We start from the raw sequence: 56,082 nt of genomic DNA, 5'->3' as shown, positions 1-56,082 counted from the left end.
CCTCGCCGAGGACCAGGCCCTGGACGGCTGGTGACCAGCGGCGGTGCGGAGGCAGGCTCCGCACCGCCGGATCCGGTCAGCAGTACAGGTTGCCGCCGGGGGTGGTGCCGAGAATGCCGACGAACTGCTGGTAGGCGTTGACGCGGCTCTGGACCTGTGCCGGGTTGCCGCCGTTGCACTCGATCGACCCGTTGATGCTCCGGATCGTCTGGCCGAAGCCCGCGCCGTTGACCATGGCGTTGTGCGCGGTCATGGTGCCGGGGCCGTTCTGGGTCATCCAGTACCACAGGCCGGTGCGCCAGGCCACCGACGCGTCGTTCTGCACGAGCCACGGGTTGGTCAGCAGCGGCAGGCCGAGCGCGTCACCGGCGGCCTTGTAGTTGAAGTTCCAGCTCAGCTGGATCGGGCCGCGGCCGTAGTAGGCGGCCTGCCCGGCCGGGCAGCCGTAGGGCTGGCCCGCGTCGCAGTAGTGCGGGTAGTTGGCCGTGTTCTGCTCCACGATGTGCACCAGGCCGCCGGTCTCGTGGTTGACGTTGGCCAGGAACGCCGCGGCCTCCTGGCGGCGCACGGTGTCGCTGCCGGTGGTGGCGAACGACGGGTAGGCGCTCAGCGCGGCGATCAGGCCCTGGTACGTGTAGAAGGAGTTGCGGCCCGGGAACATCTGGTTGAAAGCCGCCTCGGACACGACGAAGCCGCCCGGGTTGGTCGGCGGGTTCGACGGCGGAGTGCCGCTGCAGGTGTACGGGTCCCAGTACCAGGTGCTGATGATCGGGTCGTAGCCCGGGTTGTCGTGCTCGGCGATGTAGTACAGCCCGTTGGTGTAGCGCACGATGCTGCCGGTGGTGTACCAGGTGCCCGCGGCCCAGTTCGGGTGGTTGCAGTTGCCGCCGGGCGGGGGCGTGGTGCCGCCGCCGCAGGTGCCCTGGTCGGTCCAGACCTCGTTGGTGCCGGGGGCCTGGTTCTGGGTCCACCAGCGGGCCAGCCAGTTGTGGCCGTTGTGCGAGGCGGTCATGCCTCCGGTGTAGACGGCCGACGATTGCCACGCGGTGACGCAGTTGGCGGCGGACGCGGAACTCGACGGCAGGATGACGGCGAGCGCGGCGACGATGGCCAGCACTCCTGTCAACGCCAGGGAACGTTGTCGTGACATGGGGACTCCTCTCCGCGGCGCGGTGCCGGCGGATCGTCGATGACAGGTGAGAGAGCGCTCACGGAGAAGAGTATCAATAAATAAAGCTTCCTAATAGTCATGCGTTTGTGCCCTGTGCGGTGACTGTGGCGATCCGCGGTCGCGCCTGGCGGTGCGGTAGGGCCGGCTGCGAAGGTGCTCGCCCGGCTTGTGGACGGTGTGGCGCAGTCCGATGCGAACGAGCCCGAATGCCGCCTACTCGCTGGGCTGTTCCGCCGCGAATCGTGAAAGCCCGGTGCCCGCGTGGCCGTTCCGCACCGTTGCTGTCTGATGTGGACGGAGCGACGTCCGCCGGAGATCGTCGTTGCGCGATGACGGCCATCGACTCGAGGCTCGGTCGTCTAGGCTACGACGGTGCACGAGGAGCTGACCTACGAGCGCTTGGCGCGACTGGGCTTTCATCGGTGGTGGACACCACTTGCCGCCGTGCTGGCCGCAGCGTTGGTCGCCGCCACGGCGGTGTGTGGGCTGGTGGTCATCGCGCTCGCCGTGACGTGGGCGCTCGGCGGAAACATCGACGACGGTGCGTCTATCGGCAGTCCACTCGTCGACAACCTTCTGGCGCTGGCGTCTATCGCCCTGCTCCTCCCGGTCACCCTCGGTGTCGCGCGACTGGTGCAACGACGGCCGGCGGGGATGCTGCACTCGGTGGTCGGTCGCCTGCGCTGGCGGTGGTTCGCCGTGTGCGGGTGCCTGGCCGCCGTCGTGGCGGTCCTGGTCATCGTGGCGTTGGTGTCGGTCTACGGCAGCCTTGCCGACCTGCGGCTGACGATCGACCCGTGGCGGTTCCTCGGGCTCGCGGTCCTGCTCGTCGTCCTGGTTCCGCTGCAGGCCGCCGGTGAGGAGTACGCCACCCGCGGCTTCGTCCTGCAAGCCCTCGGGGCGTACCACCGGTGGGTCGGCATCCTCGGCTCAGCGCTTGCGTTCACCTTGCTCCACGGAATCGGCACCTGGTCCGGTTTCGTGGCCCTGTTCGTCGGGGGCGTCATCTGGGCCCTGCTGGTCATCCGGACCGGAGGTCTCGAGGTGTCCATCGCCGCACACGCCGCGACCAACCTGTTCGCCTTCGTCGCCACGGCCGCCACCGGTGGTCTGGACATCGCTGACACCACCACCGCCGCGGACGCGACCCTCGGCTCGACACTGATCCTGCTAGGCGGTGACCTCACCTACATGGCCTGCGTAATCGTCGCTCTGAAGGTGGTCGCCCAGCACCGGCCCGGCTGGATGCCCGCGAACCGCACGCCCGCCATCGAGAAGGCCGAGACTTCGATCGTCCAGGTCGAGGCCAACGGTGCCGATGCCTCGGCGGTCCATCGCTGAACGCACGACGGGTAACCAGCCCGGTCACGGCGCCGCCTGGGTCAGGGGCGGCCGGCTCTCATGTCCCGGCCTGCGCCATCACCCCGAGCGGATTGCCCAGCAGCTCGGCGAAGGCCAGCTCGGCCGCGCCCAGCAGGGTGGTGTCGTCGCCGAGCGCCGCGGCGGACAGCCGCACCCGCTCCCGCGACACCGGCAGCACGTTACGCTCGATCCGGCTGCGGATCTGCGGTTCTGCGCCCAGGTACACGTCGCGCATCATGCCGCCGAAGATCAGCACGCCGGGGTTGAACAGGTTGATCAGGTTCGCGACGCCGATGCCGAGCCAGTCGCCGATCCGGGCCACGGCCCGCTGGGCGGCGGGATCGCCGCGCTGCGCATCGGCCACGACGGCGCGCACCGCGTCGTGCCCGATCAGGCTGTCCGGCCGTCCCGCTTCGGACAGCAGCGCCCGCTCGCCGGCCTCGGCCTCCAGACAGCCGCGCGCACCGCACGAGCAGGGCCGCCCGTCATGCGGGTTGACCAGCATGTGCCCGACCTCGCAGCCGTACCCGGCCTCCCCGTCGAGCACCTCGCCGCCGACGATGATGCCGCCGCCTACGCCGACGTCGCCGTGCAGGTAGATGAGGTTCTGCACGCCGACGCCCGCGCCCCGCCCGTGCTCGGCCAGCGCCCCCAGGTGGGCCTCGTTGCCGACCGCGACCGGCAAGCCGAGTCCGAGCTGCTCGCCGAGTTCCGCGCCGAACGCCTGGTCGACCCAGCCCAGGTAGGGACCGTAGCGGACCATGCCGTCGCCGGGGCGGATCATGCCGCAGTAGGACGCGCCGACCCCCGCGCAGATCGCATCCGCAGGCGCGCCGCGGTGCAGATCCCGGCCGAACTCGGCCAGCACACCGACGACGGCGTCCAGGTCGGGGCCGGAGCGCGAACGGGCGGCGACCCGGCGTTCCAGGATCTCGCCGCCGAGTGCCACCCGCGCTACGACCAGGCGGTCCACGGCGACATCGAACGCGAGCACGTACACCCGGTCCGCGGCGGGGGTGACCACCAGCGAGGGCCGTCCGGACCGGCCGGCGGCGGTGGGCCGCCGCTCACGCACCAGCCCGGCGGCGCTGAGCCGGGTGGTCAGCCCCATGATCGTGCTGCGGTTGAGGCTCATCCGCTCGGCCAGCTCGGCGCGCGACAGCGGACCGGACAGGTGGACGTGCCGCAGCAGGGCGCCGAGGTTCTGGCGGGGGCCGTCGTCCGGTGCGAGCTCGGCCCCGGGCACGGTCGGGCTGGTCAGCATGGGCGGAAGACCTTGTGGGCTGGGGACGGTTGAGGGAACAACCATACGTGAGGAGAGAGGCCCGGCCCAGGGCGGCGCTCGCGTCCGATCAGGACGATGTCTTCAACCCGGCCAGCACGAAGTCCGCGAGCTCGCGGGCGATCGTCTCGGCCGGCTTGGGGCCGTCGGGGCGGAACCAGGTGTGCAGCGAGTTCGTCACCCCGAAGATGGACCAGGAGACCACCTCTGGGGAGGCGACGGGGCTGAACGCCCCGTCCTGCTGCGCCTGCCGGATCAGGCTTCGCACCGCCTCCTGGTAGCGGCGCCAGTCGGCCTGCAGGCGCTGGGTGCGCCCGCTGTCCATGGTGGCCAGTTCGCGGGACACGGCCGCCGACTCCTGCCGCATCGCCGCCGTGCCCACCACGATGTCGTCGATGATCGCCCGCAGCGTCCACTCCGGATCCCGGCCCTGGGCCAGGATCGTGTCCAGCGCCGTGAGCCGCTCGCTGAAGATCGCCCGGTACATCTCGACGAGCAGGTCCTCCTTGGCCCCGAAGTAGTGGTACAGGCCGCCCTTGGTGACGCCGGCGCGGTCGACGACCTGCTGCACCGACGTCGCGTCGTACCCCTGCTCGGCGAACAGCTCGCAGGCCGCGGCCAGGATGCGCTCGCGCACCCCGGCCGCGCCCTCGGTCTTAGAACGCCCCATCCGGGATCTCCATCAGCGCGTTGTCGGTCGCCTCCAGCACCCGGCGGCGCGCGGTCAGCTCCGGGAGCACGGTACGCGCGAAGAACCGCGCCACGGCGAGCTTGCCCTGGTAGAAGCCCACGTCGTCGCCGGAAGCGCCGTCCAGCGCGGCCAGCGCGACGGCGGCCTGGCGGACCAGCAGCCAGCCGATCACCAGGTCGCCGACGCTCATCAGCAGGCGCGTGGTGTTCTGGCCGACCTTGTAGACCTCGGTGACGTCGTCACCCGCCGCCTTCTGCCAGCCGAACATGGTCGCCACCATGCCGCGCACGTCCGCGATCGCCTCGCGCAGCGACTCGCACTCCAGCTTCAGTTCATCCGTGGACTCGTTGGCGTCGAGGAACTCCTCCATCTCGCCGACGAGCAGGTCCAGGGCCACCGACCGGTCCCGCGCGATCTTGCGGAAGAAGAAGTCCTGGCCCTGGATCGCGGTGGTGCCCTCGTACAGCGTGTCGATCTTCGTGTCCCGGAGGTACTGCTCCATCGGGTAGTCCTGCAGGTAACCCGAGCCGCCCAGGGTCTGCAGCGACAGGGCCAGCATCTCGTAGGAGCGCTCCGAACCGACGCCCTTGACGATCGGCAGCAGCAGGTCGTTGACGTTCGCGCCCTGCGCGTGGTCGCGGTCCAGCCAGCCGGCGGTGTAGAGGTAGGTGGCGCGCAGGCCTTCGGCGTACGCCTTCTGCAGCATGAGGATGCGCCGCACGTCGGGGTGCCGGTCGATGGTGACCCGCGGCGCGGTCTTGTCCGCCGCGCGGGTCAGGTCCGGGCCCTGCACCCGCTGCCGGGCGTAGTCGAGGGCGTTGAGGTAGCCGGTCGACAGCGTCGCGATCGCCTTCACGCCGACCTGCATGCGCGCCGACTCGATCACCTTGAACATCTGCGCGATGCCGTCGTGCACCTCGCCGACCAGCCAGCCCTTCGCCGGGACGCCGTGCTGGCCGAAGGTCAGCTCGCAGGTGCTGGACACCTTCAGGCCCATCTTCTTCTCGACGTTGGTCGCGTACACGCCGTTGCGCTCGCCGAGCTGGCCGGACTCGTGGTCGAAGTGGAACTTCGGCACCAGGAACATGGACAGCCCCTTGGTGCCCGGCCCGCCCGCGCCGGGCGTGCCCACCGGCCGGGCCAGCACGAAGTGCATGATGTTCTCGCTCAGGTCGTGCTCGCCCGAGGTGATGAAACGCTTGACGCCCTCGAGGTGCCACGAGCCGTCGGCCTGCGGCACGGCCCGGGTGCGGCCCGCGCCGACGTCGGAGCCCGCGTCCGGCTCGGTGAGCACCATCGTCGCGCCCCACTGGCGCTCGATCATGATCTCCGCGACGCGCTGCTGCGGCGGGGTGCCCATGCGGTGCAGCAGGCCGCCGAAGCCGGGGCCGCCGCCGTACATGTACACCGGCGCCTGCGCGCCCTGGACCAGCTCGATCAGCGCCCACCACAGCGCGCGCGGGGCGACCACGCCACCCGCCTCGGCGGGCATGTCCAGCCGCCACCACTCGGCGTCCATCCACGCCTGGTAGGAGCGGCGGAAGCTGTCGGGCATGGTGACCGAGTGGGTCTGCGGGTCGTAGACCGGCGGGTTGCGGTCCACGTCGGCGTACGACGCCGCGATCGGCCCGACCGACAGCCGCTCCACCTCGGCGAGCATGTGCTCGACGGTGTCGGTGTCCAGGTCGGCGAAGCGTCCCGTGCCCAGCTTGTCGCCGAGGCCGAACACCTCGAACAGGTTGAACCGCAGGTCACGAAGGTTGCTCCGGTAGTGGCTCATGCCCACCCTCTCGCCGTGGCGGACCAGCCGCCGTCCAGGGTGCCCATCCAAGCGCGTCCCGCCTCGCCCCGTCAATACCGACCGGTTGGTATGTAGCCTGTCACCAACCCTACCGACCGGTCGGTCGGATCGCTAAGGTATGCGCACATCGACTGCAACATCAAGGACTGACAAGGGGCGAAGCTGTGCGCACAGGTCTGGAAGGTCGTACCGCGCTGGTCACCGGCGCCTCCCGCGGCATCGGCAAGGCCACCGCGGCCGCGCTGGCCGCCGAGGGCTGCAACGTCGTGCTGACCTCCCGGCGGCAGGATGCGCTGGACGCGGTCGCCGAGGAGTTCCGCGCGGCGTACCCGAAGGTCGGCTTCCTCGCCAAGGCCGCGCACGTGGGGGAGAAAGAGCAGGCCGACGCCTGCGTCGCCGCCGCCGTGGCCGAGTTCGGATCCGTCGACGTGCTCGTCAACAACGCCGGCACCAACCCGTACTTCGGCCCCATGGTCGATCTCGATGTCTCCCGCGCGGAGAAGACCGTGCAGGTCAACCAGCTGTCCATCGTGCTGTGGACGCAGGCCGTCTGGCACGCCTCGATGGCGGCCGACGGCGGCGCGATCGTCAACATCGCCTCCGTCGGCGGCCTGGCCACCGAGATGGGCATCGGCTACTACAACGCCACCAAGGCCGCCGTCATCCACCTGACCCGGCAGTTCGCCGCCGAGCTGGCCCCCAAGGTGCGCGTCAACGGCATCGCGCCCGGCATCGTACGCACCAAGCTCGCCCAGGCCCTGTGGGAGAACAACGAGGAGCTGATCAACCAGCACACCCCGCTCGGCCGCATCGGCGAGCCCGCGGACATCGCGAGCGCGGTGGTCTTCCTGGCGGGCCAGACCTCCTCCTGGATGACCGGCCAGACCCTCGTCGTCGACGGCGGTTCCCTCATCCGCCACTCCTTCGCCGGCTGACCCGCCCCGCCCACGACCGGCGGGTGCACTATCGGGGAAACTGCAGCAATCGGGCCCATGGTTCGTGCAGTTTCCCCGAAACTGCAGCGGGCCGCGCGGCGACGCGATGGTCGGTAGCGTGTGGGTATGGCGGCGCAGCTGTGGGTGCTCAACGCGGGGTATGTCGGTGATCGAGTGGCCAGCACGGTCGCATTGCTGCGGGACGGGGACACCACCGTGGTGGTCGATCCCGGCATGGTCGCGGACCGGCAGCAGATCCTCGGCCCGCTGGCCGACCTCGGCGTCGACCCCGACGACGTCACGGATGTGATCTTCAGCCACCACCATCCGGACCACACCATCAACGCGGCGCTGTTCCGCAACGCCCGCTACCACGACCACTGGGCCTACTACGTGGACGACCAGTGGGTCAGCCGGGACGCGGAGGGCTTCGCGCTCTCCGACGCGATCCGGCTCATCCGCACCCCCGGGCACACCGCCGAGGACATCACCACGCTGGTCGACACCGCCGACGGACTGGTCGCGCTCACCCACGTGTGGTGGCACGCCGAAGGGCCGCCGAAGGACCCGTTCGCCACGGACGGCGTCGCGCTGTCGGCGTCCCGCGCGCGGGTGCTCGCGCTGAACCCGGTGCTGATCGTGCCCGGTCACGGCCCCGCGTTCGTGCCCGATCCGACAACCCCGCGCTGAGCTCGCGGACAGCGCCCGCTACTCGCGGTGGCCGCCGGCCCGCCGTCACTCGGCAGGTCGATGCGCCAGGGTGCGCACGGCGCTGGCGACGGACTGTGTCACCTGCGCGGCGAAGTCCAGGTCGAGGGTGTCGAGCGTGTCGGTCGGCCGGTGGTAGTGGGGGTTGCGGAACTCCGCGGTGTCGGTGACCATCACGCCGAGCCGCCCGCCGGCCCAGTAGGGCTGATGATCGCTGCGGGAACCGTGGGCGTCGTGCTCGGACGGCAACGGCACCGCCAGGACCGGCAGCGGTGGAACCTGGGCCGCCCCGCCGTCGCCGATGGCGGCCAGGTAAGCGGCGGCCTCGACGTTGCCGACGGCGGCGATGAAGTCGGCGCGATGCGGGCCGGTGAGTTCGGGGCCGGCCTGCCCGTCGGCGTCGGGAAAGGTCTGCGAGCCGGGGCGCAGGTCGCGGTAGCCGATCATCTCCAGGACGATGATCCCTTCCACGTCGGCGCCCGCGGCGTCGAGCCGGGCGACGTGGGCCCGGCTGCCGTTGCACGGTTCCGGATCGTGCTCCTCGCCGCCGAAGAAGCAGAACCGCACGGTACGCGGCGCGGGCGGCTCCGCCGCGCAGAGCCGGGCGATCTCCAGCAGCCCGGCCACGCCGCTGGCGTTGTCGTCGGCGCCCGGGCTGCCGGCGACGCTGTCCCAGTGCGCGCCGACCTCCAGCACCGGAGCCGTGCCGGTGCCGGCCCGCTCGGCGAGCAGGTTGACCTCATGAAGTGCGTCGCCGTACGGCTCCCGCACGACCTCGTACCCGTAACCGGCCAGGCAGCCCGTGATGTGGTCGAGTGCGGCGGACACGGCTCGGCCGTCGCCGCGGTGGCGTGGACCGTACGCGGTCAGCCGTCCGATGTGCGCCCGCAGTGCCGCCACACTGATCACGTCTGTCATGGCGACCGTTGTAGTAGCCGGCCGCAACCTAACCGCGTCCAAGATCCGTCGACTTGCCTGGCACCTGGGCGAATGCGCGTTCAAGATACGCACAGGTGCCAGGCAAGTCCGGCGATCAAGGACGAGCGGCGTCAGGAGGCGTGGTGGCGGTCGTGGTTGCGGAGCAGGCGCAGGCGGAGTTGGGTGATGCTGCGGCCGTCGATCTCGGTGACCTCGGCGGTGAAGCCGGGAACCTTGACCGTCTCACCGGTCTTGGTGGGGATGTGGCCGAGCTTGTCCAGCACCAGGCCGGCGACCGTGGTGTAGTCCATCTCGCCCAGCCGGTTCAGGTCGATGCCCAGGTCCGGCAGGTCGTGCAGCGGGAACGAGCCCGGCACCAGGAACACGTCGTCGGCCTCGCGCACCACGGAGACCACGTCCCGGTCGGTCTCGTCGTAGATCTCGCCGACGACCTCTTCGACGAGGTCTTCCATGGTGATGATGCCGTCGATGGAGCCGTGCTCGTCGACCACCAGGGCGAACTGCTCGCGCTGGGTGCGCAGCTGGCGCATGGCGTCCGACACGGACAGCGTCTCGGGCAGGAACACGGCCGTGCGGGCGCGCTCGCCGACCGGGCCGCCCGCGCCGAGCAGGTCGCGCAGGTGCACCACGCCGACGACCGAGTCGAGGTCTCCGTCCCCGACGACCGGGGCCCGGCTGTGGCCGGTCTCGGCCAGCACGCCCAGCGCCTGCTCGGCGGACATGCCCGCGGGCAGCGTGACGACCTCGCGGCGGGGGATCAGGATGTCGCGGATGTCGCGCTCGCTGATCTCGAACGCCCCGGAGATGATCTCCCGCTGCTCGGCGGTGAAGCTGCGCTGGGCCACGACCAGGTCGCGGATCTCCTCGGCGGAGATCTCCTCCCGGCCCGCCCGCGGGTCGACCCCGGCGATCCGCACGATCATGTCGGTGGCCTTGCCGAGCAGCCACACGAACGGCCGTGAGGCGCTGGCCATCCAGTCCAGCGGCCGCGCGGCGACCAGCGCCCAGCCCTCGGCCCGCTGCATGGCGATGCGCTTGGGCGCGAGCTCGCCCAGCACCAGGGTGAGGAAGGTCAGCACCAGGGTGACCGCGATGATGGCGGCCGGCTCAGCCGCGGAGCCCAGGAAGCCGAAAGCCGGCACCAGCGGCTTGGCCAGCGACGTCGCCGCGAAGGCGGAGGCCAGGAAGCCGGCCAGGGTGATGCCGATCTGGATGGTGGCGAGGAACCGGTTCGGGTCGCGGGAAAGGCGCGCGAGCACCTTGCCTCCCGAGGAGGAGCGCTCGAGCCGCTGGATCTGCGACTCGCGCAGGGAGATGAGAGCCATCTCGCTGCCGGAAAGCGCTCCGTTGATCAACATAAGGACAAGCACCAGCAGAACCTGGGTGCCGTAGCCGCCCACGGGCGTTCACTCCTCGACAATGTTCAAGACAGAGCCCACACCGTAGCGGGTGTGCCTGAAGATCATGCATTGGGCGGCACGGACAAAGCTCCGTTCATGCACCACAACGGCATGAACGGAGCTTTGTTCGCGAAATGCGTCAGTCCTGCTTGACCTCGGTCTTGTCGCCCGACCACAGCGTGTGGAAGGTGCCGTCGGCGTCGACCCGCTTGTAGGTGTGCGCGCCGAACAGGTCCCGCAGACCCTGGGTGAGCGCGGCGGGCAGCCGCTCGCGGCGCAGGCCGTCGTAGTAGGCCAGGGACGACGAGAACACCGGCGCGGGGATGCCCAGCTGCGCGGCGGTGGACACCACGCGGCGCCAGGCGGGCAGGGCCGCCCCGATCGCCGCGGTGAACTCCGGCGCGAACAGCAGGTTCGCCGGCGGGTTGTCGCCGCGGTACGCCTCGGTGATGGTGCGCAGCAGCGCCGCCCGGATGATGCAGCCGCCCCGCCACAGCGACGCGATGCCGCCCAGGTCGAGATCCCAGCCGTACTCCTTGGACGCCGACACCAGCATGTCCAGGCCCTGGGCGTAGCTGACCAGCTTGGATGCGTACAGCGCCTGGCGCACGTCCTCGACGAACGTGTCCGGCAGGTCCACCTTGACCTCGTGTCCGGCCAGCACCTGCTGTGCGATCGGGCGCTGCGCAGACTGCGACGACAGCGCGCGGGCGAACACCGATTCGCCGATGCCGGTGACCGGCGAGCCCAGCTCCAGGGCCGCCTGCACGGTCCAGCCGCCGGTGCCCTTCATGCCCGCGGCGTCGACCAGCACGTCGATGAACGGCTTGCCGGTCTTCGCGTCGACGTGCCCGAGCACCTCGGCGGTGATCTCGATGAGGAAGGACGACAGCTCGCCCTTGTTCCACTCGGCGAAGATCTTCGACTGCTCGCCCGGCTCGATGCCCGCCCCGGAGCGGAGCAGGTCGTATGCCTCGCCGATGACCTGCATGTCGGCGTACTCGATGCCGTTGTGGACCATCTTCACGAAGTGGCCCGCGCCGTCGGTGCCCAGCCAGTGGCAGCACGGCTCGCCGTCCACGTGCGCGGAGATCTTCTCCAGCATCGGCCCGAGCGACTCGTACGACTTCTTCGACCCGCCCGGCATGATCGACGGGCCCTTGAGTGCGCCCTCCTCACCACCGGATACGCCCACACCGACGAAGTGCAGGCCGTTGGCGGCCAGCGCGGCCTCGCGGCGACGCGTGTCGGTGAAGTGGGAGTTGCCGCCGTCGATGATGATGTCGTCCTTGTCGAGCAGCGGCACCAGCTCGGCGATCACGTCGTCGACCGGCTTGCCGGCCTTGACCATGATCAGGACCCGGCGCGGCTTCTCCAGCGCGCCGACCAGCTCCTGCATCGTCTCCGTGGCGACGAAGTCGCCCTCGCCGCCGTGCTCGGCGATCAGCGCGTCGGTGCGGGCGCGGCTGCGGTTGTGCACCGCCACGGTGTAGCCGTTGCGGGCCAGGTTGCGGGCGAGGTTGGCGCCCATCACCGCCAGCCCGGTGACACCGATCTGTGCTGCCATGGTGTGACTCCTGGTCGTGAAAGCTCGATGTTTGCGGCCGCCCCGGTGCGTCCCTTCCACCGCATACCCCACCACGCCGGGCACGGGTGCGCACGCCCGGGGCGGCGGTGTCCTAGTGATCGAGAAGCCGTGCCGGATTCGTGATCGACTCCAGGTTCCGCGCCCTCCATCCTCTCCCAAGACGCGGCCTGGCGAGAGCGTATGTGGCGCTTCGCGGTCCCTCAGAACCTGATGCGGGCGGCCACGGGCAGGTGGTCGCTGCCGGTGCGGGGCAGCGACCAGACGCGGGTGGCGGCGGCCGCGCGGGCGAGCACGTGGTCGATGCGGGCCAGCGGAGCCTGCGCGGGCCAGCTGAACGCGAAGTCGGACCGGTCCGAGGACAGCTGCGAGAGGACCGGGTCCAGTCCGCGATCGTCCACGGTGCCGTTGAGGTCGCCCAGCAGCAGCAACCGCTCCTGCGGTTCGGCGGCCAGCGCCGCGCCGAGCTTCGCCGCGCTGTCGTCGCGCCGCGCCGAGCCGAACCCGTCGGTCCAGCCCAGGCGTAGCGAGGGCAGGTGGGCCACGTACACAGCGACGTCGCCCTGCGGCAGCTGCACGGTGGCCCGCAAGCCCCGGCTCCAGTCGTCCACGATGGCGGGCGGCCGGATGTCGACCACCCGCACGTCGGTGAGCGGGAACCTCGACCACAGCCCGACCGTGCCCCGCACCGCCGCGTGCGGGTAGGCGGGGCCCAGCGCCGCCGCGTATGCGGCCATGGCCTGGTCCGTGACCTCCTCCAGTGCGATGAGGTCGGGCGACACCGAGGTCAGCGCCCGCACCGTGCCCGCCGGATCCGGGTTCTCGTCGTCGACGTTGTGCTGCACCACGGTGAGGTCGTACGGCTGCTCGGCGGGCGGGGCCAGCACCCCGGCGAACAGGCCGAGCCAGGCGGCCACGGCCAGCGCCGACGCGAGCAGGGCCAGGGCCGAGCGGCGCAGCAACGCGGCCCCGAGCAGCGGCGGGACGGCCAGGCCCAGCCAGGGCAGGAACGTCTCCAGGAGGCTGCCCAGGCGTCCGAACGTGTTCGGCACGGCGGCATGCAGCGCCAGCAGGCACGCGACGAGCACGGACAGCGCCGCCGGCACCAGCCCTCGCGGACGACCGAGGGCGCTGCGGCCCCGGCGTGAAAAGGGCAGCCGTCGGTGTGTCGTGGCGTCCGTGGCCGGCGCCGTCCTGGTGTCCACCAGGTTCAGTCTCGCAGGCTCGCGATGTGCCGCATCTTGTTGGTCGCGTCCAGCGCCGCCACCTTGTACGACTCGGCCAGGGTGGGGTAGTTGAACACCGCCTCGACCAGGTAGTCCACGGTGCCGCCGCAGCCCATCACCGACTGCCCGATGTGGAGCAGCTCGGTCGCGCCGGTGCCGAACACGTGCACGCCGAGCAGCTTGCGGTCCTCCGACGACACCAGGATCTTCAGCATGCCGTGCGTGTCGCCGATGATCTGACCGCGGGCCAGCTCGCGGTAGCGGGACACGCCGACTTCGAACGGCACCCGCTGGTCGGTCAGCTCGTCCTCGGTGCGGCCCACGTAGCTGATCTCGGGGATGGTGTAGATCCCGATCGGCTGCAGCGCCGAGATCGGGCCGAGCGGCTGCCCGCAGGCGTGGTGGGCGGCCAGCCGCCCCTGCTCCATCGAGGTGGCGGCCAGCGCCGGGAAGCCGATGATGTCGCCGACGGCGTAGATGTGCGGCACCGTGGTGCGGAAGTTCTCGTCCACCGTGATGCGCCCGCGGTCGTCGGCGGCCAGCCCCGCCGCCTCCAGCGCCAGGGCGTCTCCCATGCCCTGCCGCCCGGCCGAGTACATGACGGTGTCCGCGGCGATCGTCTTGCCGCTCTCCAGCACCGCGATCGCACCCTTGGGGTGCTTCTCGACGGCGGCGACGGCCTCGCTGAACCGGAACGTCACGGCCAGGTCGCGCAGGTGGTACTTGAGCGCCTCGACGACCTCCAGGTCACAGAAGTCCAGCATGCGGCTGCGGCGCTCGACCACGGTGACCTTGGTGCCCAGCGCGGCGAACATCGAGGCGTACTCGATGCCGATCACGCCCGCGCCGACCACCACCATCGAGCGCGGCACCCGGTCGAGTTTGAGGATGCCGTCGGAGTCGATGATGGTCAGGTCGTCGAACTCGACCGTGGCCGGGCGCGCCGGGCGGCTGCCCGCGGCGATGACGATGTTGTCGGCGGTGACCGAGAAGTCGCGGCCGCGCTCGCCGGTCACGTGCACCGTGTGCGGGTCGGTGAACCGGGCCGTGCCGGCGTGCAGCCGCACGCCGTTGCGGGCCAGCTGGCCGCGTACCACGTCGACCTCGCGGCTGATCACGTGTTCGGTGCGGGCGGTCAGGTCCGCGACGGTGATGTCCTCCTTGAGCCGGTAGCTCTGCCCGTACAGCTCGCGCTGGCTCAGGCCGGTGAGGTAGACGACGGCTTCGCGCAGGGTCTTCGACGGGATGGTGCCGGTGTTGGCGCTGACCCCGCCGATCATGTCGCCGCGTTCCACCATGGCCACCCGCCGGCCCAGCTTGGCGGCCGCGATGGCGGCCTTCTGGCCGCCGGGACCGGATCCGATGACGAGGACGTCCACATCACGCATGCCGCATACCTTGGCACGGCAACGTTAACGGCGGGCACCCTCCGAACGGCGGTCCTCGCACCGGAGGCGGGCGGGCTGGGCGCTCACGACGCGGGCTGCCTGCGGATCAGGACATTGGTATGGTCGCGGCGTGCGCAGGAGTGTGTCGACGGTCGTGCTCGATCAGTTCCACCACCCGACGCAGGTGATCGTCGGCGGTTTCGCGGCCGCGGCGCTGATCGGCACCGGTCTGCTGTCGCTGCCGATAGCGACCGAGTCCGGCGAGCCCGCCCGGTTTCTGGACGCCCTGTTCACGGCCACCTCCGCGGTCTGCCTGACCGGCCTGATCCTGGTCGACAGCGAGACGCACTGGTCCGTCGCCGGCGAGCTCATCATCATGGCGCTGATACAGGCCGGCGGCCTGGGGATCATGACCATGGCGACGCTGTTCGCGGTCGCGCTGTCCGGCCGGATGGGGCTGCGGGCCCGGATGCTGGTGCAGGCCGAGACCAGGACGCTGCAGATGACCGACCTGCGCCGGGTGGTGCGCAACGTGGTGCTGCTCAGCCTGGTCACGGAGTCGATCCTCGCGATCGTCCTGGCGGGCCGGTTCCTGCTCGCCTACGGCGAGTCGTTCGGGCGGTCGGTCTACCTGGGCGTGTTCCACTCGATCTCCGCTTTCAACAATGCCGGGTTCGCGCTGTGGCCCGACAGCGTGGTCAGGTTCAACACCGACCCGTGGATCTGCCTGACCCTGGCGGTCGGTGTGATCGTCGGCGGGCTGGGCTTCCCGGTGCTGTTCGAGCTGCGCCACTCCTGGCGGCGGCCGAGCCGCTGGTCGGTGCTCACCCGCCTCACGCTCACCCTCAGCGCGGTGCTGCTGGTCGGCGGCACGGTGCTGCTGCTGGCCACGGAAGGGCGCAATCCGCGCACGCTGGGCGACATGTCCGGTGCGGACCAGCTGCTCAACGCCTTCTTCGGCGCGGTGATGCCGCGCAGCGGCGGTTTCAACTCCATCGACATCGCGGCGATGTACCCGTCCAGTTGGCTGGCGTACGACGTGCTCATGTTCATCGGCGGCGGCAGCGCGGGCACCGCCGGCGGCATCAAGGTCACCACGTTCGGTCTGCTGGCCTACGTGATCTGGGCGGAGCTGCGCGGCGAGCCGTCGGTGAACGTCGGCCGCCGCCGCATCCCCGAGCAGCTGCACCGGCAGGCACTCACCATCGCGCTGGTCGGCGTGGGCATCGTGGCCGCCTCGACGTACCTGCTGCTGGTCCTCAACCCGCACCCCCTGGACCAGTTGCTGTTCGAGGTCATCTCGGCGTTCGCGACGGTCGGGGTGTCCACCGGCATCACCGCCGAGCTCGACGCGGTCAGCCACGGACTGCTCGCGATGCTGATGTTCGTGGGCCGGGTCGGCCCGCTGACCCTGGGCACGGCGCTGGCACTGCGCGCCAAGACCCGCCATTACGAGCTACCCGAGGAGCGTCCCCTTGTCGGCTGAAAGCGGCAACGACCCGGTCGTCGTCATCGGACTGGGCAGGTTCGGCAGCTCGCTGGCCGTGGAGCTGATGCGCCGCGGCACCGAGGTGCTGGCCATCGACCACCGGCCCAAGGTCGTGCAGAGCCTGGCCGGGGAGCTCACCCACGTGGTGACCGCCGACGCCACCGATCTGGAGGCGCTGCGCCAGCTCGGCGTCGCCGAGTTCGGCCGGGCGGTGGTGGCCATCGGCTCCGACCTGGAGGCCAGCATCCTGGCCACGTCGCTGCTGGTGGAACTCGAGGTGGCCGACATCTGGGCGAAGGCGGTCAGCCGGCAGCACGGCCGCATCCTGGAGCGCATCGGGGCGGGCCACATCGTGCTGCCCGAGCACGACATGGGCGAGCGGGTGGCGCACCTGGTGTCGGGCCGGATGCTCGACTACATGGAGATCGACTCCAACTTCGCGCTGGTCAAGACCCGTCCGCCGCACGAGTACGTGGGCGTGCCGCTCGGTGAGACGAGGCTGCGGCGCAAGCACGGGGTCACCATCGTCTGCGTGAAGACGCCCGGCACCGAGTTCACCTACGCCGACGCGACGACCGTGTTGCAGTACGGCGACATCATCGTGGTCGCCGGGCCGGTGGACCGGGTGGAGCGCTTCGCCGAACTGCCCTGACCGCGCCCGGCGTTTTGATCATCCGGCGGGCGGGAACGGGGGAGGATGTAGACAGCGGGCACCCCTCCGGTGGCCGCTCGGTCCCGGGAGGCAGCCGATGACCGCCGACGTTTCGGTCCCCGCGCCGCATCCGCCGCGCGACGACCCCCACGAGCTGCGCCGGGTGATCACCCGGCCGATGCTGATCTTCTTCATCCTGGGCGACATCCTGGGCGCGGGCATCTACTCGCTGACCGGGCAGGTCGGCGCGGAGGTCGGCGGCGCGATCTGGGCGGCGTTCCTGGTCGCGTTCGCGCTGGCGTTCCTCACCGCGTTCGCGTACATGGAGCTGGTCACGAAGTACCCCCAGGCCGCCGGCGGTGCGCTGTACTGCGACCGGGCATACAAGATCAAGTTTCTGAGCTTCCTGGTCACCTTCGCGATCATGGCCTCGGGGGTGACCTCGGCGAGCTTCGCGGCGACCCGCGTCGGCGGGCGCTACTTCAGCGGCCTGACCGGGGTGGAGAACCCGCCCACGATCCTGATCGGCACGGTGGCGATCCTGCTGGTCGCGGCCGTGAACTTCTGGGGCGTGTCCGAATCCATCAAGGTCAACATCGCCATCACCTGTGTCGAACTGGCCGGATTGCTGTTCGTCATCGGCGTCGGGGCCAGCGTGCTGGCCAAGGGCTCGGGCGACCCGGCCGCCGCGTTCACCTTCTCCGGGCAGGGCTTCGGCGTCGTCACCGGGGTGATGGCCGGCGCGGCCACCGCCTTCTACGCCTTCCTGGGCTTCGAGGACTCGGTGAACCTGGCCGAGGAGACCAAGGAGCCGTCGCGCGACTTCCCGCCCGCCATGATCACGGGCCTGCTCGCCGCTGCCGTCGTCTACCTGCTGGTCGCCTTTACCGCGGCCATGGTGGTGCCGCTGGACGTGCTCACCACGTCGAGCGGGCCGCTGCTGGAGGTGGTCAAGATCGGCGCGCCCGACCTGCCCGTCTCGGAGATCTTCTCCGCCGTGTCGATGGTCGCGGTCTCCAACACCATGCTGATCAACATGCTGATGGCTTCTCGCCTGCTGTACGGCATGGCCCGGCGCGACGTGCTGCCGCGGCCGTTCGCGGTGCTGTCGGTGAAACGCACGCCGTGGATCGCGATCGCGTTCACCACCGCGCTGTCGATCCTGCTGATGGCGACCGTCAGCGACCTGACCGACCTGTCCGACACCACCGTGCTGCTGCTGACCGCCGTGTTCCTGCTGGTCAACATCGCGGCCCTGGTGCTGCGCCGGGACCACGTCCCGCACCGGCACTTCCGTGCGCCGACCGCCGTCCCGGTGCTCGGCGCGATCGTCTCGGCGGTGTTCCTGCTTCCGTTCGTCCGCGAAGGCGGCATCTACCTGCTGGCATTCTGGCTGCTACTCGGCGGTGTCGCGCTGTGGGCGCTGAACCGCCTCGTGGTCGGGCGTATGCCACCCCGCGACGGCTCAGCCGCCGCACCGCCACCCGCCTGACCGGCCCCACCTGCGGCAAATCTTGAAGAGTCGCGGCCTTGAGAGCTGCCCGAGGCCGCGACTCTTCAAAACTTGCGGACGGTGTCGTTGCGCAAGTTTTCCTCAAGGCTGCGCCGGGAAGGTTCCGCGCGGGCGCGAGCCCCCGTCACTGTGGGTACACCATCCGCACCACGACGTTGACGACGGGAGCTTGCCATGTGGTCCACCCTCGAACTGCTGCCCGCCGCCGCCGCGTGCGAGCCGGCCGCCCGGCTCGACCGTTCCCGGCTGGCGGACGCGTTCGAGCTGGCCTGTCTGGTGCGGGCGACGTCGCTGACGCCGGACGGGGGAGTGCGGGTGGGCCATCCGCGTCGCCCGGCCACGCCGGCCGGAACGGTCGAGTTCAGCGCCGAGCACGCCGCCCGCCGCATGGGGCAGCTGATGCGGGCGCTGGACCTGCCGTACGCCCACGAGACCGCCGAGGCCGGCCTGCGCCGCCGCTACCTGCTGCACCGGGTCAGCGTGCCCGGCGAGCACCGCGCGGCGTACCTCGACATCAGCGACGGCGCCTGGCGGCAGGGACGCGCGGCGGTGCTGAGCACTGCCCTGGTCGGCGGCTCGGCGCCGGCGCACGCCGACCGGCTGCGGCTGGCCGGTGCGGCCTGGCGCGGCGTGCTGCTGGCCGCGGGCCGCCACATGCGCAAACACATCCTCGGCGTACGCGTCACCGACCAGGACCTGGCCACGATCCTGGTCCGTGGCGCACACCTGCTCGGCGCGCAGGCCAGCCTGTCCCGGCAGGCGGGGAGCCTGCTGGTCAGCATCCCCGCCGACAGCGCCCACCGCGTCCTGTACGGCGCGGGCATCCTGCACTGAGCGCCGCGCTCCTCGTCCCGGCCCGCCTGGCACCCTGACGCCCGACCACGGTGTGGTCGACTCGACATCGGTCCGGATATGCGTCATTCATGCCGGTCGCCGCGCTCCCGGTCTGGTCCTTGATCCGTTTTTGTGGACGCTGGACGCCCCTATAGGGACAACCAGCGTCCACAAAAACGGATCAAGCATCGGGCCATGGTCGTTTTGTGGGCATTGCGATGCGCGTCTGGTGGGGTCGATTCGCGCGCGAGCCGGGGCGGTCGCCGGTCGTCGGCTCAGCTCTCGGCATAAAGGCGGGCCGGTCGGCCCGCTGTCAGGCTAGCCTGACGGCATGACCACCCCTGACGAGCTCGAACGCGAGCACACCCTCCAGACGGCCGTCACCCGCTTCAACGATCTGCGCATGCGCGAGGCCCTCGGCGAGGCGGGCCTCAGCGCCGATGAATCACTCCAACTGCTGGCGCTCGGGGAGCTGATCATCCGGAAGGCCGGTTACGGCCGGCAGCTGTCGGTGCGCGGCGCGCGCAGCGCCGGGGCGTCCTGGGCGCAGATCGGCGCCGCGCTGGGCATGACCCGCCAGTCGGCCTGGGAGGCACACACCCGCTGGATCAACGACCAGGCCGAGCAGTTCCGTGACACCGGCATCTCCGGCTTCGACGCCGAGCAGGAGGCCAAGGCCCGGGACCTGGCCGGTGACGGCGACTGACGCGGCTCGTCGGGGCGATTCCCCGGGCCGAGACGGACGTGGCCGCGGTGCGCGCCACGGCGGTATGCGGGGCGCGTCGGGTAGGTTCTGCGCCGTGGTCCGTGTGCGAGTGCCGTCGGCCGCCGCGCTGGTCGTGGCGGTCCTGCTCGGCATGGCCGCGTGCACCGAGCCCAAGCCCGAGCCGGTACGCCTCGACATCGCGACCGGCAGCCGCACCGGCGTCTACTACGTCTTCGGGCAGGCGTACGCGGCGATCATCAACCGCGAGCTGCCACACGTGCACGCGAACGTCCTGGTGACCACGGCCTCGGCGGAGAACGTCAAGCTCGTCGGCGGCGGGCGGGTGCAGCTCGGCTTCACCCAGGCCGACATCCTGCCCACCACCGGCAACCAGGTCCGCGCCGTGGCCCGCGTCTACGACGACCTGCTCCACCTCGTGACACGCGCCGACGGCCCGGTGCGCCGCCTCGCCGACCTGCGCGGCCGCACCGTCTCGGTCGGCGCACCCGGCTCCGGCACCGCGATCACGGCGAACCGCCTGCTCGACGTCGCCGACCTGGCCGGCGACCAGGTGAAGGTCAGCGAACTCGGCCTGGACGCGTCGGCCGAAGCGCTGAGCAAGGGCGAGATCGACGCGTTCTTCTTCTCCGGCGGCCCGCCGGTGAAAGCGGTGGAGCAGCTGGTCGACGCGATGCCGATACGGCTGGTCGAACTCGGCGAGTGGACCGAGCCGCTGCGCGTGCGCTACAGCGAGGTTTACGTCAGTCGCGACATCCCGTTCTCGGTGTACGGCCTCGACCCGATCAGCACCGTCGCCGACCCGAACTACCTCGTCGTCAGCGAGAACATGCCCGACGACCTGGTCTACGAGCTGACCCGCCTGCTCATGCAGTACCGCGACGAACTCGGCGTCGCCCATCCGGCCGCCGGGCGGCTCAACCCGCAGTCGGCCATCGCGACCGCGCCGCTGCCCCTGCACCCGGGCGCGGCCCGCTACTACCAGTCGATCAAGCCTTAGGCCGGGGCATCCAGGCCGCGTAGCCAGACGCGGGCGTCCAGGCCGCGCTGGTCGGCATGGGTCATCGCGAGCCTGCCGCCGGACGCGTCGACGAGCACGGCCGCGATGGTCAGGCCCAGGCCGGAGCCGTCGATGTTCTGCGCGTCCGGGGCCCGCCAGAACCGCTCGGTGGCCTGGTCGAGCTGGGCGTCGGTCATGCCGGGGCCGTCGTCGCGCACATGCACCGCGATCCCTTCGTCGGCGGCGCGCACCTCCACCTCGACCCGGCCACCTGGACCGCTGAACTTCACCGCGTTGTCGATCAGCGCGTCGAGCGTCTGGTCGAGGGCGGTCGGCACGACCTGCACCAGCGCCACCGGCAGCCCGACGGTCAGCGTCAGCGTGGTGGCGTGGTGACGGGCCAGCGGCTCCCACGCCGCGACCCGGGACTCGGCGACCGCGACCGCGTCGATGGTGACCAGCTGGTGCCGGCCGCGTTCGGCGCGGGCCAGGGTCAGCAGACCGTCGAGCACGGTGGCGAGGCGGTCGGTCTCCTCCAGGGCGAGCCGGTGCTCACTGCGGCCGTCGTCGTCGGCCAGGCTCGGCCCGAGTTCCTCGACGCGCAGCCGCAGCGCGGTGAGCGGGTTGCGCAACTGGTGGCTGGCGTGGGCGACGAAGGCGCGCTGGCGTTCCATCGCGTCGGCCACGGCGTACGCCATGTCGTTGAAGCTGCGCGTGAGCCGGCGCAGTTCGGGCGGCCCGGCCTGGTCGGAGATGCGCGTGTTGCCGTCGCCGGCGGCGACCTCGTGGGTCATCGCGTCGAGCACGGTAACCGGGCGCAGCACCCAGTTGGCCAGGCTGCGCGCGGTGAGCACGCAGGCCAGCGCGGCGAGCAGGCCGATGCCGCCCAGCGCCAGCCACCAGAACGTGACCGCGTCCCGGACCCGGTCGGCGGGCGACACGATGACCACCATGCCGAGCACCTCGCCGTTGTCGTTGACCGGCACGGCGACCACGATCGGCTCACCGGTCCAGGGCAGGACCGACTCGGCCGAGCTGTACTGCTGCCCGGCCAGCGCGGCGCGCACGGCCGCCTCGCTCCGGGCGGGTTCGAGGTGGTAGCTCAGCGAGCGGACGAAGGTGTGCCGGTCGCGGTCGAGCACGGCCGCGCCGATGCCGTACAGCTCGTCGTAGCGGGTCAGCTCGTCGCGCACCGTGCCGACGGTGTCGGTGCGCAGGCCGGGGCGGGCCAGTGCGGCGAAGCGGGTCGCGTCGGCGAGCCGGTCGGCGCGGACCAGGTCGGACTCGCGGCTGGCCAGGGTGAGGGCCAGCGGGATCTCCAGGGCGAGCAGGACCAGCGTCATCAGCAGGAGGTAGCTGGCGGCCAGGCGTCGGCGCACGGCTACTCGCTGCGCAGCCGGTAGCCGACGCCGCGCACCGACTCGATGAGGCGCGGGTCGCCGAGCTTGCCGCGCAGCGAGCCGACGTGCACCTCGACGGTGTGCCGGGCGACCCAGGTGGTCTGCCAGGCGTCGAGCAGGATGCGGTCGCGGGTGATGACCAGGCCGGGGTGGCGGGCCAGCGACAGCAGGATGTCGAACTCCTTGCGGGTCAGCGCGACGTCGTTGCCGTCGACGCTGACGGCGCGGGCGGGCACGTCGATGCGCACCCGCCCGGCGACGATCACCATCAGCTCGGGGGAGGCGTACGCCGCCCGCCGCAGTACCGCCTCGATGCGCGCCTGCAGCTCGACCATCGAGAACGGCTTGACCACGTAGTCGTCCGCGCCGACGCGCAGCCCGACCACCCGGTCGCGCTCCTCGCCGCGGGCGGTGACCGCGATGATGCCCAGCTGGGGGCTGCGACTACGCAGGGTGCGGCACACGTCGAGGCCGTCGCCGTCGGGCAGGGACAGGTCGAGCAGCACCAGGTCGCAGGGCGCGGCGGACAGGGCCGCGGCGGCGGTGGCGGCGTGCTCGACGTCGTACCCGCGGCGGGTCAGCGCGGCGCTCATCGCCGTGGCGACGCGCAGGTCGTCCTCGACCAGCAGGATCCGCACGCCTGACCTCCCCTCCACGCCCATGTGGCCTTCGATGATGCGTCACGGCCGCACCCGCGCGCCAACGGGGCCGGTGTTCATTGACAGATGCCTTGACTTGGATCAGCGCCGGTGGTTGACTCGAAACGTCTTTAAGAAAGTTTCTTAACGATTGATCGGCATGCCGCCGCCGGTGCCACGGCGCGCGCGTGCCGGTGTGCGGACGTGCGCCCGTCCGGCCGGGGGAGAAGGCCGTGGGCGTGCCAGGCCGTCGTCCGTGCCCGTCGGTGGGGTCTGGCGACGGCCGTCCCGGAGGTCGTCGCGCGCCGTGCCGCTGCGGCGACCGCCGAGTGTGCCGGGCGGCTGGGCGGAGCATGGTGTGTCATGCGCCCGGCCGCCCGGCACTCCGAGGATCAGCCTGCCTGTGCGTCTGAGGTCTGTTCCGCGTTGCTCCCGGGCGGGCTACGGTTTGCCGGTGACTCACAACCCGATCAGGTATGCCGTCGTCGGGCGCGGCTGGCGTGCGCAGTTCTTCTTCAAACTGGCCGAGCTGATGCCCGAGCGCTTCACGGTTACCGGCGTGATGACCCGCTCCGTCGAGGCCGCCGCCGAGGTGGCCGGGCGCTGGCGGCTGCCCGTCACCCAGGACCTCGACGAGCTGCTGCGCACCGGTGACCCCGAGTACGTCATCACCTCGGTGCCGTGGGGCGTGAACCCCGGCCTGGTCGAGACGCTGGTGGAACGCGGTCTGCCGGTGCTGTCGGAGACCCCGCCCGCGCCCGACCTCGACGGGCTGCGCAAGCTCTGGGGACAGGTCGGCAAGGCCGAGAAGGTCCAGGTCGCCGAGCAGTACCTGCTGCTGCCCGACCACGCGGCCCGGCTGGCGGTGCTGCGCTCCGGCGTCATCGGCGAGCCGACCTCGGCCCAGGTGTCGTCCACGCACGGCTACCACGCGGTGTCGATGCTGCGCGGCATGCTGGAGGTCGGCATGGGCCCGGCGAGCGTGCACGCCCGCACCTTCACCGCTCCGCTGGCCGACCCGATGAGCCCGGCCGGCTGGCGCGACGACGCCACCCCGAAGCCCGCCGTGAACACCCTGGCCACCATCGACTTCGGCGGCCGGAGCGGGCTGTACGACTTCACCGACAACCAGTGGTGGAACCAGCTGCGCACCCGGCGCATCCTGGTCCGGGGCAGCCTCGGCGAGCTGGTCGACGACCGGGTGGTGCGGCTGCAGGGCACCCGGACGATCGTCGAGTCGGAGCTGCGCCGCCGCCAGACCGGCCGCGACCTCAACCTCGAAGGCTTCGACCTGGACCACATCAGCTTCGACGGCTCGGTGGTCTACATCAACCCCTACGCGGGCGTACGGCTGTCCGACGAGGAGATCGCGATCGCGACCATCCTGGAGTCGACCGGCCGGTGGGCGCGCGGCGCGGCCGAAGCCCCCTACCCGCTGGCACAGGCCTGCCAGGACCACCTGATCAGCCTTGCCATCGACGAGTCCGCCCGCACCGGCCACACCGTCGACGTGGGCGTCGAACCCTGGCAGTGATCACGCGCCGCTCCGGTTCCCGCAGGTTCGCCGAAACCGCAGGAACCCGGAGCGGCCGGCGTGCGCTTTCCCCGAAACTGCGGGAGCGCGGCGGGGTCAGGCGGGGAGCTTCTCGCCGGTGAGTTCGGCGCAGGCGGCCAGGAGGCGATCCTGGGCGGCGATGTCGTAGGCGGCCGCATTGGCGCGCAGGTCCTGCCGGCGCTTGAAGTAGTGGCCGCTGAAGCCGACCTCGGCGAGCTCCGCGGTGGCCAGCCACACCTGTGTCTCGGCCCCGTCGGCGAGCGAGTCGGTGGCGTTCGGGCCGCCCATCCGGGTCTTGATCCAGCCCGGGTCGACGGCATTGCTGAGCACGGCCGGGTACAGTCGCGCCACCGCGAACGCCAGCAGCACGTCGTGCATCTTCGAGTCGCTGTAGGCCCGCATCCCGTCCCAGGCTTTGCGCTCGAACTGCAGGTCGTCGAAGTCGGCGCGGCCGGCCGCCTCCAGCCCGGAGGTCAGGTACACCAGCCGCTGCGGCAACGGCATCAAGGCCGTCAGCAGGTACGGCGTGAGCACGTTGACCGCGAAGATGCGCTCGATGCCGTCCTCGGTGACCTCCCGCCGGGCCGCCGAGCCCGCGCCGACGTTGTGGATGACCGCGTCGTAGGGCCCGTGCTCGTTCGCCGCGGCGGCCAGGGACCTGGTCTGCGCCAGTGACGACACGTCGCCGACCAGCACCGCTGCCGCGTCCGGCACGGTGTCGCGGGTCTGCGCGGCCCGCTGCTCGTTGCGGGCATGCAGCACCACCCGGTGCCCGAGCGCCAGCAGCTCGCGTGCGGTGTGCAGGCCGATGCCGTCCGCGGAACCGGTGACCAGGAAACTGCTCATGTCGGGTACCTCTCCATGGTGATCTCGGGCCAACCCTACGTCGTGCGGCGTGCGGTGACCCGCGGCCCACGAACGGGCAGGGCAGCATCACGTCGTGGAGGTGCAGGGTCGGTCCCAGATCATGGTCAGCTCACGGTCAGCCAGCGATCCAGCCAACCCGACGTGGACCTGACCACGCGGGACGGGCTGGGCATCGCGGGCCAGATCTGCAGTAGGTACTCGTCGACGATCTCGTCCATGCCGGCCGGTTCCGGTGCCAGGTCCCCGGTCTGCCGGCCGTGGTAGCGCAGCCGGTAGTTGCCCGGCCCGGCGGGCAGGTCTGGCAGCTCGAACTCCTCCTCGTGCCATGTCGTCAGGCGCAACGACTGCGCTTCGGCCACGAAGTCGATCTCCACGACGTCGTCGTACGACTCGTCCAGCGCCGGCTCGGCCTCGGCGTACGCCACCGTCAGTGCCACATCACCGGTATGCCGTTTCGTCAGCAGCAGCGCGCTTCCCGCCTCGATCCCGATCACGCCGACACCACCCGCTTCGAGCGACTCCCATTCCGGGCCGGCGTCGTGGTCGCCATCGAACAGCGAATACTGCCCGTAGTGGACGTGGAACGGCCCGGCGAAGACAGTCTGCACTGGTGCGCTCCTCGATGGTCGTGGCGGGCATGGCTCTGGCCGTCCGCCCCGGCGGTCGGATCGGGACTGCCCGGATAGGAGCGGAGTCTATGGTGAAGGGAATTCGCGTCGGTCGGCGCGAATCACTCGAATGGTCGCCGACTTCCGACACATCGGCAATGTCCGGGCAGGCTGTCGCTAGATTGTCCTTCACTTCGAGTGCTGAGGGAACGCCATGCGCATTCTGCACGTCATCGCCAGTCCCCGTGGTTCCGAATCCCATTCGCTTCGTGTTTCCGAGTCCTTTCTGCAGGGTGTCCGAGAGCAGTCCGGCGATGTCACCGTCGACGTCGTCGACCTCTACCGCCAGGACCTGCCCGCGATGGCGGGCGACAACATCGAGGCGAAGTACGCGCTGATGGTGGGCAGGCCCATCGACCGCGACCACGCCGAGTCGTGGCGGCAGGTCGAGTCTCTGATCGAGCACTTCGTCTCCGCCGACGCCTACCTGATCACCGCACCGATGTGGAACTTCGGCGTGCCGTACGCGCTGAAGTACTACATCGACTGCATCGTGCAGCCCGGATACCTGTTCCGGTACGACGAGACCGGCCAGGTCGTGCCGATGGTCAACGGGAAGAGGATGGTCTGCGTGACCTCCCGTGGCGCGGACTACTCCGCGGGGACGTACCTGCACTCGTACGACTTCCAGGAGCCGTACCTGCGGACGGTCTTCGGGTTTGTCGGCATAACGGACGTGCGGTTCATCCACGCCCAGCCGATGGACATCACCCCGCACCAGCGCGAGGCGGCCCTGACCGGGGCCGTCGCGCAGGCCCGCAATCTGGGCAGGGGCTTCCTGTCGCCCGCCGTCGGCGTGACGGCCTGAGTCGCGGCCTGCCCCGACCTGCCGTTCCGGGGACCCGTGCGCGCAACCGGGTCCCCGGGACGGCTTGCTAGACGCGGGTGAAGCGCACGGCGTCGGCGATGACGTAGCCGGTGCCGGTGGTCCACCGGCTCACGCCGACCTTGTCGCCGGTGCCGGCGGCGAGGGTGAAGACGCCCAGCGAGATCCATTGTCCGCCGTTGACGCGCTGGTTCACGGTCACCGTCTGGTTGCCACCGGTGGTGGCCACGATGAACGGGGTCGCGTCGTTGTAGCCGGCGTTCGCCGGATACCAGACCGCGACCTCGTACGACGCGGTCTCCGGGATGGTCACCCGGTACCAGGCCGGGTCGCTGGCCGCGACCGGGTCGGCGAAGCGGTAGTCGGTGCCATAGCGCTGGGCGGAGAACGCCGAGGAGCCCCAGTTCGCGCTGGCGGTGAAACCGCCCGCGGTCGTGTTGTCCACGACGGCGCTCCACGACGTCGGCGGTGGCTCCGAGACGCTCGTCGACACGTCGAGGTAGTTGCGGTCGATGTTGATCTGCACCCCGCCCCAGGTCTCCAGCACCTCGCCGACGTACTGGTGCAGCCGCCGGTGGTTGGTGTAGTAGGACGCGTCGCAGTACGGGCCGGCGTCGGTGTCGGCCACGCCGTTCCACCACGCGATCCAGAGGTGGTCGAGCCGGGTGTAGTTGGAGTCGTGGTAGGCGCTGCAGACGTCGGTCACGCCGGAGGACCCGCTGGAGTACATGCCGGACAGGTACCCGCGCACGTGCAGCTGCTCCGTCCAGCCGGACAGGAACGACAGGACGGCAGCCTTGCACGAGGCGTTCGACGGATACTGCTCGATGTCGTTGTAGATCGCGCTGCCGGCGGGGATGCCCAGCGCCTGCGCGGCGCTCACTGCACTGTTGGCGGCCGTGACGCCCTGGGAACGCGCGGTGGCGGGGTCGGCGGACATCTTCGGCAGCCGGGTGCCGCAGGGGGCCTGCCGGCCCAGCTCGATGGAGATGAGCCGCCAGCCGTTGTTGGTCTGGTTGGTCACCCAGTTTGCGGTCAGGTTCGGCTGGGAGCACGACCGGCTCGCGCCGCTGATGTAGATGCCGACGGCCCGGTATGGCGAGCTGTTGCGCCAGGCGTTCATGGTCGACTGGGACGGGGCGGCGCAGGTGTCGAAGCCCTTGCCGGTGTACACGCCCGGCTGCGGCCCGGCCGCCGCCAGCGGCGCCGCGGCGGTGGCGGCCCCGGTCGCCGTCGCGGTGGTGAGCAGGCTGTCGGACGACGGCTTGGCGTCGCGGCCCAGGCTCGCGGAGGCGAGGATCCGGCGGACGAGGGACTCGTTGTCGGGGGTGTGCGCCGCGGTGACCAGCACGCCCGCGCCGCGTACGGCGACCTGGATCGCGTCGTCGCGGGACACGGCCCCGGCCGCGACCGCCGCGCCGGTTGCGGTGACGGCGGTCTGCGGGGCGAGGCGGCTCGCGGACACGGCGTCGAGCGGCTCGATGACCAGCGCCGCGGTGCGCCCGACGAGATCGGCGGGGCAGGAGGACTGGTCGCCGGGGTGTCCCAGGTAGACCGTCGGCCGGTCGAACCGGACACACGCCCGGGGCTCGGCGCCCAGGTCGACGACCTGCCACGAGGCGGGCACGGCCACGCGATACCCGCGGTAGTCGACGATCCGGCTGCCTTCGGTGACCGCGTCGGCGGGCTTGGCCCATGTCGTCGCGGTCACCAGCGACGAACCGGCGACCGCGACGGATATCGCGGCCGCCAGCACGGCTGCACCTGCTATGACCCTTCTCAAACCAGCCTCCGGGGTGTGAAGGAAATCTCAACATGGACATCAATGTGTGGAGAATTCCTACCACGTATTCATGACCGCCGCTAGAGCGAGCGCGCGGGCGGAGTGTGCCGAAGTGGCGGGTTTGACATGCAGCCGCTCGGCTGCCTATGGTGGGACATGCAGCCGAGCGGCTGCATGTAGGGACGGCGATGGACGACGTTTTCAAGGCGCTGGCGGACCCGAGCCGCCGCGCCCTGCTGGACAGCCTCAACGCCCGCAACGGGCAGACCCTGCGCGAGCTGTGCGCGGGGCTGGACATGGCCCGGCAGTCGGTGAGCAAGCACCTCGCGGTGCTGGAGGAGGCCAACCTGGTCACCACCGTGTGGCGGGGCAGGGAGAAGCTGCACCACCTCAACGCCGAGCCGATCAACGCCATCGCCGACCGCTGGATCGACCGCTACCACCGCGGGCGGGTGCACGCCCTCGCGGACCTCAAGACGGCATTGGAGCAGCAGCACATGGACGAGTTCGTCTACACGACCTACATCCGGACCACGCCGCAGCAGCTGTGGCAGGCGCTGACCGACCCGGCGTTCACCAGCCGGTACTGGCAGGTCACCTTCGACACCGACTGGCAGGTCGGCTCAGCCATGACCTGGGAGCGGCTGGGCGTGGTGATGGCCGACCCGGCGCAGGTCGTGCTGGAGGCGGAGCCCTACCGGCGGCTGGCCTACACCTGGCACACCTTCACGCCCGAGTTCGCGAAGTCCGTCGACCTGGGCGAGGACCTGCGGCAGCAGCTCGCGGCCGAGCAGCGCTCGAAGGTGACCTTCGATCTGGAGCAGGACGGGGACCTGGTCAAGCTCACCGTCGTGCACGACGGGTTCGCGCCCGGCAGCGCGCTGCCCGGCATGGTCAGCCAGGGCTGGCCGCACCTGCTGTCGGACCTGAAGACCCTGCTGGAGACCGGCCGCACCATGGCCGAGGCGGCCTAGGCGGGCGCCAGGTACTTGTCGAAGAACGCGTCGAGGCGCTCCACGGCCGGGGTCACGTACTCGGGCTTGTCGTAGAGGTCGATGTGCGTCGCCCCGTCGATCAGGTATAGCTCCTTGGGCTCCTTGGCCTGGGCGTACGCCTGCTCGCTGAAGTACTTCGTGTCCGCCTTGGTGCCGGCGATCATCAGCAGCGGCCGGGGCGAGATCAGGTCCACGTGGTCGTAGGAGCCGTACGCCATGATCCGGTCGATGCCGGAGACGACGTACCAGTTCTTCGCGTTCGGGTGCTGGGCGCGGGGCGTGCGGTAGTAGTCGGTGCCCTCGGCGTACAGCGTCGGGGTGTCCTCGGTGACCTCGGCCGGGGTGTCCGGGACGATGTGCTCCAGGCGGGCCGGTTTGCCGTGGGCCTGGTCGGTGCGGTCCTGCGCGGCGGCCTCCAGCAGCCCCTTGCGCAGCTCCGCGTCGCCGTTGCCGCCGAGCCCGTCACGGAACAGCGAGCCCATGTCGGCCGCGCTGACCGTGGCGACCGCCTTGATGCGGTGGTCGGTGGCCGCGGTGTAGGGCACGTAGCCGCCGGACGCGCAGATGCCCAGCGCGCCGATGCGCGCCGGGTCGACCTCGTCGACGGTGGTCAGGTAGCTGACGGCGCTGCGGATGTCCTCGGCACGGGCGAACGGGTCCTCCAGGAAACGCGGCTCGCCCGCGCTCTCGCCCTGGTAGGAGGCGTCGAAGGCGAGCGTGATGTTGCCCTTCATGCACAGCTTCTGCGCGTACAGGCCCGCGGTCTGCTCCTTGACCCCGCCGAACGGGTGGCTGACCACGATCGCCGGCAGTTTCTGCCCCGCCTGGTAGTCGTCGGGCACGTAGAGGTCGCCCTTGACGTCGAGCCCGTTGCTCTTGAACGTGACGCTCTTCTTCACGCGCCCTCTCCTCACCTGACGAGGGGGTGAACGTCCCGATTTTACCGAGTTCGCAGGCTGCCGGGCCGCCGAAGAGCGGACAGCGGGGCTCCTGATACGCGGCCCCTACGCGGGGGAACCGTCCGGCAGGAGCACCGCTGTGGCGGCGGTGCAGCGGCCCAGGTCCGCGCCGGGCACATGGAGCGTGACCGCGACGCCGGGCGTGGTGTCGACCGCGATGGCGCCGAGGACCTCCAGCAGGATTGCCGTCAGCTCGGGTGCGTCGGTCAGCAGATCTTCGGCGTGGCCGACGCTCACTGTCGGCCCGGGGCCGCCGGCGACGTCGCGCAGGCAGTCGGCGAGCGCGTCCCAGTTGTGTCCGAAGTGGTCCGGGAACCGCAGCGCGCGGGCGAACTCGGCGAACAGGCCGGACCTGGTGCGGCAGGCGCGTCCGTCGATCACCGAGGTGTCGTCGGGTGGGGGAGCTGCGGTGACCGCCAGCCACCGGGGCAGGGGGCCGGCGTCGCGGTGCGGCGTCGCCGCCCCCTGCGGCGGGTTCACAGGCGGTAGAAGTCGGTGTAGTGGTTCGGCGAGAACCAGGTCACGCCCGTGCTGCGGTTGACCACGATGCGGTAGGCGTCGCGGGCCGCGCCGCGGTTGCGCGGGTACACGTCGTACTCGTAGTAGGTGGCGCCGGACGGCAACTGCGCCTCGCGGTTGTAGAACCGGCCGCCGGTGTAGTTGTAGAGCCCGTTGCTCCAGGCGTACCAGCCTGCGGTGGTCGGAAAGCCCTTGGCGGACCAGCCGGAGCGTGCCGCGCGGGCGTCGGCGCAGCGGGCCATGGTGCAGGAGTTGTAGACGGCGGCTTCGGCGGGGGCGGCGGCCGCGGGCACGAACAGCGCGCCGACGAGCATGGCGACGACGAGAGCGCAGCGCAGCGGCCACGCGAGCCGGGCCGCGGAGCGGGAAGCGATGGACACGGGGGACCTCCATTGCCGGGGGCGACCGGACCATCGTCGGGCCCACTCGGCGATGCATGGAAGTCAGTAGATGTAAATTTATCTACAATGATGGATTAATTCCGGCGCGGGGGCGAGGTCCGCAGCCACTCGCCGATCAGGTCGGCGATGACGGCGGCGGCCGTGTCGTTGAGGTGGATGTGGTCGGTGAGCAGCGTCAGGCCGTTCGCGGCCGAGATCTCGTTCCAGGACCGGCGCAGCACCAGGTGCTGGAACGTGGTCCGCAGTGCCAGACCGAGCCTGCCCTCGTACGGCGGCGGCCGGTGCCCTGGCGGCAGCAGCGCGACCAGGCGCTCGTGCAGCGGCAGGCAGGGCACCCCGCGCCCGTCCGCGACCTCCCGCAGCACCGCGTTGTACTCCCGCACCCGCTGGTTCATCGTGCTCGACAGGTCCTCGCCCAGTGGTGGCAGCTCGATCACGGCCAGCCGGGCCGAGGTGCCGTTCTGCAGCCGGTCCAGGATCGCGTCGACGTTCCGGCGATACCACTGCGGGCTCGGCGTCGCCGGCAGGCGCTGCCGTCGCCGGTAATGCCGGGCCCACCGCGCGTCGTACGTGGCGTTGACGTCGTTCGTGCCGACCAGCAGGGTGACCGCGTCGGGCCGGCACGCGATCACCTCATCCAGGCGCTGGAGCACGTTCCAGGCGAGGTTGCCGTCGACCCCGGCGTTGACGAACCGGTACCCGTCCGGCCCGAGCCGGTCACGCAGCAGACTGACGTAGTCGGCGCTGGCCAGCCCCCGGGTGATGCTGTCGCCGGCGCACACGACCTCCTTCACGGTGCCGGCCTGCCCGCTGCGGTGGCCGCGTCGGCGAGCCGGTCCCGGAACGGCTCCGTCGCGGCGGGCCCGGCGACGAAGCCGATGTCCAGGTCGGACAGCGGCACGCCGGTGGCCCGGTCCACCAGGACCGGCTCCACCTCGCGGCCGGTGGCCCGGTCCACCAGGACGAGGCTGCGGTCGCCGGGAGCCAGGTCCTGGTTGCCCCACGCGTAGAGGGCCAGGATGACCGGGCGCAGGGCGCGCCCGGTCTCCGTGAGCACGTACTCGTCGCGCGGTGGGCGTTCGTGGTAGCGCCGGCGCTCCAGCAGGCCGGCGTCGACCAGGGACTTCAGGCGGCGGGTCAGCATGTTCGGGGCGATCGCGAGGCTGCGCTCGAACTCGTCGAACCGGGTGAAGCCGTCGAACGCGTCGCGCATGATCAGAATGCTCCACCACTCGCCCACGTGCTCCAGGCTGCGCGCGATCGGGCACTCCAGGTCCTCGAAGCTGGTCCGCCGCATGAGATCACGCTACCGGGATCGCCGGGGCGTCGACGGCGCTCGCGTCACCGCCGCGGATACCGGCCAGGTTCCACGCGTTCAGCTCGTGCGGGGTGCCCAGGCGGACGGCGCTGACCTCCTCCAGGCGGGCGAACTGGGCCGGGGTCAGGGTCACCTCCAGCGCGCCGAGGTAGTCGTCGAGCTGCGCCAGGCTGCGCGGGCCGATGATCGGCACGTACGCGGTCGCGGCGCGGGCGCCCTTCTCCCGCATCCAGGCGACGGCCACCTGCGAGGCCGGCACCCCCAGTTCGGTGGCGACGTCCAGGACGGCGTCGACCACGGCGGTCTTCTGGGCGCTGTCCTCGGTGTGCACGAGGATCTTGAGGTCGGACAGCCGGCCGCCGTCGCCCTTGCGGTACTTGCCGGTCAGCAGGCCGCCGCCGAGCGGGCCCCAGAGCGCCGCGCCCAGGCCGAGCGACTGCGCCATCGGCAGCAGCTCGCGTTCGGCGGTGCGGTCGACCAGGCTGTACTCGACCTGGATGCCCACGACCGGGGACCAGCCGCGCAGTTCGGCCAGCGTCACCGCGCGCGACACCCGCCAGGCGGGGAAGTTCGACAGCGCGCCGTACCGGATCTTGCCGGCGCTGACGAGGTCGTCGAAGCCGCGCAGGATCTCCTCGATCGGGGTGAGGTCGTCCGGGGCGTGTGCCCAGAGGACGTCCAGGTAGTCGGTGCCGAGGCGCTTCAGGCTGGCCTCCACCGCCTGGAACAGGTGCTTGCGGCTGTTGCCGGTGTTGGTCACGTCGCGCGGTCCGACACCGTTGTTGCCGTACTTGCCGGCCACCACGAACCGGTCGCGCTCGGCGCCCATGAACTCGCCCAGCAGCTCCTCGGCCTGGCCCGCCTGGTAGTTGTCGGCGGTGTCGAGCAGCGTGCCGCCCGCCTCGGCGAACCGGTCGAACATCTTGCGGGCCTCGGCGGGCTCGGCTCCCGCGCCCCAGCGGGTGCCGAAGTTGCCGGTGCCGAGTCCGTACTCGGACACGCGCAGGCCGTTGTTGCGGCCGAAGGTGGTGTAACGCATGGGCGGTTCTCTCCCGATCGAGTCGATTGCATCGTGCAAGTAACTCAACCGAGCGGGGCGGCTCCCGCATTCCGGCAGGTGGCAGGGCGTGAGCCAGGCCACCTGCCGGGCTAACGGCGGCGGAAGTTCGTGACGAACCGCAGCAGGCCGAAGAAGAGCAGACAGCCCACGAGCACCAAGCCCATCGCGGCGGCCCGTTCGCCGAAGGTGCCCGCCTTCACCACCACCGCGCCCGAGCCGATCACGAAGCCCGCCAGCGTCACGAACAGGCCCAGGATCTCGACGACCTTCAGCGTGCCCTCCGTGACCACCCGCTGGGCCGACTCGACCTTCTCGGTCAGCGCCGCCGAGGCCTCCTTTACCCGCCGTTCGGCCTGCTCGGCGGCGGTGGCGCCGACCTCGCGGGTGAGTTCCTGCGCGTATCCATGGAGCTGCCGGGTGAGGACGATCAGCTCGCGCTCGCGGACGTAGTCCTGGTGCACCGCGTTGTGGCCCGGGCCGAGCATGGCGATGGCCCGGTCCACCTCGTCCAGCGCCTGCTCGAAGCGGCCCAGCTTGCGCAGCGCGGAGGCGCGCCGGAAGAACACGTTCGCGTCCAGCGCGCCGGTGGCCATCAACTGGTTGGACAGCTCCAGCATCAGCTCGGCCTGGTCCGGCAGATGGTCGGCGAACCACAGGCCGTGCATGCAGACGTGCCGGGTCTTGCTGTCGGCGTCCGGCGACGCGATCGCCTCCCGGTAGAGGTCCAGACCGCGCCCTGAACGGGAGCCCAGCGCCCCGAACGCGGCCAGCCCGAGGATGAGCGCGTCACCGCCGAACTCGGCGAGCCAGTGATGCGACCGCGACTGCAGCGACTCGAACTTGAAATCGAAGCGCAGCCGCTGGCCGTGCACGTAGGCGAGCACGAGCCGGTCGAGATACGCGCCGCCCTGCAGCGCATCCCAGTCGGCGCCACCCGGGAAGCGCTGCCCGTGCTCACGCGCCAGCCACGCGAGATCCGTCGCCGCTGTACGAACCTCGGCCATGGTCAGTTCGTGCCGCGCCGCCGCGGCCGACAGCACGCCGATCCAGTCCAGCGACGCCGTGGCGACCCGCGGTGCCAGGTGCTCGACGAGGACGGCCACCCGCTGACCCGGCCCGGCATCAGCCAGCCGGCGGTCGAGCGCGACGTCGTCCTGCGGATCGCGTGGCCGGGGCACCGCCGCCGGGTCGACGCTCATCGCTCATCCTCCAGATAAGACGGACCTTGAGACCCGCTCACCGTAGCGGTTTCGCGCACGTCGATGGGGTGAGCCCCGGCTCGGCGGGTTGAACAGCCGCTACCTGTTGGGGCGCAGGGCGTTCAGCTCCGCGAGCAGCCGATCCGGGTCGCTGCCCACGATCGGCGTGAACAGGCTCGTGCCCAGCCTGCGTACGGTGCGCTGGTAGCCCACGATGTGCCAGAACCCGTAGAAGCGCCCGGCCGTCTCCCGCTCCTGGGCGCGCTTGTCCTCGCCCGGGTCGCGTGGCGTGACACACAGCATCCACACGCCGCCGGATCGCTGCACGGCCAGCTCCTTCACGTGTGGCCAGGGCAGGTGCAGGGCCGGGCGGGCGATGCCGTTGGGCCGCAGGAACAGGCCGTGGTCGTCCGCGCCGAGCAGCGGCGTACGGGCTTTGGCAGCCTCGTCGAAGCACGTCACCACGTAGTGCAAGGCGACCGCGGCAAGCAGGATCACCGTCAGCCGCCACGACCGGATCGCGATCAGGGACAGCACGGCGGCGACCGGCAGGTGCACGGTCAGCAGCTTGCGCCGGGTCAGCTGCAGGGCGTAGGCGAGCCGGTTGCTGCGGAGCAGCACGGGAAGATCATCTGGTACGCGCACGTGCAGGCTGGGGGTGTGCAGGGTGCCGTGGCGGTCGGTCGAGGAGCTCATCAGCGGGCGACGCTAGCAGGCCCGTGCCAGCAGCATCCCGCGCGGCGTCAGCTCACCGGTCTGCGCCTTGCGGGAGGCCTGGGCGAACACATCGAAACCGGCCTCGGTGACGAACTCCGCCATGCGATCGACCGGGCGGAAGTGGTAGTTCAGCGTGAACGTGTGCCCGAACGCCTCGGTGCGCAGGCGGTGCTCGTCGAGGTTCTGGAAGATCAGCAGCAGGTGCCCGCCGGGGGCGAGCGCACGCCGGAACCCGGCGAGCACCGCCGGCAGCTCCTCGTCCGGGATGTGGATCACGGAGTACTGTGCGCTGATCCCGGCGAGCGAGCCGTCGGCCACGTCGAGAGCCGTCATCGTGCCCTCGTCGAAGCGCAGGTGCGGGTACCGGCTGCGGGCCAGCGCGAGCATGCCGGGGGACAGGTCGAGGCCGCGCACGTCCAGGCCCAGGCCGGCCAGGTGTGCCGTGCCGGGTCCGGTGCCGCAGCCGACGTCCAGGGTCGCCCCGCCGCCGCCGGCCAGCACGAGATCGGCGTACGCGGCCAGCATCGCCCGTTCGATCGGGATGCCCGCCAGCTCGTCGCGGAAGGTCTCGTCATACTCCGCGGCGAAGGTGTCGTACGCGGCGCGGGTGTGCTGAAGGAAGGTCGGCTCGGTCATGGTCGCCCACCCTATGCGGCCGGCGTCGCGCCCGGACGATCGAGTCTGTCGCGGGTGTGCGCGTCAGGAGGCGGGGATGTGCCCGTCTCCTCCGCTCAGCTGCGGTGAACCACGGCGGTGCAGGTCAGGGTGTGCGCGCCGGGTTCCAGCTCCGCGGTCAGCATGGGCAGGGCGGTGCGCGGGAACAGCACGTTGCCGCCTGCCGTCGGCACCAGCACCTGCCCGGCCCGGGGCACGCTGCTGCCCTGGTCGGCGACGGCCGACGCGAGGCCGTCCGAGTCGACCTCAGCCCGTCCCGCCGCCTCGACCGCGCCCGCGGGCGTATGCCCGGCGGCAGTCCACGGCACGCAGAAGCCGGTCTCGGCCGTGTGCAGCGTCCGGCCGGTGACGACCTCGTGGGTGCGCCGGTGCCCGTCGTCGGTGAACCGCAGGGTGGTCCGCACCGTGACATCCGGCCACGGGTGCCAGGTGAGCACCAGCGCGTCGCCGTCGAGCACGCAGTCGCCGCCCTCGCGGACCCGCCAGTGCACCCCGTCCTCGCTGAGCGCCAGCGCACTGTCATATGCCCCGTGTCCCAGGCCCGCGCCACCGGTCGGGACGCTGAACCCGGCCAGCGTCGAGTACGCGAACTTCGCCGCCTTCGCGGCGCCGCCGCGCGCCCACGGGTAGGCCTCCTGCCCGCACAGCGCCGTCACGTCTCCGTCGGCGTCGCGGCTGACCAGCATCGACGGCGCGGGCTGCAGCTCCACCCGCGGGCGGCGGTCGGCGGGCGCGGGCTCGGCAGTCCAGAAGGGATGCTCGGCGTGCACGGCGAGGGCGGCGAAGAACTTCGTGCCCCAGTACGGCGACCCGCCGCCGATGTACTGCTCGACGACACCCGTGTTCGGGTAGCGGTAGCCGACGCTGAGCAGCCCGTCCCGGTCGAGGATCGGCTGCTGCCACCACCAGGCCAGGTGTCGTTCGGCCAGGCCGCGGGCGTGCGCCCAGGGCACGGCGGCGAGATCCGCGACGGGCAGGGTGCTCCAGAACGCGCCCTGCGCGAAGCGGTAGCCGAGGCTGCGGCCGTACGGCAGGGCGGAGCCGTCGGCGGCGAACCAGTGCTGGAACTGCGCCGCGAAGGCGGTGGCGCGCTCGCGTACCCGCTGCGCGCGCTGCTCGTCGAGCGCGCCGAGACCCAGCAGTTGCAGGCCGTAGTAGTGGAAGCCGAACGGGTTGTAGTAGTCGCGCTGCTGGCCGTGGCCGTCGAAGTGCCAGCCGTCGGCGGTGGCGAACTCCTCCAGGCGGTCCAGGTGCGCCGCGACCGCCGCCTCGTCGACGGCGACGCCGACCGCACGCATCCCCGTGGCGGCCAGCACCGGGAAGAAGTGCCAGTTGTTGTCGACCGGCTCGGCGGCCGCGGCCGTGGACAGCCAGGTCATGAGGTGGTCGCGCTGGGTCGGCGTGAGCGGGTCCCATACCTCGTGCGGGGCGACGGCGAGGGCGTAGCCGACCGCCGCCGACTCGACGAGCCGCTGGTTGCGGTCGAACGGCGGGCCTACGTACCACCGATGCGCTGGGTCGACCGCGGCCGTGAGCGCGGCCCGGACCTCGTCCCACTGCCGGGATGCACGGCCCCCACCGGCGGCGTGCGCGGCCAGGCCCCACAACGGCCGGGTGACCAGCTCGAACCAGGTAGCCCCGGGGTCGTTGCTGGACGGTGTGGCCGGCTGGTGCGCGGGTCCGCGTGCCGCGAGCGCGGTCGCGGGCGCGACCAGCCGTGCCATCGCCGCCGCCCAGCCCTCGCGGCCGGGGCGGAGTGCGCCGTGCAGGTCCTGGGGTGTGGGCATGCGCGTGGTCCTTCGCGGTCGGGGACGGCGGGGGACAGCTTGCCACGTCTGACGCCTGTCGCGGGTCCGGCGCCCGCCGGTTCGCACCGGCCGTCGGGGGTCCGGGCGGTCATCGGCTGACGATCGGGCCGGATACGATGCGCCGCATGACGCAGACGGCCCGAGTGCCGCGCCCGCGGCGGGCGCTCGCCGAACCCGCCCCGTCGGCCGAACCCGCCACCGGGATTCCCGACGTCGTGCGACGCCGGCTGTCGCCGCTCGCGCTGGACCCCTACGCCTGGCCGGCTGCCCTGTTCATCACCCTGCTGGCCGGCCTGCTGCGCCTGAGCAACCTGGCGAAGCCGCCCGGCAAGATGTTCGACGAGACCTACTACGCCACCGACGCCCACTGGCTGTGGGAGAAGGGGTTCGAGTGGAACGAGAAGGAGAACACGACCGGTTACGTCGTGCACCCTCCGCTCGGCAAGTGGATCATCGGACTTGGTGAGCAGGTCTTCGGCTACAACGAGCTGGGCTGGCGGATCTCCGCGGCCGTGTTCGGCACGGTCTCGGTGCTGATGCTCACCCGCATCGCCATGCGCATGTTCGGCTCCCTGGTGCTGGGCTGCGCCGCAGGCCTGCTGATGGCCTTCGACGGCATGCACTTCGTGCTGTCGCGGGTCGCCATGCTCGACATCTTCCTGATGTTCTTCATCCTGGCCGCGTTCGGCGCGCTGGTGCTCGACCGCGACCAGCGCCGGGCCCGCTGGCTGGGCTTTCTCGCCGACGGCGGCGACCCGCGGGCGCGCGGACGCGGCAGCCGCCCGCCACGGGCCGTGCCCTGGTGGCGGCTGGCCGCGGCGCTGCTGTTCGGCTGCGCGCTGGCGGTGAAGTGGTCGGCGCTGGCGTTCGCGCCGGTGCTGGTGCTGCTGGTGCTGTGGTGGGAGGTCGGCGCGCGGCGCAGTGCCGGGGTGCGCCACCCGATCCGCGACACGATCCTCGACGAGACCGGCTGGCTGCTGGCCGGGCTGCCGCTCACCGCGGGCGTGTACCTGGCGAGCTGGACCGGCTGGCTGTCGACCGACGGCGGCTACGCCCGGCACTTCCTGCGCGACAGCGGCCAGGACGAGCCCGGGTTCTGGGGCGCGCTGCGCAACCTGGCCCACTACCACGAGCTGGCGTACGGCTCCCACCAGGCGATCACCGAGGCGCACGCCTACCAGTCGGTGGGTGAGTGGGCCCCGATCCAGTGGCTGCTGCTGGGCCGCCCGGTGCTGTTCTACCGCAACGGCGACCCGCTGTGCGGCGCCGACCAGTGCAACGCCGACGTGCTGCTGCTCGGCACGCCCCTGCTCTGGTGGGCGTTCATTCCCGCGCTGCTCGCCGCGATCTGGTTCGGCATCGCCCGCCGCGACTGGCGCGCCGGAGCCGTGCTGGCGATGACCGCGGCGGCGCTGGTGCCGTGGTTCTTCTTCCCGGCGCGCACCATGTTCTACTTCTACGCCCTGCCCGCCGAGCCGTTCCTGATCCTGGCCGTGGTGTTCGTGCTCGGCGCGGCGATGAACCCGCCGCCCGGCCGGCCGGCCGACCCCGACCGGCAGCTGTTCGGGGCCGTCATGGCCGGCGTGTTCGTGCTGCTGGTCGCGGTCGTGTTCGCGTACTACCACCCGCTGTACACGGGCGAGTCGCTGCCGTACGAGGACTGGAGCCGGCGCATCCTGCTCGGCAACCTGTGGACCTGATCAGTACTTCTCCATCAGTGCCCGGACGTTCTGCACGTACAGCGCGTTCGGGTACCACACGTCGTCGCCGTCGTTGATCTCCTTGTCGACGGCACCCTGTCCGAAGTTGTACGCCGAGACGACCGCGTTGAGCAGGCACCACTCCTTGCTGTCGGCGACATTGGGGTCCAACCGGCAGTCGTCGTCGCGCAGCGTGTAGTCGGGCGTGCAGGTCGGCGCGGGCGAGACGGCCGGGTCGGGCTCCTCGCAGCCGAAGCCGTACTTCATGCCGAAGTAGCGGATCAGCCACTGCAGGTAGGCCGAGCCCAGCATCGTGTTGCCCCGGAGCGTGTCGACGTCCTCGTCGAGGGTGAACGGTGAGTCGTCGTTGAGCCACTTCGCGGTGCTCGGCATGACCTGCATGGTGCCGATGCCGCCGTCGCACGCCATGATGGTCGACTGCCACCCGCTCTCCTGCATGGCGACCGCCTTGATGAGCTTCGGCGGCAGGGTGACCTGGGAGACCGTCCAGAACTTGCGGGCCGCCGCGGCCTCCAGCGCCGCCTCGACCTCGGCCATCGGCGCGTCCGTGCCGGCGTGGAACGGGCACTTGGGGCCCGCCGGCGGCGAAGCCACGGGCGCGGGCGGCGGCGCGCCGGGCAGGGTCACCTTCGTCGGGCTCGGCTTCGGTTTGGGCTTCGGCTTCGGTTTGGGCGACTTCGACGGCGACGGCTTCACCGACGGCGACGGCGACGGGCTCGGCGAGGCCTCCGCCGACTCGCTCGGCTCGGACAGCGCGCCGGTCTCGAACACCGCACTCGGCCGGGGCTCGGCGGTGGTGTCCGGGTCACCGCCGCGGTCCAGGACCAGCACCACGGCGGCCAGCACGACGGCGACCAGAGTGAACGTGCCGACGACGGCATGCGTACGCGTGAGGCGCATTGGTTTTCCTCCCCAGGGATCCCAAGGCGGCCGAGCCTAGTGCACCCTGCGGTCGTCCGTGCGCCCCCGCCTGCCCGTGCGCCGGGCACGCCCGCCCGGGGAGGGCTAGTCTCAGCGTGTGGCCAGGTATTTCGACGTGCATCCGGACAACCCGCAGCCCCGCTCCATCCGGCAGGTCGTCGACATCGTGCGGGAGGGCGGGCTGATCGCCTACCCGACCGACTCGTGCTTCGCCTTCGGCTGCAAGCTGGGCGACAAGGACGGGTTGGACCGCATCCGCGACATCCGCAAGCTCGACGAGCGGCACCACTTCACGCTGGTATGCCGTGACTTCGCCCAGCTCGGACAATTCGTGAAGATAGACAACTCGGTCTTCCGCCTGATCAAGGCGGCGACCCCGGGCAGCTACACCTTCATCCTCCCCGCGCTGCGCGAGGTGCCGCGCCGCATGCTGCACCCGAAGAAGCACACCGTCGGCGTACGCATCCCCGACCACCCCGTGGTCCAGGCGCTCCTGGAGGAGCTCGGCGAACCCCTGGTCTCCAGCACCCTGCTGCTGCCCGGTGACACCGAGCCGATGACGCAGGGCTGGGAGATCAAGGAACGCCTCGACCACCTCGTCGACGCCGTCATCGACTCCGGCGACTGCGGCACCGAACCCACCACCGTCGTCGACTTCTCCGAAGACGAACCCGTGATCCTCCGCGTGGGCGCCGGCGACCCCACCCGCTTCGAATGAGGCAGGGGCGCGTGCTCATCGCCAGGCAGTCGGACCGGAACTCGCGACCGGCACACTGAGCTGGCCAGGTCGTGGAAGTCACGTTCATCGCCCGGGTCGGCTGAGGACTCGGGCCGATCGTTCGTGTGCTGAACCGAAGAACCGCCTGCCCGCTGGTCGATCAGCGGGCAGGCGGTGTACCGGTTGCGGATCAGGCCGCGCCGAAGGTGACGGTCAGGGTGGGCTTGTCGGTGTTCTCCCTGCTGTGCAGGCGCTGCTCGTAGCCGCCGGCGGCGCCCTCGGTGGCGTCGCGGATCAGCAGCCCGTGGTTGCCGTCGGTGTACAGGCCGGCGACCTGCGCGGTGACGGTCCACTCCACCCAGCCCTTGACCGCGGGCACGGTGGCCGCGGCGCCGGTCGCCGCAGGCTGGTTGCGCCAGGTGACACCGGTCTCGGTCCAGGCTCCGGCGAGCCGGACCGCCCGCAGCGTGCGGCTGCCGACGGCCGAGGACACGTGCATCCGCAGCTTCGCGCTGGTGACCTTGCAGCCGGCGGGCAGGGTGGGCAACGCGAAGTGGACGAGCGTACGCGCGTCGGCGTTGGCCTTGCTCCGGGCCTTGAGGATGGTGTCCTTGCCGTAGTTGGTCGTGGCCCAGCTCGTCGTGATCCACGAGTCGTAGTCGGCGGTCCGGGTCGCCGTCGCCGGGCAGCTCGCGGTGCCGTTGACGGTCACCGACGCCTGGTCGTCCTCGGCAGGATTGTTGTTGCCGGGGGCCGAGTCGACGTCGGCCGGGGCCGCGGCGGTGACCTGCGCGGTGTTCGTCTTCTGCCCGGTGCTCGCGACCCTCCCGACGATCTGGACGGTGGCGCTGGCGCCGGCGGCCAGGCTGCCGACCGACCACACGCCGGTGGCCGCCGTGTACGTCCCCTGCGTCGGGTTCGCGGACACGAACGTCACGCCTGACGGGAGCTGGTCGGTGACGACCACGCCGGTCGCCCCGGCCGGTCCGGCGTTGGCGACCCGCACCGTGAAGGTGACGTTGGAGCCGACCGGCACCGAGGCGGCCGACCCGGTCGCTGTCACCGACAGGTCGATCGACTGCGGCGGGGGCAGTCCTGCGCCCCAGTCGCGGGTGAACACGTCGAGGTGGGGGTCGGAGTCGTCCGCGCTGAGGTTGCGCGCCGCGGACTCGAAGGCGACCAGCCTGCCGTCGCCGGAGATCGACGGGCTCGTGGACCGTGCGTCCCCACCCGCCCCGGCGACCCCGGTCGCCCTGCTCACGAAGGTGGTGGTGGCGGACTGCAGGTCGCGGACGAACACGTCCGGACAGGGGCGGTTGTCGCCCTGGCCCGGCTCGTAGCAGTTGTCGAGGTCGTCGGCGCTGAGGTTCATCGCCCGCGACATGAAAGCGACGTACCGCCCGTCGGCGGAGATCGACGGTTCGAACGAGCGCAGCGCCGCCACGGCTCCGGTCGCCCCACTCGCCCTGCTGACGAGCACGGTCCGACCCTCCTGCGTGTCGCGTACGTACACGCTCTCGGTGTCGAACGAGTCGATGTCGTCGGCGCTGAGGTTGTGTGCGTCCGAGATGAACGCGATGTGACGGCCGTCGGCGGAGATCGACGGGCAGGACGAGGGCCCACCGAAAGCGAGCTGGCCGTTGATGCCGTCGGCCCTGCTCACGTAGCTCGCCGTGCCGGTCTGCAGGTCGGCCACGACGACGTCGAGGTAGCCGTTGTTGTCATCGAGCGATATCCCGTCGGTCTCGAAGGCGACCTTGCGCCCGTCGGCGGAGATCACCGGACCGCAGGGCCCGATCCGGTAGATGGGCGCGTTGCCGATGTACACCGTGGTGCCGGCCTCGAGGTCGCGCACGAAGAAGTCGGTGCAGGGGTGCGGGCCGCCGCCGTCGATGTAGCACTCGTCCTCGTCATCGGCGCTGAGGTTCGCCCCGCCCGAGGTGAAGGCCACCTTGGTCCCGTCCGCGGACACGGTCGGGGTGTACGAGCTGCCGTCGGAGGCGGCGCCCTGCGTGCCGTCCGCCCTGCTGACGAACGTCGTCGTGCCGGCCGTGAGGTCGCGGACGAAGATGTTCGAGCACGGCTCGGGCAGGCCCCAGAACAGCGACATGCAGGTGTCCTCGTCCTGCGTGCTCAGGTTCGGGGCGGTCGAGCTGAACGCGACGTAGCGCCCGTCGGCGGAGATCGACGGGTCCGCGGACGAGCCGGTCGCGGCGGCTCCGTTCGCTCCGGTGGCGCGGCTGACGTACGTCGTCGTGCCGGTCGTCAGGTCCCGGACGAAGATGTTGGTGTGGGCGTTGTCGTCGGCATCGCTGAGGTTGTCGGCGTCGGAGGCGAAGGCCACATAGCGCCCGTCGGCGGAGACCGACGGGGTCGAGGAGTCGCCGTTTCCGGCCGCACCGGTGGCGGATCGGCTGACCAGGACGGTGTCGTACGTGGCCGCCCACGCCGGACTGCCCGGCACTGCCGCCAGCGTCGCCGCCAGGACCGCCAGCGAGACGCCCACGGGCAGCCTGCGCCGGAACGCGAACACGTTGTGTTGTTCTCCTGCGCGAGGCGCCCGCGACATGGCGCGGGGTTTCGCAATTGACATGGAGGGCTCCGTTCAGCCCATGCGGCGTCCACGCGCATGGACGGGTGTGGTTCGGCCAGCGCGCGATCGGCGAGCCTGCACGCAGAGTAATTGACCGATAACCGAACGTCGCAGCGACACTCTCCGTCCATGTCCATTCTGGTCACCGGGGCCGCTACCGGGACGGGGCCGCCGCCGGGTCGAGCGGCTTCGTGAACCAGTGGTGGGCGTACGGGTTGTCGTTGTACGCGGGGATCTCGTGATAGCCCGTGGCGCGGTAGAGCCCGATCGCCTCGGTGAGGGTCCGGTTCGTGTCCAGCCGCACCGTGTCCGCCCCGGCGGCGGCCGCCCGCCGCTCCAGCTCAGCCATGATCCGGCGGCCCACGCCGAGGCCGCGTACGGACTTCGACACCCACACCCGCTTGATCTCTGCGGGCTCGCCGGGGTGCAGGCGCAGCGCGCCGCAGCCCACCGGCTCGGCGGACAGGGTGGCGACCAGGAACACGCCGTTCGGAGGCACCAGCGCCTCCTCGTCCACGCCGCTGCGCGCGGGGTCGAATCCGCCCTCGAAGCGACCGGCCAGTTCGCGCGCGTACGCCCGCAGGCACGCCCGTGCCGCCGGGTCGCCCGGGTGGCGCGGCTGCAGGTCCACCAGCGACGCCATGAGCAGCCGCTCGACCTCGGCCATCGCGCCGGCCAGCCGGGCCCGCTGGCTGTCGCTGAGCGGCTCCAGGATCGACCAGGCCAGCTCGTCCGACATCCGGTCGAGGACATCCCACTCGGCCCGGCCCGTGGCGGTCAGGCGGGCGGTGCGCACCCGGCCGTCGCCGCCGGCGGAGCCCACCAGGACGAGACCGTCGCCTTCGAGGACCCGCAGCAGGCGGCTCAGGTATCCCGCATCCAGGTTCAGCCGCGTGCGCAACGTGGCGACTTCGGCCCCCGCCGGGCCGATCTCCCAGAGCAGGCGCGCCTGGGCCAGCGGTCTGCCCCGGGTGAGGTAGGTGTCGTCGAGTGCGCCGACGCGCTGCGTGACGCTCCGGTTGAAGTGACGCACCGCCGCCACCAACTGCTCCTGGCTCATATTGCTGACTTTAGTCAGGCAATAGGTCCGGCGACAGTCCGACACGGGTCGCCCGGTGCTCGCCGGAAAGCAGCCGGTGCGCGTGGGGCAGCCCCACGCGCACCGTCGAGTCGCGGCTCGTGCCGCCAGGTCAGACAGTAGTGGCCTTCTTGCGCGCCGTGCGGATCCAGCCGTAGGCGGTGTGCCGCGGCACGTCGTAGTGGTCGGCGATGACGCTCGCGCTGTCCCCGGCCTGGCGCAGCACCTGCTCGAAGTCCTCCGGCAGCTTGCGGTAACTGCGGCTGGCCCCGCTCGGGCGGCCGGTGTCCGGGGTGGACGAGGCGGCCTTCCTCGCCGTCGCCTTGGCCGGGGCGGCCTTCTTCTCCCGCACCGTGGCCGCCGCGGCTCGCGCTGACGCCTTGGCGCGCACGGCCTTCGGCGTACCTGCCTTGGCCGCATCCGTCTTGGCGGGTTCGGCCTTCGACGCACCCGCCTTGGCAGTGTCGGTCTTGCCTGCACTCGGCTTGCCTGCACTCGGCTTGCCCGTGCCGGCCTTGCCCGTACTGGCCTCGACGGCACCGGCCGCAGCCGTCCTCGCCGCAACGGGCTTGACCGCATCCGCCGGCGCGGCGGCCTGGGTCGCGGCCGGCTGGGCCGAGGTGCGCTTGCGGGTAGACGTCTTCGGCGCGACGGCCTCGGTGGCAGCCGGGGCCTGCATCTCCAGCTCGCCCGGTGCCGGCGCGGGCACGGCCGGGGTGCGCCGGGACGGCTTGGCCGGTGCGGCTGCCGGCGCCGGTCCCGCCGTCGCCGCGAGCACGGCGGCGACGAGCTGGTTCAGGTCGAGCACGGGCAGGTCGCCGGGGACGAGGCTGCCGCCGGAGCCGGGCGACAGGCGCAGCTCGCGCACGGTCGTCGTCGCGCCGTCCAGGCTCAACCGGATGGTCGTGACGGCCTGCGCGGGGTCGTCAGGCGTGATGGTGACGGTATATGTGGTCATGCGTGCGGCCTCCATGCCTGACGCCGCCGGCGTGCGTCCCCGTCGCGCGCGTCGGCTCTGGCCGTGAGAATTGTTCGCGCCAAGGTACTTCACTAACCGCATACCACCAAATCAGCGGGGAGGCCAGGGCCGGTTCGGCTGAGGACAAGCCAGGTCCTGCGCCCCGATGACGAGACGCAGGACCTGGCGAACGGTGTGCGATGCCTACACCAGCGCGGGCTCGGGCTCGGGAGTCACGGCGGCGGGAGCCGGCTCCTGCTGCGGCCCGGCGTGCCCGCGGACCTTGCGGGGCAGCAGGAACGCCAGTCCGAACGCGACCGCGGTCAGCGCGATCGTCACCAGGGTGACCCGCTGCGAGGCGTGCAGGAAACCGGCCGCCTGCCCGGTGACTCCGGCCGCGGTGAAGAACACCGTGCCGAGCGCGGCCACACCCAGCGACGACCCGAGCTGCTGGATCGACTCCAGGATGCCCGAGGCCGAACCCACCTCGTGGTCGGCGATGTCACCCATGATCACATCGAACAGCGGCACGAAGATCATGCCCATGCCCAGGCCGTACGCGAACAGCGGCAGCGCCAGGCTCCAGCCGCCGATGCCGGTGCCGTACGCGGAGAACATGGCGTAGAGCAGGACCAGGCCGACGGTCATCAGGGCCAGGCCGAGGTGCAGGATGCGCCGGCCGAGCTTCGCCATCGCGCCGGCGCTGAAGCCCGAGCCGAGGAAGGCGCCGACCGCCCACGCCGCCATGGTCACGCTCGCCCGCACCGGGCTGTAGTGGAGGCCGAGCTGCAGGAACAACCCGACGGCGAGCGAGAACCCGACGAGCCCGCCGAAGAACACCAGCACGAACAGCGTGCCCGAGGTGTACGAGCGCTTCGCGAACACGCTCAGCTCGACCAGCGGCGTGCGTCCGGAGGCCTGGCGGCGGCGCTGGTAGGCGGCGAACACGCCGAGCAGGACGACCGAGGCGGCCAGCATGGCCCAGGTCCACGCGGGCCAGCCGTGCTCACGGCCCTGCATCAGCGGGAAGACGAGCAGGAACATGCCCGCGGCGGCGAGCAGCGCGCCGATGGTGTCCAGCCGCCGGGCCCGTGCCGGGCTGATCCCCGCCGGCAGCGTACGCAGACCCGCGATCAGCGCGAACAGTCCGAGCGGCAGGTTGATCGCGAACACCATGCGCCAGCCCGTGCCGAACAGGTCGGCGTCGACGAGCACACCGGACACCACCGGCCCGAGGATGGTGGACAGGCCGATGGCCGGGCCGAACACCCCGAACGCCTTGCCGATGTCGGCGGGTCCGAACAGGTCGCGGATCAGGCCGAAGCCCTGCGGGATCATGACCGCGCCGAACAGGCCCTGCACCACCCGCGAGCCGATCAGCGACTCCGGGGACCAGGCTGCCGCGCACAGCGCCGAGGCGGCGACGAAGCCGACCACGCCGATCAGCAGCACCCGGCGGCGGCCGAACATGTCGCCGAGCCGCCCGCCGACCAGCAGGCCGACGGCCAGCGCCAGGGTGTATCCGGCGGCGATCCACTGCAGGTCGCCGTAGGTGCCGTGCAGGTCGGCCAGGATCGACGGGGCGGCCACGTTGACCACGGTCGAGTCGAGCAGGTTCATGAGGGTCGCGGCGAGGATCGCCATGAGGCCGAGCCAGCGGCGGCCGTTGCTGATGTTCTCCATGCCGATGACCCTGCCAGGCCATTAGGAACAGTTCGTTCCTAATGGCCTGGCAGAATCGGAATCATGTTGGAGACATCCGCGCGACTGCTGAAACTGCTCTCCCTCCTGCAATCCCCGCGGGAGTGGAGCGGCACCGAACTGGCGGGCCGCCTCGAAGTCAGCACCCGGACCGTGCGCAACGACGTGGAGCGGCTGCGCAACCTCGGCTATCCGGTGCACGCGACCCGGGGCGCGGTCGGCGGCTACCGGCTGGGCGCGGGGGCGAACCTGCCGCCGCTGCTGCTCGACGACGAGGAGGCCGTCGCCGTCGCGGTCGGGCTGCGCACGGCCGCGGCCGGGTCGATCGCCGGGGTCGAGGACACCTCGCTGCGGGCGCTGGCCAAAGTGGAGCAGGTGCTGCCGGTGCGGCTGCGGCGGCGGGTGAACGCGCTGCAGACGTACACGGTGGCGGTCCCGGCCCAGCGGCGCGGCCCGGAGGTCGACCCGCAGGTGCTGACCACGCTCGCGGCGGCGTGCCGCGACCACGAGCGCATCCGGTTCGACTACCGCGCCCACGACGGCACCGCGACCAGGCGCGACGCCGAGCCGTACCGGCTGGTCAACTGGGGTCGCAAGTGGTATCTCGTCGCCTACGACGTGCAGCGCGGCGACTGGCGCACGTTCCGCGTCGACCGGATCGAGCCGCGCACGCCGGGCGGGCCCCGCTTCGCGCCGCGCCCGCTGCCGGCCGAGGACCTCGCGGCGTACGTGTCCCGCGGTGTGTCCACCGCCACCTGGCACTACCGGGCGCGGATCGTGGTGCACGCGCCCGCCGACGTCATCGCGCAGCGGCTGCCCGCCACGGCCGGTTCCATCGAGGTGATCGACGAGCAGATGTGCGCGGTGACCACCGGCGCGGACACGGCCGAGTCCATGGCCATGTGGATCGGCCTGCTCGACGCCGACTTCACCGTGCAGGACGCCCCGGAACTGTCGGCCGCGCTGCGCCGGCTCGCCGACCGGTATCGGCGGGCGGCCGGATGAACTTACTTATGGTTAGCGACTAACCGACGGTTTGCGGTCGAGTGGTCGCCGCGACCAAGCTGGGGGAGCGCCGTGATCGGTGCGGCGCGCAAGGAAGTGGCTCAGGCCCTGGCGAACGAGACGTGGCGATGACGAGACAACGAGTGGACGACAACCCCCTGCTGGCCGAACTGCAATGGGTGCACGGCATGCTGCGGCGCGACCTGGCGACCGTGCGCAGGCTCGCCGACGAGGCCGCCGGCGGCGCGCCGGCCCGTGAACTCCAACAGGGCCTGCGCAAACTGCAGAGCAACGGCCCGCTGTTCCAGCTGAAAATCAACTGCCTGAGCTACTGCCAGTTCGTGCACCACCATCACCAGTCCGAGGACGCCATGCTGTTCCCGGCGGTGCGCCGGTCGGCGCCGCACCTGCGGGCGACCGTCGACCGGCTGGAGGCCGACCACAGGGTGGTGTCGGACCTGCTCGACCAAGTCGAGGGTGCGGCTAGGGCGTTGGGCGGCGACGACGCGGAGATCCGCGCGAAGCTGGTAGTGGCCCTGCGCACGCTCTCCGATCGGCTCCTCGAACACCTGGAGTTCGAGGAGGGAGCACTGGGGCCCGTGCTGAAGACCTGGAAGAGGTGGCCGTTCCATGGCTGACAAGGTGCAGTTCGGGCTGGCGGTCACCCCGTCGGCAGACGACGTGGCCGGGATGACCGCGCTGGCCCGCGCCGCGGACGAGGCGGGGCTGGACCTGATCGCGGTGCAGGACCATCCATACCAGCCGGGCCACCTGGACACCCTCACCGCGCTGGCGCACCTCGGCCCGCTCACCACCCGGGTGCGGCTGCTCACCGACGTCGCCGACATGGCCCTGCGGCCCGTGCCGATGCTGGCCAAGGCCGCCGCGTCCCTGGACGTGCTGACCGGCGGCCGGTTCGAACTGGGCGTCGGCTCGGGCGGGTTCCCCGACGCGGTCGCGGCGATGGGCGGCAACGCGGTACGTGGCGGCGCGGCCGTCGAGTTCACCGCCGAAGCGCTGCGGCTGCTGCGGGCGGCGCTCGACGCCGACGGCCCGATCGCGATGGACGGCCGCCACCACCGGATCGGCGGCTACGAACCCGGGCCCGTCCCGGCGCACCGGGTGCCGGTGTGGCTGGGCGCGCAGGGCCCGCGCATGCTCCGCCTCATCGGCGAGCTGGCCGACGGCTGGATCAGCCCGCTGAACGTGTACGTGCCGCCCGGCGAGGTCCCCGCCAAACAGGACCTGATCGACGACGCGGCGCGGCGGGCCGGACGTGACCCGGCGCAGGTGCGCCGCCTCTACAACGTGCTCGGCATGATCGGCGGCGCGCACCGCGGCAAGGGCCTGTTCGGCTCCGCCGAGACATGGGCGCAGACCCTCGCCGGATGGGTGCACGGCCTGCGCTTCGACACGTTCGTCTTCTGGCCGGTGATGGACGAGCGCGACCAGCTCCAGCGGTTCGCGCAGGAGGTCGTGCCGCGGGTGCGCGAACTAACCGCCTGAACCGGCGGCACGGTCTCGGTGGACAACCGTGCCGCCGAGCAGCTCAGGAGGCGGGGATGACCGCGCCGTCGTAGGTGGACTCGATGAACTTCTTGATCTCGGGTGAGGCCAGCACCTGGGCGAGTCGCTGGATGCGCGGGTCGTTCTCGTGGCCCTGCTTGACCACCAGCAGATTCGCGTACGGGTTGTCCTTCGCCGCCTCCAGCGCCAGCGCGTCCACGGCGGGCTTGAGACCGGCCTGCAGCGCGAAGTTGCCGTTGATCACGGCCAGGTCGACGTCGTCCAGGGAGCGCGGCAGCTGCGCCGCCTCCAGCGCGGTGATCTTCAGCTGCTTCGGGTTGGCGGCGATGTCGCGCTCGGTGGCCTTGACGCCCGCGCCCTCCTTGAGCGTGATCAGGCCCTGCACGGCCAGCAGCGCGAGCGCCCGCCCGCCGTTGGTGGCGTCGGCCGGGATCGCCACGTCGGCGCCCTGCGGCACCTCCGCGATCGACTTCACCTTCTTCGAGTACGCACCCAGCGGCTCGATGTGCACCGGCGCGACCGCGGTCAGGTGCACCGGATTGCTGGCGGCGAAGTCGTCCAGGTAGGCCTGGTGCTGGAAGTAGTTGGCGTCCAGCTCGCCGCTCTCGGTGGCCAGATTCGGCTGTACGTAGTCGTCGAACTCCTTGACCTGCAGCTTCAGGTCGGGGACGAGCTTGGCGGCCTCGGCCAGGATCTGCGCGTGCGGCGCGGAGCTGGCTCCGACGACCAGGACGTCGGTCGGCTTGTCGGCGGCCGGGGTGCCGCACGCCGCGAGGGCGAGTCCGGCGAGCAATGCGAGCGGTGCGGCCACGAGGGCACGGCGGTTCATGGTGATTCTCCTTGGGGTGTGGATCTGCGGGTTCGAGCGGTGGGAAGCCGGGTGGGTCAGCGGCGGTCGAGCCGTCGGGCCAGCCGGTCGCCGGTGAACTGGACGAGCTGCACCAGGGCGACGAGCACGGCGACGGTGGCGAGCATGACGTCGGTCTCGAAGCGCTGATAGCCGTAGCGGATGGCGAGGTAGCCGAGACCGCCGCCGCCGATCACCCCGGCCATGGCCGAGTAGCCGACGAGCGCGACCGCCGTGACGGTCAGGCCGCGGACCAGGGCGGGCAGCGCCTCCGGCAGCAGGATCCGGGCGACGATCTGCACCCGCGTGGCCCCGAACGCGTGCCCGGCCTCGGTCAGGCCCGGGTCGACGTCGCGCAGCGCGCCTTCGACGAGACGGGCGAAGAACGGGATCGCGCCCACGGTCAGCGGCACCACCGCGGCGGCCGTGCCGATCGAGGTGCCCAGCAGGGCGCGGGTGAGCGGGATGACCGCGATCATCAGGATGACGAACGGCACCGACCGCCCGACGTTGACGACCGCGCCGAGCACGGGCCGCACGGGCGCGGGCCCGTATCCGAGCAGCACCCCCAGCGGCAGCCCGACCAGCACGGTGAACAGCGTGGCCAGGCCGACCATGTGCAGGGTCTCGCCGGTGGCCGGCAGCAGCAGGTCGATCATCACCGCACCGCCTGGGCCAGCGCCGACAGTGCCGAACCGGGCTCACCGAGCAGCCCGCCCACCGGTCCCGACTCGACGAGACGACCGGCGTCGAGCACGCCGGCCCGGTCGCAGATCCGCTCGACGACACCCAGGTCGTGCGTGATGAGCAGGATGGTCAGGCCGAGCCGCCGGTTGAGGTCGCGCAGCAGGTGCAGGATCTCGACCGTGGTGTACGGGTCCAGCGCGCTGGTCGCCTCGTCGCACAGCAGCACCGCCGGGTCGGTGGCCAGCGCCCGCGCGATGGCGACCCGCTGGCGCTGCCCGCCGGACAGCCGCGCCGGGTGCTCGCCCGCCTTGTCGGACAGACCGACCAGGTCCAGCAGCTCCCGGACCCGCCCGCCCCGCTGCGAACGGGCCACCCCGGCCAGTTCCAGCGGCAGCGCGACGTTGCCCGCGACGGTGCGCGCGGACAGCAGGTGGAACTGCTGGAAGATCATGCCGATGCGGCGGCGGGCGGCGCGCAGCTCGGCGGAGCCGAGTGCGGTCAGCTCCTGCCCGGCGACGCGCACGGTGCCGCTGTCGGGGCGTTCGAGCAGGTTGACGGCGCGCAGCAGGGTGCTCTTGCCCGCGCCGCTGCGGCCGACGACGCCGTAGATCTCGCCCGGGGCGACGTGCAGGTCGACGCCGTCGAGGGCGGCGACGCCGCCTGGGTACGTTTTTCGCAAACGGTGCAATTCGATCATCGCTGGGTACGACTCTTCCCGGAACTGATTACTCAGGGTGAACGTAGGCCGTGGCGGGACGGCCGGAGGCGACCGCAGGCCGACGCCGGACAGGCGTGGACGCGGGAGGCGAGTCGAGACTCACGAGGTGGGTGCGGTCGCGACAGTTGCGGTCGCGAAAGTGCTCGCTTCGGGGCGCGAGCGGACGATGGCCCTCGTCAGAGACACATTCGACACGTACGACGCGGGGCGCCGGCGGCCATCAGGGCCGGGCGCGCGAAGAACCGCGAAGACGTGGACATGCCGCAGAGCCTAGGACGACTACCGCCTCGCCGGCTACCCAGCGTGACGAAGGCAACGGCGCGGAGCGGGCTTCCCGGTGCCAGCCGCCATCGCCCTCCGTGTCTGACCTTCCCTGACCACCAGGGCTGCCGACGGCGCGACGGTGCGGCATCATGCGGGGATGGATCAGGCCGGACAGGCGTGGCTGCTGCTCAAGGTCGAAGCCGTCGGCGTCGACGACGGCTTTCCCGGCTGGTTGAGGGCGTCGCTGGTGGACGCCGACGGCACCTCGTGGAGGTTCGTGGACCGGGCGACGAATCTCGTCGGGGGCGACGTGCCGGTGCCGCGGTCGTTCCCGGCACCGGCACACCTGCGGTGCCGGGTGCGCCGCACCGAACGTGACGAGCAGGGCCGCGAGGTCCTGATCGTCACGTTCGCGGTTGAGAGCGTGGACACGCTGCGGCGACGCGACGAGTTCCGGGTGCGCCCGGATCAGATCGAGAACGCCACCGTGCGCTGGCGATCGGGCCTGATGCACTACGACGCGGCGGCGCTGGACGGCATCGAGCCCGCGGCGCGACGGGTGCTCGCCGAGCATGACCTGCCGCGCGAGGTCCTGGGCATCTTCACCGCCGACGCCGTGCCCGAACCCCTGGTGGATTCGTCCGGTGCGCGCCTGGTGCGGTTCGGCGTCACCCGGGAACAAGACCTGATCTGCCTCGCGCTTGACGACCTGTCGATCAGGGAACTCGAAGCCGGCTCGCACGAGTGCGTGTCAAAGATCAACAGTAGCCTGGCGGCGTTCATCGGATACCTCAACATCTGCGAGAACGCGTATCCGTACTGCCTGAATGACTTCGATGACGACGAGGAGGAGATGGAGGACCCCAGACTCGCCGCCGACACCATGCGGAAGAAGTTCGAGGAGCTGGACCACGGCACGCTGACGCCCGACGGCTACTGGGACAGATTCCTCATCGACGTCTCGTTCGGTGACTACGGAGACTGACCGTGTCTGCTCAAAGTTTTCCTCGGCGCACCGATGAGTTCGGCGAAGCCGGGTCGTCAGAGCAGATGTAGACACATCCGAAAGACACGAGGAGATCACCATGAGCGCGACCGCATCGACCGGAGAAGGCCGATACGCCGAGGTCAACGGCATCAACCTGTACTACGAGACCCACGGCTCGGGCCGCCCGATGATCCTCCTGCACGGCGGGCTCGGCTCGGGGGAGATGTTCGGGGCGATCCTGCCCGCCCTCGCCGACCACCACCAGGTGATCGCCGTCGACCTGCAGGGCCACGGCCGCACCGCCGACATCGACCGGCCGCTCGAAGTGCCGCTGATGGCCGACGACATCGGGGCGCTCATCGAGCACCTCGGGCTCGACCGCCCGGACGTGGTCGGTTTCTCCTTCGGCGGCGGGGTCGCCCTGCTGACCGGGATCCGGCACCCGGACAAGGTCGGCCGGGTGGTCTCCGCCTCGGCGAACATCCGCCGCAGCGCGATCTACCCCGAGATGCTCGGGCAGCAGGGCCAGGTGAACGCGGCCGCGGCCGAGTTCATGAAGGACACCCCGATGTACGAGCTGTACCAGCGGGTCGCCCCGCGCCCGGAGGACTTCCCGCGGCTGCTCGACAAGATCGGTGAGGCGATGGTCAAGGACTTCGACTACACCGACGAGGTACGCGGCATGCAGGTGCCGACGCTGATCGTCGCCGCCGACGCCGACATGGCCCCGCCGAGCCACTTCGTGGAGATCTTCAACCTGCTCGACGGTGGCCTGCGCGACGGCGGCTGGATGGGCGACGGGCGGCCCAAGGGCGGCCACGCGCTGGCGATCCTGCCCGGCCTGACCCACTACAACCTGGTCGACTCGCCGCTGTTCGCCGCGACCACCCTGGCGTTCGTCGACCACCAGGACTGAACCCGCGAACGTCCCCAGCCCGTAGCGGCGGCATCATGGCAGCGATCCATGGTGCCGCCGTTCGGCACGGGTGCTCAGTCGTTGGTGCCCGGGGTCCGGAATTCGCGTCCCGCGTTTCGCGGGTGACGTCCTGCGGGGCGACCTGGTCCACGGTCGTCGTGGGACCATCGGTCGGTGATCGACGCATCGAGGTATACGGACTTCGCCTTGCGCGAGGCTCGGGGGGTGTCGCCGACGTATGAGCGGCTGTCGCTCGCGATCGCGGCGGACGAGCAGATCCTGGCACTGCTGGCGACCGTCCCGAAGCCGAAGCGGCAGCCGAACCTGCTGCTCGGCGTCGTGCGCCTGCTCGGCGGCCCGGTGGACGACCCGGCGGCCTTCCATGACTTCACGCTGGCGCACTGGCCCGTGATCGAGGCCGAACTCCGCACCCGGGCCACCCAGACCAACGAGTCCGGCCGGTGCGCGCTGCTGCTGCCCGTGCTGTCGGCGCTGCCGCAGCCGCTGGCGCTGCTGGAGGTCGGCGCGGCGGCCGGGCTCGGCCTCTACCCCGACCGCTACACCTACCGGTACGGCGACCACGAGATCGGATCCGGCGGGCCGGTCCTCGACTGCGCGCTCACCGGCACGACGCCGCCGACCCGGCTGCCCGACGTGGTGTGGCGGGCCGGCCTGGACCTCAACCCGCTGCAGGTCACCGATCCGGACGACGTCGCCTGGCTGGAGGCGCTGATCTGGCCCGAACACCAGCACCGCAGGGACCGGCTGCGGGCCGCGGCCGCCGTCGCCGCAGCGGACCCGCCGACGCTGATCCGCGGTGACCTTGTCGACGACCTGCCCGCGCTGGCCGCCCAGGCGCCGGCCGGCGCGACGCTCGTGGTGTTCCACACCTCCGTGCTGTATCAGGTGCCCGCCGACCGCCGCGCCGCGTTCACCGACCTGGTGCGCGACCTGCCCGGCCACTGGATCTCGGTCGAGGCCCCCGAGGTCATGGGCTACCGGGGACTGCCGCCCGCCCCGGACGGGGCACTGCACAACGTGCTCGCGCTGGACGGGACACCGCTGGCCTGGACCCGTGGCCACGGTCAGGCGATGGCCTGGCTCACCTGATCACGCACTGGACCGTCGCGGTGATCGGGTGTGCGCATACGGTGGGAGCATGACGGCAGCCGCGCCCACCTCCCTGAAGATCTGTGTCTTCCTCTCCGCCAACGACCTCGACGAGCGCTACACCGGGCCGACCCGGGAGTTCGCGGAGCTCGTCGGCCGGGGCGGCCACACCCTGGTGTGGGGCGGTTCCGACGCCGGGCTGATGAAGGTCGTCGCCGACGGCGTACGGGCGGGTGGCGGGC

General features: G+C 71.3%; 54 protein-coding genes (2 of these 54 running past the window's edge). 22 read left to right on the top strand and 32 right to left on the bottom strand.

From position 1 onward, the window contains the following. Window positions 1–34, top strand: the final stretch of a protein-coding gene (locus F9C41_RS04630) for a hypothetical protein (RefSeq protein WP_155385292.1). The gene continues 275 nt to the left of window position 1, outside the view; 34 of the gene's 309 nt are visible here — the last part of the coding sequence; its start codon lies beyond the left edge, outside the window; the stop codon is at window positions 32–34. 42 nt (window positions 35–76) lie between these two features. Here the strand turns inward: F9C41_RS04630 and F9C41_RS04625 are convergent, their stop codons facing one another. Continuing rightward, window positions 77–1,150, bottom strand: coding sequence for a glycoside hydrolase family 19 protein (locus F9C41_RS04625; protein WP_155385291.1), 1,074 nt, complete (start codon window positions 1,148–1,150; stop codon window positions 77–79). Window positions 1,151–1,543: 393 nt separating this feature from the next. On the opposite strand from F9C41_RS04625, the gene F9C41_RS04620 reads away from it, so the two are divergent. Further along, window positions 1,544–2,512, top strand: coding sequence for a CPBP family intramembrane glutamic endopeptidase (locus F9C41_RS04620; protein WP_155385290.1), 969 nt, complete (start codon window positions 1,544–1,546; stop codon window positions 2,510–2,512). A gap of 58 nt (window positions 2,513–2,570) precedes the next feature. Here the strand turns inward: F9C41_RS04620 and F9C41_RS04615 are convergent, their stop codons facing one another. The 3 genes from F9C41_RS04615 to F9C41_RS04605 form a co-directional block, all read right to left on the bottom strand. Then, window positions 2,571–3,797, bottom strand: coding sequence for an ROK family transcriptional regulator (locus F9C41_RS04615; protein WP_155385289.1), 1,227 nt, complete (start codon window positions 3,795–3,797; stop codon window positions 2,571–2,573). A gap of 88 nt (window positions 3,798–3,885) precedes the next feature. Beyond that, window positions 3,886–4,485, bottom strand: a complete 600-nt coding sequence (locus tag F9C41_RS04610; RefSeq protein WP_155385288.1) for a TetR/AcrR family transcriptional regulator — start codon at window positions 4,483–4,485, stop codon at window positions 3,886–3,888. Continuing rightward, window positions 4,472–6,286, bottom strand: a complete 1,815-nt coding sequence (locus F9C41_RS04605) for an acyl-CoA dehydrogenase (RefSeq protein ID WP_155385287.1) — start codon at window positions 6,284–6,286, stop codon at window positions 4,472–4,474. Before F9C41_RS04605 ends, F9C41_RS04610 begins: the two co-directional genes overlap by 14 nt. A 185-nt stretch (window positions 6,287–6,471) precedes the next feature. Here F9C41_RS04605 and F9C41_RS04600 point away from each other — a divergent pair, with 185 nt between their 5' ends. Both F9C41_RS04600 and F9C41_RS04595 read left to right on the top strand, forming a co-directional pair. After that, window positions 6,472–7,242 carry an SDR family oxidoreductase gene (locus F9C41_RS04600; protein ID WP_155385286.1) on the top strand — a complete coding sequence of 257 codons (771 nt, stop codon included), beginning with the start codon at window positions 6,472–6,474 and terminating at the stop codon, window positions 7,240–7,242. A gap of 126 nt (window positions 7,243–7,368) precedes the next feature. Continuing rightward, window positions 7,369–7,932 carry an MBL fold metallo-hydrolase gene (locus F9C41_RS04595; protein ID WP_155385285.1) on the top strand — a complete coding sequence of 188 codons (564 nt, stop codon included), beginning with the start codon at window positions 7,369–7,371 and terminating at the stop codon, window positions 7,930–7,932. A gap of 45 nt (window positions 7,933–7,977) precedes the next feature. Here the strand turns inward: F9C41_RS04595 and F9C41_RS04590 are convergent, their stop codons facing one another. From F9C41_RS04590 to sthA, 5 genes are all read right to left on the bottom strand, one after another. Then, window positions 7,978–8,868: a M20/M25/M40 family metallo-hydrolase gene (locus tag F9C41_RS04590; protein WP_155385284.1), complete on the bottom strand. Its 891-nt coding sequence runs from the start codon at window positions 8,866–8,868 to the stop codon at window positions 7,978–7,980. Between the two features lie 131 nt (window positions 8,869–8,999). Then, complete coding sequence (locus F9C41_RS04585) at window positions 9,000–10,289, bottom strand: hemolysin family protein (RefSeq protein WP_155385283.1); 1,290 nt, start codon at window positions 10,287–10,289, stop codon at window positions 9,000–9,002. A 139-nt stretch (window positions 10,290–10,428) separates the two neighbouring features. Next, window positions 10,429–11,856, bottom strand: coding sequence for an NADP-dependent phosphogluconate dehydrogenase (gene gndA / locus F9C41_RS04580; RefSeq protein ID WP_155385282.1), 1,428 nt, complete (start codon window positions 11,854–11,856; stop codon window positions 10,429–10,431). Window positions 11,857–12,077: 221 nt separating this feature from the next. Then, window positions 12,078–13,031, bottom strand: a complete 954-nt coding sequence (locus F9C41_RS04575) for an endonuclease/exonuclease/phosphatase family protein (RefSeq protein WP_407924666.1) — start codon at window positions 13,029–13,031, stop codon at window positions 12,078–12,080. A gap of 53 nt (window positions 13,032–13,084) precedes the next feature. Continuing rightward, window positions 13,085–14,488 carry a Si-specific NAD(P)(+) transhydrogenase gene (sthA, locus tag F9C41_RS04570; protein WP_155385281.1) on the bottom strand — a complete coding sequence of 468 codons (1,404 nt, stop codon included), beginning with the start codon at window positions 14,486–14,488 and terminating at the stop codon, window positions 13,085–13,087. 130 nt (window positions 14,489–14,618) lie between these two features. Here sthA and F9C41_RS04565 point away from each other — a divergent pair, with 130 nt between their 5' ends. From F9C41_RS04565 to F9C41_RS04540, 6 genes are all read left to right on the top strand, one after another. After that, the gene (locus F9C41_RS04565) at window positions 14,619–15,974 is read left to right on the top strand and encodes a TrkH family potassium uptake protein (RefSeq protein WP_230689289.1); all 1,356 of its coding nucleotides are present in this window, start codon (window positions 14,619–14,621) and stop codon (window positions 15,972–15,974) included. Next, complete coding sequence (locus tag F9C41_RS04560) at window positions 15,964–16,629, top strand: potassium channel family protein (protein WP_230689288.1); 666 nt, start codon at window positions 15,964–15,966, stop codon at window positions 16,627–16,629. Before F9C41_RS04565 ends, F9C41_RS04560 begins: the two co-directional genes overlap by 11 nt. A gap of 97 nt (window positions 16,630–16,726) precedes the next feature. Continuing rightward, the gene (locus tag F9C41_RS04555; protein ID WP_155385280.1) at window positions 16,727–18,121 is read left to right on the top strand and encodes an APC family permease; all 1,395 of its coding nucleotides are present in this window, start codon (window positions 16,727–16,729) and stop codon (window positions 18,119–18,121) included. Between the two features lie 195 nt (window positions 18,122–18,316). Continuing rightward, on the top strand, window positions 18,317–18,976 hold the full coding sequence (locus tag F9C41_RS04550; protein WP_230689287.1) for a hypothetical protein: 660 nt from the start codon (window positions 18,317–18,319) through the stop codon (window positions 18,974–18,976). Window positions 18,977–19,307: 331 nt separating this feature from the next. Further along, window positions 19,308–19,682, top strand: a complete 375-nt coding sequence (locus F9C41_RS04545; RefSeq protein ID WP_155385279.1) for a hypothetical protein — start codon at window positions 19,308–19,310, stop codon at window positions 19,680–19,682. Between the two features lie 64 nt (window positions 19,683–19,746). Then, on the top strand, window positions 19,747–20,700 hold the full coding sequence (locus F9C41_RS04540) for a TAXI family TRAP transporter solute-binding subunit (RefSeq protein ID WP_155385278.1): 954 nt from the start codon (window positions 19,747–19,749) through the stop codon (window positions 20,698–20,700). On the opposite strand, the gene F9C41_RS04535 is transcribed toward F9C41_RS04540, so the two are convergent. Both F9C41_RS04535 and F9C41_RS04530 read right to left on the bottom strand, forming a co-directional pair. Beyond that, window positions 20,697–22,079, bottom strand: coding sequence for a sensor histidine kinase (locus F9C41_RS04535; protein WP_155385277.1), 1,383 nt, complete (start codon window positions 22,077–22,079; stop codon window positions 20,697–20,699). The genes F9C41_RS04540 and F9C41_RS04535 overlap by 4 nt on opposite strands. Before the next feature lie 2 nt (window positions 22,080–22,081). After that, window positions 22,082–22,762, bottom strand: coding sequence for a response regulator transcription factor (locus F9C41_RS04530; RefSeq protein ID WP_196279612.1), 681 nt, complete (start codon window positions 22,760–22,762; stop codon window positions 22,082–22,084). A gap of 430 nt (window positions 22,763–23,192) precedes the next feature. Here F9C41_RS04530 and F9C41_RS04525 point away from each other — a divergent pair, with 430 nt between their 5' ends. Continuing rightward, window positions 23,193–24,272, top strand: coding sequence for a Gfo/Idh/MocA family protein (locus F9C41_RS04525; RefSeq protein ID WP_230689286.1), 1,080 nt, complete (start codon window positions 23,193–23,195; stop codon window positions 24,270–24,272). Between the two features lie 96 nt (window positions 24,273–24,368). Here F9C41_RS04525 and F9C41_RS04520 read toward each other — a convergent pair whose 3' ends face one another. Together F9C41_RS04520 and F9C41_RS04515 are read right to left on the bottom strand one after the other, a co-directional pair. Beyond that, window positions 24,369–25,139, bottom strand: a complete 771-nt coding sequence (locus F9C41_RS04520; protein ID WP_155385274.1) for an SDR family NAD(P)-dependent oxidoreductase — start codon at window positions 25,137–25,139, stop codon at window positions 24,369–24,371. A gap of 125 nt (window positions 25,140–25,264) precedes the next feature. Beyond that, window positions 25,265–25,768 (bottom strand): hypothetical protein, encoded by a 504-nt coding sequence (locus tag F9C41_RS04515; protein WP_155385273.1) that lies wholly within the window; start codon window positions 25,766–25,768, stop codon window positions 25,265–25,267. Window positions 25,769–25,982: 214 nt separating this feature from the next. Between F9C41_RS04515 and F9C41_RS04510 the strand changes: the two genes are divergently transcribed. Beyond that, window positions 25,983–26,636 (top strand): FMN-dependent NADH-azoreductase, encoded by a 654-nt coding sequence (locus F9C41_RS04510; protein WP_155385272.1) that lies wholly within the window; start codon window positions 25,983–25,985, stop codon window positions 26,634–26,636. A gap of 67 nt (window positions 26,637–26,703) precedes the next feature. Here the strand turns inward: F9C41_RS04510 and F9C41_RS04505 are convergent, their stop codons facing one another. Then, window positions 26,704–28,410 carry a glycoside hydrolase domain-containing protein gene (locus F9C41_RS04505; protein ID WP_330164735.1) on the bottom strand — a complete coding sequence of 569 codons (1,707 nt, stop codon included), beginning with the start codon at window positions 28,408–28,410 and terminating at the stop codon, window positions 26,704–26,706. A 215-nt stretch (window positions 28,411–28,625) separates the two neighbouring features. Between F9C41_RS04505 and F9C41_RS04500 the strand changes: the two genes are divergently transcribed. Beyond that, window positions 28,626–29,411, top strand: a complete 786-nt coding sequence (locus tag F9C41_RS04500) for an ArsR/SmtB family transcription factor (RefSeq protein WP_155385271.1) — start codon at window positions 28,626–28,628, stop codon at window positions 29,409–29,411. Here the strand turns inward: F9C41_RS04500 and F9C41_RS04495 are convergent. From F9C41_RS04495 to F9C41_RS04450, 10 genes are all read right to left on the bottom strand, one after another. Next, window positions 29,408–30,331, bottom strand: coding sequence for an alpha/beta hydrolase (locus tag F9C41_RS04495; RefSeq protein WP_155385270.1), 924 nt, complete (start codon window positions 30,329–30,331; stop codon window positions 29,408–29,410). The two genes, F9C41_RS04500 and F9C41_RS04495, sit on opposite strands and share 4 nt — an antisense overlap. Window positions 30,332–30,436: 105 nt before the next feature. After that, window positions 30,437–30,871, bottom strand: coding sequence for a barstar family protein (locus F9C41_RS04490; RefSeq protein WP_230689285.1), 435 nt, complete (start codon window positions 30,869–30,871; stop codon window positions 30,437–30,439). Further along, entirely contained in the window at window positions 30,868–31,224 is a 357-nt protein-coding gene (locus F9C41_RS04485; protein WP_155385454.1) for a ribonuclease domain-containing protein, read from the bottom strand. Before F9C41_RS04485 ends, F9C41_RS04490 begins: the two co-directional genes overlap by 4 nt. 161 nt (window positions 31,225–31,385) lie before the next feature. Continuing rightward, complete coding sequence (locus F9C41_RS04480) at window positions 31,386–32,105, bottom strand: SGNH/GDSL hydrolase family protein (protein ID WP_155385269.1); 720 nt, start codon at window positions 32,103–32,105, stop codon at window positions 31,386–31,388. After that, window positions 32,102–32,608, bottom strand: a complete 507-nt coding sequence (locus tag F9C41_RS04475; protein WP_155385268.1) for a winged helix-turn-helix transcriptional regulator — start codon at window positions 32,606–32,608, stop codon at window positions 32,102–32,104. Before F9C41_RS04475 ends, F9C41_RS04480 begins: the two co-directional genes overlap by 4 nt. A gap of 4 nt (window positions 32,609–32,612) precedes the next feature. Further along, entirely contained in the window at window positions 32,613–33,668 is a 1,056-nt protein-coding gene (locus tag F9C41_RS04470) for an aldo/keto reductase (protein ID WP_155385267.1), read from the bottom strand. A 110-nt stretch (window positions 33,669–33,778) separates the two neighbouring features. Continuing rightward, complete coding sequence (locus tag F9C41_RS04465) at window positions 33,779–34,888, bottom strand: tetratricopeptide repeat protein (protein ID WP_155385266.1); 1,110 nt, start codon at window positions 34,886–34,888, stop codon at window positions 33,779–33,781. A gap of 99 nt (window positions 34,889–34,987) precedes the next feature. Next, the gene (locus tag F9C41_RS04460) at window positions 34,988–35,584 is read right to left on the bottom strand and encodes a hypothetical protein (RefSeq protein WP_155385265.1); all 597 of its coding nucleotides are present in this window, start codon (window positions 35,582–35,584) and stop codon (window positions 34,988–34,990) included. Between the two features lie 12 nt (window positions 35,585–35,596). Then, window positions 35,597–36,241, bottom strand: a complete 645-nt coding sequence (locus F9C41_RS04455) for a class I SAM-dependent DNA methyltransferase (RefSeq protein ID WP_155385264.1) — start codon at window positions 36,239–36,241, stop codon at window positions 35,597–35,599. 95 nt (window positions 36,242–36,336) lie between these two features. Beyond that, entirely contained in the window at window positions 36,337–38,067 is a 1,731-nt protein-coding gene (locus F9C41_RS04450) for a DUF2264 domain-containing protein (RefSeq protein WP_155385263.1), read from the bottom strand. Between the two features lie 146 nt (window positions 38,068–38,213). On the opposite strand from F9C41_RS04450, the gene F9C41_RS04445 reads away from it, so the two are divergent. Next, window positions 38,214–39,788: a dolichyl-phosphate-mannose--protein mannosyltransferase gene (locus F9C41_RS04445; RefSeq protein ID WP_155385262.1), complete on the top strand. Its 1,575-nt coding sequence runs from the start codon at window positions 38,214–38,216 to the stop codon at window positions 39,786–39,788. Here F9C41_RS04445 and F9C41_RS04440 read toward each other — a convergent pair whose 3' ends face one another. Continuing rightward, complete coding sequence (locus tag F9C41_RS04440) at window positions 39,789–40,709, bottom strand: lytic transglycosylase domain-containing protein (RefSeq protein ID WP_155385261.1); 921 nt, start codon at window positions 40,707–40,709, stop codon at window positions 39,789–39,791. Between the two features lie 118 nt (window positions 40,710–40,827). On the opposite strand from F9C41_RS04440, the gene F9C41_RS04435 reads away from it, so the two are divergent. Continuing rightward, window positions 40,828–41,448 carry an L-threonylcarbamoyladenylate synthase gene (locus tag F9C41_RS04435; protein WP_155385260.1) on the top strand — a complete coding sequence of 207 codons (621 nt, stop codon included), beginning with the start codon at window positions 40,828–40,830 and terminating at the stop codon, window positions 41,446–41,448. A 190-nt stretch (window positions 41,449–41,638) separates the two neighbouring features. Here the strand turns inward: F9C41_RS04435 and F9C41_RS04430 are convergent, their stop codons facing one another. The 4 genes from F9C41_RS04430 to F9C41_RS04415 form a co-directional block, all read right to left on the bottom strand. After that, entirely contained in the window at window positions 41,639–43,981 is a 2,343-nt protein-coding gene (locus F9C41_RS04430; protein ID WP_196279611.1) for a CBM96 family carbohydrate-binding protein, read from the bottom strand. Window positions 43,982–44,195: 214 nt separating this feature from the next. Beyond that, window positions 44,196–45,101, bottom strand: coding sequence for a bifunctional helix-turn-helix transcriptional regulator/GNAT family N-acetyltransferase (locus tag F9C41_RS04425; protein WP_155385258.1), 906 nt, complete (start codon window positions 45,099–45,101; stop codon window positions 44,196–44,198). A gap of 130 nt (window positions 45,102–45,231) precedes the next feature. After that, window positions 45,232–46,077, bottom strand: coding sequence for a hypothetical protein (locus tag F9C41_RS04420; RefSeq protein WP_155385257.1), 846 nt, complete (start codon window positions 46,075–46,077; stop codon window positions 45,232–45,234). A 204-nt stretch (window positions 46,078–46,281) separates the two neighbouring features. Further along, the gene (locus F9C41_RS04415; RefSeq protein ID WP_155385256.1) at window positions 46,282–47,760 is read right to left on the bottom strand and encodes an MFS transporter; all 1,479 of its coding nucleotides are present in this window, start codon (window positions 47,758–47,760) and stop codon (window positions 46,282–46,284) included. Between the two features lie 63 nt (window positions 47,761–47,823). Here F9C41_RS04415 and F9C41_RS04410 point away from each other — a divergent pair, with 63 nt between their 5' ends. From F9C41_RS04410 to F9C41_RS04400, 3 genes are all read left to right on the top strand, one after another. Next, window positions 47,824–48,783 carry a helix-turn-helix transcriptional regulator gene (locus F9C41_RS04410; protein WP_155385255.1) on the top strand — a complete coding sequence of 320 codons (960 nt, stop codon included), beginning with the start codon at window positions 47,824–47,826 and terminating at the stop codon, window positions 48,781–48,783. Between the two features lie 128 nt (window positions 48,784–48,911). Continuing rightward, window positions 48,912–49,421: a hemerythrin domain-containing protein gene (locus F9C41_RS04405; protein WP_155385254.1), complete on the top strand. Its 510-nt coding sequence runs from the start codon at window positions 48,912–48,914 to the stop codon at window positions 49,419–49,421. After that, the gene (locus F9C41_RS04400) at window positions 49,414–50,289 is read left to right on the top strand and encodes an LLM class flavin-dependent oxidoreductase (RefSeq protein WP_155385253.1); all 876 of its coding nucleotides are present in this window, start codon (window positions 49,414–49,416) and stop codon (window positions 50,287–50,289) included. The genes F9C41_RS04405 and F9C41_RS04400 overlap by 8 nt, the downstream gene beginning before the upstream one ends. Before the next feature lie 43 nt (window positions 50,290–50,332). Here the strand turns inward: F9C41_RS04400 and F9C41_RS04395 are convergent, their stop codons facing one another. From F9C41_RS04395 to F9C41_RS04385, 3 genes are read right to left on the bottom strand one after another with little or no spacing between them, the layout of a single operon-like run. Then, a complete protein-coding gene (locus F9C41_RS04395; protein WP_155385252.1) occupies window positions 50,333–51,139 on the bottom strand; it encodes a MetQ/NlpA family ABC transporter substrate-binding protein in 807 nt (268 codons plus the stop codon). Window positions 51,140–51,195: 56 nt separating this feature from the next. Further along, entirely contained in the window at window positions 51,196–51,816 is a 621-nt protein-coding gene (locus F9C41_RS04390; protein WP_155385251.1) for a methionine ABC transporter permease, read from the bottom strand. Beyond that, window positions 51,816–52,523, bottom strand: a complete 708-nt coding sequence (locus F9C41_RS04385; protein ID WP_330164734.1) for a methionine ABC transporter ATP-binding protein — start codon at window positions 52,521–52,523, stop codon at window positions 51,816–51,818. The genes F9C41_RS04390 and F9C41_RS04385 overlap by 1 nt, the downstream gene beginning before the upstream one ends. A gap of 460 nt (window positions 52,524–52,983) precedes the next feature. Here F9C41_RS04385 and F9C41_RS04380 point away from each other — a divergent pair, with 460 nt between their 5' ends. The 4 genes from F9C41_RS04380 to F9C41_RS04365 form a co-directional block, all read left to right on the top strand. Then, window positions 52,984–53,811 (top strand): SUKH-4 family immunity protein, encoded by an 828-nt coding sequence (locus tag F9C41_RS04380; protein ID WP_155385249.1) that lies wholly within the window; start codon window positions 52,984–52,986, stop codon window positions 53,809–53,811. Between the two features lie 100 nt (window positions 53,812–53,911). Next, window positions 53,912–54,730: an alpha/beta fold hydrolase gene (locus F9C41_RS04375; protein ID WP_155385248.1), complete on the top strand. Its 819-nt coding sequence runs from the start codon at window positions 53,912–53,914 to the stop codon at window positions 54,728–54,730. A 174-nt stretch (window positions 54,731–54,904) separates the two neighbouring features. Further along, window positions 54,905–55,840, top strand: a complete 936-nt coding sequence (locus tag F9C41_RS04370) for a DUF2332 domain-containing protein (protein ID WP_155385247.1) — start codon at window positions 54,905–54,907, stop codon at window positions 55,838–55,840. A 49-nt stretch (window positions 55,841–55,889) separates the two neighbouring features. Beyond that, window positions 55,890–56,082 carry the 5' portion of an LOG family protein gene (locus tag F9C41_RS04365; protein ID WP_230689284.1) on the top strand. Its footprint extends 401 nt past the window's final position, so only the first 193 of its 594 coding nucleotides appear in the window; it begins with the start codon at window positions 55,890–55,892; its stop codon lies beyond the right edge, outside the window.

It is taken from the genome of Catellatospora paridis (genome assembly GCF_009720365.1).
GTDB classification, from domain to species: domain Bacteria; phylum Actinomycetota; class Actinomycetes; order Mycobacteriales; family Micromonosporaceae; genus Catellatospora; species Catellatospora paridis.
This window is presented reverse-complemented; position numbering and strand designations above follow the sequence as displayed.

What these genes read in the sequence shown, in the direction of transcription:
- F9C41_RS04500 (WP_155385271.1), top strand. Translation starts at nt 28,626, where the DNA reads ATGGACGACGTTTTCAAGGCGCTGGCGGACCCGAGCCGCCGCGCCCTG.
- F9C41_RS04465 (WP_155385266.1), bottom strand. Translation starts at nt 34,888, where the DNA reads ATGAGCGTCGACCCGGCGGCGGTGCCCCGGCCACGCGATCCGCAGGAC.
- F9C41_RS04395 (WP_155385252.1), bottom strand. Translation starts at nt 51,139, where the DNA reads ATGAACCGCCGTGCCCTCGTGGCCGCACCGCTCGCATTGCTCGCCGGA.
- F9C41_RS04595 (WP_155385285.1), top strand. Translation starts at nt 7,369, where the DNA reads ATGGCGGCGCAGCTGTGGGTGCTCAACGCGGGGTATGTCGGTGATCGA.
- F9C41_RS04400 (WP_155385253.1), top strand. Translation starts at nt 49,414, where the DNA reads ATGGCTGACAAGGTGCAGTTCGGGCTGGCGGTCACCCCGTCGGCAGAC.
- sthA (WP_155385281.1), bottom strand. Translation starts at nt 14,488, where the DNA reads ATGCGTGATGTGGACGTCCTCGTCATCGGATCCGGTCCCGGCGGCCAG.
- F9C41_RS04415 (WP_155385256.1), bottom strand. Translation starts at nt 47,760, where the DNA reads ATGGAGAACATCAGCAACGGCCGCCGCTGGCTCGGCCTCATGGCGATC.
- F9C41_RS04590 (WP_155385284.1), bottom strand. Translation starts at nt 8,868, where the DNA reads ATGACAGACGTGATCAGTGTGGCGGCACTGCGGGCGCACATCGGACGG.
- F9C41_RS04625 (WP_155385291.1), bottom strand. Translation starts at nt 1,150, where the DNA reads ATGTCACGACAACGTTCCCTGGCGTTGACAGGAGTGCTGGCCATCGTC.
- F9C41_RS04420 (WP_155385257.1), bottom strand. Translation starts at nt 46,077, where the DNA reads ATGACCACATATACCGTCACCATCACGCCTGACGACCCCGCGCAGGCC.
- F9C41_RS04380 (WP_155385249.1), top strand. Translation starts at nt 52,984, where the DNA reads ATGGATCAGGCCGGACAGGCGTGGCTGCTGCTCAAGGTCGAAGCCGTC.
- gndA (WP_155385282.1), bottom strand. Translation starts at nt 11,856, where the DNA reads ATGGCAGCACAGATCGGTGTCACCGGGCTGGCGGTGATGGGCGCCAAC.
- F9C41_RS04410 (WP_155385255.1), top strand. Translation starts at nt 47,824, where the DNA reads ATGTTGGAGACATCCGCGCGACTGCTGAAACTGCTCTCCCTCCTGCAA.
- F9C41_RS04460 (WP_155385265.1), bottom strand. Translation starts at nt 35,584, where the DNA reads ATGAGCTCCTCGACCGACCGCCACGGCACCCTGCACACCCCCAGCCTG.
- F9C41_RS04375 (WP_155385248.1), top strand. Translation starts at nt 53,912, where the DNA reads ATGAGCGCGACCGCATCGACCGGAGAAGGCCGATACGCCGAGGTCAAC.
- F9C41_RS04530 (WP_196279612.1), bottom strand. Translation starts at nt 22,762, where the DNA reads ATGGGCGTGGAGGGGAGGTCAGGCGTGCGGATCCTGCTGGTCGAGGAC.
- F9C41_RS04440 (WP_155385261.1), bottom strand. Translation starts at nt 40,709, where the DNA reads ATGCGCCTCACGCGTACGCATGCCGTCGTCGGCACGTTCACTCTGGTC.
- F9C41_RS04605 (WP_155385287.1), bottom strand. Translation starts at nt 6,286, where the DNA reads ATGAGCCACTACCGGAGCAACCTTCGTGACCTGCGGTTCAACCTGTTC.
- F9C41_RS04455 (WP_155385264.1), bottom strand. Translation starts at nt 36,241, where the DNA reads ATGACCGAGCCGACCTTCCTTCAGCACACCCGCGCCGCGTACGACACC.
- F9C41_RS04450 (WP_155385263.1), bottom strand. Translation starts at nt 38,067, where the DNA reads ATGCCCACACCCCAGGACCTGCACGGCGCACTCCGCCCCGGCCGCGAG.
- F9C41_RS04550 (WP_230689287.1), top strand. Translation starts at nt 18,317, where the DNA reads ATGTGGTCCACCCTCGAACTGCTGCCCGCCGCCGCCGCGTGCGAGCCG.
- F9C41_RS04445 (WP_155385262.1), top strand. Translation starts at nt 38,214, where the DNA reads ATGACGCAGACGGCCCGAGTGCCGCGCCCGCGGCGGGCGCTCGCCGAA.
- F9C41_RS04425 (WP_155385258.1), bottom strand. Translation starts at nt 45,101, where the DNA reads ATGAGCCAGGAGCAGTTGGTGGCGGCGGTGCGTCACTTCAACCGGAGC.
- F9C41_RS04545 (WP_155385279.1), top strand. Translation starts at nt 19,308, where the DNA reads ATGACCACCCCTGACGAGCTCGAACGCGAGCACACCCTCCAGACGGCC.
- F9C41_RS04555 (WP_155385280.1), top strand. Translation starts at nt 16,727, where the DNA reads ATGACCGCCGACGTTTCGGTCCCCGCGCCGCATCCGCCGCGCGACGAC.
- F9C41_RS04610 (WP_155385288.1), bottom strand. Translation starts at nt 4,485, where the DNA reads ATGGGGCGTTCTAAGACCGAGGGCGCGGCCGGGGTGCGCGAGCGCATC.
- F9C41_RS04470 (WP_155385267.1), bottom strand. Translation starts at nt 33,668, where the DNA reads ATGCGTTACACCACCTTCGGCCGCAACAACGGCCTGCGCGTGTCCGAG.
- F9C41_RS04390 (WP_155385251.1), bottom strand. Translation starts at nt 51,816, where the DNA reads ATGATCGACCTGCTGCTGCCGGCCACCGGCGAGACCCTGCACATGGTC.
- F9C41_RS04405 (WP_155385254.1), top strand. Translation starts at nt 48,912, where the DNA reads ATGACGAGACAACGAGTGGACGACAACCCCCTGCTGGCCGAACTGCAA.
- F9C41_RS04475 (WP_155385268.1), bottom strand. Translation starts at nt 32,608, where the DNA reads ATGCGGCGGACCAGCTTCGAGGACCTGGAGTGCCCGATCGCGCGCAGC.
- F9C41_RS04510 (WP_155385272.1), top strand. Translation starts at nt 25,983, where the DNA reads ATGCGCATTCTGCACGTCATCGCCAGTCCCCGTGGTTCCGAATCCCAT.
- F9C41_RS04540 (WP_155385278.1), top strand. Translation starts at nt 19,747, where the DNA reads ATGCGGGGCGCGTCGGGTAGGTTCTGCGCCGTGGTCCGTGTGCGAGTG.
- F9C41_RS04615 (WP_155385289.1), bottom strand. Translation starts at nt 3,797, where the DNA reads ATGCTGACCAGCCCGACCGTGCCCGGGGCCGAGCTCGCACCGGACGAC.
- F9C41_RS04520 (WP_155385274.1), bottom strand. Translation starts at nt 25,139, where the DNA reads ATGAGCAGTTTCCTGGTCACCGGTTCCGCGGACGGCATCGGCCTGCAC.
- F9C41_RS04485 (WP_155385454.1), bottom strand. Translation starts at nt 31,224, where the DNA reads ATGCTCGTCGGCGCGCTGTTCGTGCCCGCGGCCGCCGCCCCCGCCGAA.